Source organism: Paraburkholderia lebeckiae, from assembly GCF_050436325.1.
GTDB classification, from domain to species: domain Bacteria; phylum Pseudomonadota; class Gammaproteobacteria; order Burkholderiales; family Burkholderiaceae; genus Paraburkholderia; species Paraburkholderia tuberum.
Genome location: NZ_JBNDLZ010000002.1, coordinates 2,383,961 through 2,440,086, shown reverse-complemented (window position 1 = coordinate 2,440,086; position 56,126 = coordinate 2,383,961). Strand labels below are relative to the sequence as shown.

Below are 56,126 nucleotides of genomic sequence, written 5' to 3'. Positions count from 1 at the left end.
CGAGTTGCAGACGGCCGCGCGGGAAATGGTCGAGGAACTCGCGGCGCAGACCCGCGCGAGGAGCGGAGCGGACAAGACGCGTGCGGGACGCGAGCGGAAGTCGTGAGGTGGCATTCGCAAGCCGTCCCGCAACTCAGAATCGCGTGCGAATACCCGTCGTCAATTGCAACTGGTTCTTCACGCCAAACGTCGTCGCGACGACGTAACCATTGTGAAGCTTCATCTTGTGCTCGAAGCGACCCACGCGGTCAGCCCGCTTTCAAGGCTTCACGTCATCGACGAACTGATCGGTAAACGTGCGCGACAGATCGATATGCCGCCCCTTCACCGCCGGATTGAAGCTCGACAGTACCTTCAGCACCGTCTGCGGACCGTCGGCTGGCATCTTGCCGTCGACGGTGTACATCGGCAGCGAGGCCTGCAATGCGCTGATATACAGCGCCCTGTCGTTGCCGATGTCTTGTTTTGGCATCTGCGCGGCGATCTGTTCCGCGCTGTGGGTGTGCATATAGCGCAGCGTCTTGACGAATGCGCGCGCGAGTTTCGCGGCTACGTCGGCATGCGCGTCGAGCCACGTGCTTTGCACGTAGAGGCTCGACGCCGGATACATGCCTCCGAGCGCGGCGCGCGTGCCATCGACATTGCGCATGTCGACGAGTACTTTGGCGTCGCCCGCTTTCAATAGTTGAGTGACGGTCGGCTCGGTCGTCATACCCGCCTGAATGCGTCCTTGCCGCATCGCCGCGATGAAACTGCTGTCCGCGCCGACCGGCAGCAGCGTGTATTGCGTGGACCGCACGCCCGCTCGCTGTGCGAGGTACTGCGTGAGAAAACTCGTCGAGGAGCCGAGCCCCGTCACGCCGAGTGTTTTACCGCGCACGTCGGCCATGCTCCGGATCGAATCGGCCGATTTCGCCGCGACCAGTTGCACTTCGCCGGGCACCTGACTGAACACGACGATCGTCTTCACTTCCTTGCCGCGTGTCTGCAGATCGATCGTGTGATCGTAGAAGCCGACCACGCCCTGCACCGCGCCCGCGAGCATTTCGTTTTCGCCGTCTATTCCAGTCGGCTGCGACAGCAGTTCGACGTCGAGCCCTTCGGCCTTGAAATAGCCGAGCTGTTCGGCAAGACGCGCCGGCAGATAGATGAGCTTGTTGGTACCGCCCACCATGATCGCGAGTTTCTCCGGCGCGGCGGCTTGCGCAGGCGTCGCGAGTCTCGCGAGCGCGCACAGCGCGAGCGACGCCGCGACGGCGGCATAGGCCGCGCGCGAGAAACGCGTCAAGGAAAGCTTCATTGGGGTGTCTCCGTTATCTTGCGTCTGGGCGCCGCGCGGGGGTCGCCTGCCCGTGATTGTGAAGGTGCGAACCCATCCCGATGCTTGCACGGCTGTGCATGTTGCGCGAACCTCGGGTTTATCCCGATCACTTCGGCGTTGCGCGCGGAAACGTCACGGCGATATGCACACCCTTGCCGCCCTCGCCCGCCTTCAGCGTGATCTCGCCGTGATGGGCGTCCGCGATTTCGCGCACGATCGCAAGACCGAGGCCCGTGCCCTCGGTATCCGTCGACGCACGAAAGAACGGCTCGAACACACGGCTGCGCGATTCGGCCGGAATGCCGGGGCCGTTGTCGGTCACGCTGACCGTCACCGCATTGGCCGCGGTATCAGCGTTCACGGCGACCGTCACGTGACCACCGCTGCCCGTATAGCGAATCGCGTTCTCGGCGAGATTCGCGATCAGTGCCTGCAACAAGCCGCGATGTCCGAGCACCGGCGCCGCGCCGTGCAATTCCGCGCCCAGATCGATTTCACGTGCCTGCGCGAGCAGGCCGAGATCTTCGACGACCTCCATCGCGAGCGGCACCAGATCGACGCGTTCCATCGCGAGCTGCGAGTTGTCGGCGGCCTCGGCCTGCGCGAGCAAAAGCAGCTTGTTGGTGAGCCCGACCATCGAGCGGTTGCTGCGATGCATCGCGGCAAGCGCTTCGTCGAGCGCGGGATTGAGGCCTTCCTGCTGCCGCGCGAATTGCAGTTGCGTGCCGAGCAGCGTGAGCGGCGTGCGCAACTGATGCGCGGCGTCGGCGATAAAGCGCCGCTGCGCCGCCACCTGCACGCCGAGCCGCGCGATGCACTGATTGATCGCATCGACGATGGGCCGCAGTTCCGTATGCAGACGCTCGACGCGAATCGGTTCGAGCTGCATCGGATCGCGGTCGGCCACCTCGTCTTTCACCTTCATCAAGGGCCGCAACTCGAACGTGAGCCCGATGCAAACGAGCGCCACCGCCAGCGCGATCATTTCGAGCTGGCGCACGAGTTGCGGCCGCCACAACTGTTGCGTCATCGCATCGCGCGAGCGCACGGTCTTGCCGACCGTCACGCGCACGGGGCGCGTCGCGCCGTTGTCGTACATGAGCCGCACGACGTCGACAGCGCGCACCTGCTGGCCGTGCAACTGCGTGTAGTACGAATCCGGCACGTCGGGCGCCCGCAGGGGACGCGGCGGGAAATCAGGCGTACCCGCGAGCAGCCGCCCACCGTCGACACGCACGCTATAGAACACCTGGTCGCGATATGGCGATGCGAAGATCTCGAGCGCGGCGGGCGGCACGTCGACACGCAGAAAGCCGTCGCTCCATTCGACCTCGCCCGCGATCATCCTTGCCGACGCGACCAACTGATTGTCCTGCACCAGATTCGCGGTGTGCCGCGCGTTGTCGTACTCGGTCTTGCCGGTCACGAACACATAAAGCGCGAGCGGTACGAGCAGCCACCACAGCAGGCGTATGCGTAGGCTATTGGCCATCGTTACTGGTCGTCTTCCCGCTTGCGCAGCAGATAGCCGAGCCCGCGCAGCGTGACGATCGCGGCCGAGCTGCCATCGAGCTTCTTGCGCAGACGCGAAATGTAGATCTCGACCGCGTCCTCGCTCGGCTCGTCGGCCAGCGTGAAGATCGCATCGACGAGCGCCGGCTTCGTCACCGTCTTGCCGAGGCGCAGGATCAGCGCTTCGAGCACCGAACGCTCGCGCGGCGTCACGTTCAGCGGCGCGCCCTTCAGCGTGAACTGGCGCGTGTCGATGTCGAACGACAGATCGCCGCACACCACCTCGCCCGCTTTCGACGGCGACTGCCGCCGAATCGCCACCTTGATGCGCGCGATCAGCTCGCGCACTTCGAACGGCTTCACCAGATAGTCGTCGGCGCCGGCGCCGAGCAGCTCCACCTTCTCGTCGATCGAGCCGCTCGCGGTGAGGATCAGCACCGGCGTCGCGTCGCCACGCTGACGCAGCCGGCGCAGCACGTTCTTGCCCGACAGCTTCGGCAGGTTCAGGTCGAGCAGGATCACGTCGTAGTGATTGGTGCGCAGCAGGCGGTCGGCTTCATCGCCGTCCTGCACGGCGTCGAGCGCGAAGGCTTCCTGCTCCAGCATCTTCGCGAGCCAGTGCGCAAGCGTGGGGTTGTCTTCGATCAGCAGCAGCTTCATGGCGGCAACGGCAAAAGTCAGGTCGTCGATTGTGCCTTAAAACCAGGGGCCTGCGCGCATACCGTGTGGTTCGCCGCATACGTCCAGTGCCCGCCGCGAGCGCAGTGCCGATCCGCGCGCAAATTTCGGCGCTTTTTCGGCGCATTTTCGGGTTAACACCCATGTTTTGCGCCAAACCCCGAAAGCTGGCAGAAGGTTTTGCATTTCTATAATCGCCCCCATTGACCCAGAAAAGCGCCGCGCACCACGGTCGCGGCGACCCACCAAAGGAGACTGCTTCATGCGTACCTTGCGCCAGATTGCCGCTGTATCAGGAGTTGCGTTCGCCCTTGCCGCCGCTTCGGCCGCCGCTCACGCCGAGAAGATAACGATCATGGTCGGCGGCGCCACCAAGATCATCTATCTGCCGGCCAAGCTCACCGAGCAGCTCGGTTACTTCAAGGACGAAGGCCTCGACGTCGAGATCCTGTCGCAGCCGGCCGGCGTCGATGCGGAGAACGAACTGCTCGCGGGCGCGGTGCAAGGCGTGGTCGGCTTCTACGATCATACGATCGACCTGCAGAGCAAGGGCAAGGAAGTGCAGGCGCTCGTCGTCTTCGGCCAGGTGCCGGGCGAAGTCGAAATGGTCTCGACGAAGGCGGCCGATTCGCTGAAGAGCATGGCCGACGTCAAAGGCAAGACGCTCGGGGTGACCGGCCTCGGTTCATCGACCAGCTTCCTCACGCAGTACCTCGCGCAGCGCGCGGGCGTGCCGTCGACGCAATACACGATGTTGCCGGTCGGCGCGGACAACAGCTTCATCGCCGCCGTCAAGCAAGGCCGCATCGACGCCGGCATGACCACCGAGCCGACCGTCTCGCAACTGCTGAAGACCGGCGACGCGAAGGTGCTGGTCGACATGCGCAACGTGGACGGCACGCGCGCCGCGCTCGGCGGCACCTACCCCGCTTCGAGCTTCTACGTGCAGCGCGCGTGGGCCGAAGCGCACAAGGACGAGGCCGCGAAGCTCTCGCATGCGTTCGCGAAGACGCTGAACTACATCGCGACGCATAGCGCCGAGGACATCGCCGCGCAGATGCCGAAGGACTACTACGGCAACAACAAGGACCTGTACGTGAACGCGCTGAAGGCGTCGCTGCCGATGTTCACGAAGGACGGCAAGATGCCCGCCGACGGCCCGGATACGGTGCTGAAGGTGCTGTCCGCATTCAATCCGTCGGTGAAGGGCAAGCATATCGATCTCGCCAAGACCTATACCAACGACTACGTGTCGGCGCCGGTCAAGACCGCGTCGAAGTAACGCTTCTTTCATATTCACAGAACTGCGAGGCACCCGCCGATGAATCAACCTATGTCACGCGAGACGCCAGCGATCGAAATGCGCAAAGTGTCGTGCCGTTTCATTTCCCCGGACGGCAAGGCCACGATCGCGCTGCGCGACTTCAGCATGTCGGTGGCACGCGGCGAATTCGTCGCGGTGGTCGGCCCGACCGGCTGCGGCAAGTCCACTACGCTCAGCATGATCACCGGCTTGCTGAAGCCGACCACCGGCGAAGTGCGCGTGATGGGCGCGCCGGTGGACGGCATCGATCCGCGCATTGGTTTCGTGTTTCAGGCCGATGCGGTGTTCCCGTGGCGCTCGGTGCTCGACAACGTCGCGGCGGGTCCGCTGTATCGCGGCCGCTCGAAATCGGCCGCTTACGACGAAGCGAACGAATGGCTGCGCCGCGTGGGCCTCGACAAGTTCGGCAAGCATTATCCGCATCAACTGTCCGGCGGCATGCGCAAGCGCGTCGCGCTTGCGCAGACCTTCATCAACAAGCCGGAAATCCTGCTGATGGACGAGCCGTTCTCGGCGCTCGACATGCAGACGCGCACATTGATGCAGGACGAGTTGCTGCAATTGTGGGGCGGCGCCGGCTCGGTCGTGTTCGTCACGCACGACCTCGAAGAAGCGATTGCGCTCGCCGACCGCGTGTTCGTGCTAACTGCCCGCCCCGCCACGCTGAAGAAAGTCTACGAAATCGATCTGCCGCGACCGCGCGTCACATCGGAGGTCCGCTACGACTCACGCTTCATCGAAATTTCGCGCGATATCTGGCATGACCTGCGCGAAGAAGTGCAGATCGGTTAATCAAGGAACGGCAAACATGTCTACAACCTCTCAACAGATGATGCCCACGGGCATCGACGCCGCGTCGCTCGCTCACGTCGAGCGTATTGCGCAGAAGAAGATCCGCCAGCGCCAGGTTCTGGTGATTTCGCTGCGCATTCTCCTGCTCGTGGTCGTGCTCGGCGGCTGGGAACTGTCCGCGCGCCTGAAGTGGATCGATCCTTTCTTCTTCTCGATGCCGACCGAGATCTTCGCTCAGATCGTCGACTGGTTCGTGAACGGTACGTCGCAAGGGCCGCTGCTCACGCAGGTGTGGGTCACGCTCGAGGAAACGGGGCTCGGCTTCATCATCGGTTCGATCGGGGGCATCTTCTGCGGCATCGTGCTCGGCCGCAACAAGCTGCTCTCCGACGTGTTCAGCCTCTACATCAAGATCGCCAACTCGATCCCGCGCGTCGTGCTCGGCTCGGTGTTCGTGATCGCGCTCGGGCTCGGCATGGCATCGAAAGTCGCGCTCGCGGTCGTGATGGTGTTTTTCGTCGTGTTCGCCAACGCGTTCCAGGGCGTGCGCGAAGCGGATCGCTACATGATCGCGAATGCGCAGATTCTCGGCGCGTCGCGCCGTCAGGTGACGACCTCGGTCGTGATTCCGTCGGCGCTCAGCTGGATTCTCGCGAGCCTGCACGTGAGCTTCGGCTTCGCGCTGGTCGGCGCGGTGGTCGGCGAGTTTCTCGGCTCGAAGCAGGGCATCGGTTTGCTGATCTCCACCGCGCAGGGCGCGTTCAATGCCGCCGGCGTGTTCGCGGCGATGATCGTGCTGGCGGTGGTCGCGCTTGCCGCCGACTACCTGCTGACCGCGGTGGAGAATCGATTGTTGAAGTGGCGGCCGAGTTCGGTTTAAACCACGGCAGCGCAGAGTCCACAAACAGTAGTTCGCTTCACCGATGCCGCTCAGTCTTCTGGACTGAGCGGCATTTTTATTTGCTAACGCACATTCTGTCTCTCGCCAGCAAACTGTTTTTCGCAATACGTTGGCCACGTCGCAACACTTCTTTCTTTCAATTCCCCACCAGAAGGCCAACATCCGGCTGCCAGCCCGTTCCATGCGCGATGGCACGTTCGATGCATACCCACCGCGCAAGTCAGGCGATCGCCAACATCGATCGCCGATCGAAGCGAGGTGAGTCATGTCGAGTGCACAGAGTCAACGCCGGTCAACCAACGGGTACGACGGCCCGTTCATGCGCGCCAACACCGCGAATCGTCGCGATCGTCATCATTCGAGCGGATTCGTGCTGTTCGGCTTGCACATCTTCGGCGTGATCGGCCGCGGACCGAAACGCCTCTGGCCGTATGTCCTGCCCTGGTTGTTCATCTTACTGACGATCGGTTCCATCTGCCTTGTCGTGCGCGGCGTGCTCGCGCGTCAATTGCTGGTACCGCCGGTGGAGACACCGCAAACGTTGACCGAGCGCGGCTATACGGCGAACTTTCTCGCCGAGCGGATCATGTCGGCGATGAAGGAAATCGGCCAGGATGCCGAATCGATTCCGCACGACACGATGACCAGCAACGACGCGCAACAGGACATCCAGATTCCGGGTCAGGAAATGTCGTATGCGACGACGGTGCGCTTCATCAAAGGCGTGCTCAAGCGCGACGATGTCGCCGTGCACATCGGCATCACGAAAACGAATAGCAGCGCGGATTCATACGTCGCGCACGTGCAGATAGAACACGGACCGTTCAACGGCCGCGAAAGCACGGTGCCGTTCGAAGGGCGCGACCTCGAAAAGCTCGTGCACGACATCGCAGTCACGGCGATGCGCCTCGCCGAACCTAACATCCTCGCCAGTCATCTGTACACGCAGGTGCAAAAGACCAAATGCTCGCTCGCGCAATGCGACTATCGCGAGATCGTCGGGATCTATGACGAAGTCCTCGCGTTGCCCTCCTCCGAGCAAGCCCAATGGGCAGTCGCGGGCAAGGCGTGGTTGCTCGACAGTCAGCAGCGCTCGAGAGAAGCCGAGCAACAGATCCGTGAAGCATTGACCCAATACAAGCACTCGGCGGTGCTGCGCGCGGGTCTCGGCATTGCGCTCGAACAGCAGAACCGCATCGACGATGCGCTAAAGGAACTGCGGGCCGGCGCGAAGGAAAAGTCGCGCACCGCTGAAAACCTGCGACTGCTCGGCGACGTGCTGTTGCATTCGAACAAGCACGATCGCGAAGCACTCGCAGCATTCAGGCAGGCCGCCGAGATGAACCCCGACTCCGTCGACACGCTGCACGACTGGGCCGAGGCGCTCGTCAAAACCGGCCACGACGACGAAGCGATCGACAAGCTGTCGCACGCCGTCGCGTTGCGTCCCGATCTCGCGCCGTCCTATGTGGAATGGGGCCACGCGCTGGAACACAAAGGCGCGCTGCGCGAGGCCGCGCGCAAGTATGCACAGGCATTGCAGCTCGACGCCGGCACGTTGTCGGCGCGCGAACGCGAGCTGGCGCTCTCGACGGACGCATCGCCCGACGAAGCCGACACCCGGACATCGAGGCCTGACCTGCGCGTCAAGCCCGTTTCGAATCCCATGACGTCGTACCCGCTTCGGGCATCGCTCGATACGGTACGCGACGCCGTAGGACGGGCGATGCGAGCGGCCTGAGCCGCGCGCATTCGCCATTTGAGTTGGTAACACAGCCGAACAGGAGACAGTTCGATGGACAGCTTCGAAGATGCATTCAAAGCCTTGATTGGAAACGAAGGCGGGTACAGTTTCAATCCAGCCGATCCAGGCGGCGAAACGATGTGGGGTGTGACAGCGCGCGTCGCGCGCAGTGAGGGCTATAACGGCGCGATGAAAGACCTTCCGCTCGATACCGCCCATCAGATCGCCAAGCGCAGGTACTGGGACCCGTTGCATCTCGACGAACTCGATCCGCGCGTGGCTTTCCAGATTTTCGATGCGAACTACAACGGCGGCCTCGTCGTGCTGTGGATGCAGAAAGCATCTGGCGCCAGGGAAGACGGCAAGTTCGGCCCCGACACGCTCGATGCGGTCAAGAACGCCGATCCGATGAAGTTCGTGATGCGCTTCGCCGCGTATCGTCTGCGGTACCTGCGGAACCTGCATTCGTGGCCGAATTTTAGCCGCGGCTGGACCGAACGCATGGCAGCCAATCTTCTCCTGGGAGCAGCATGATGGACTGGTCTAAAGTAGCGAAAAATATCAACAGCACCGCCCCGCTTCTCGCCGGGCTCGTAGGGGGGCCGGTCGGCCTCGGCGTGACCGCTGCGGCCGCGATCATCTCGCACGCGCTCGGCACGCCGAGCGACCCGGCCTTCGTGGAACCCGCGTTGAACGACCCCGGCGCACTCGAAAAACTTCGCCAGGCCGAAGGCGCGAATTCGCTGCAATTGCAGCAGTTGATGGTGACGGCCGCGCAGTCGAGCCTCGCGCACGACGCCGACATGGCCCGCATCGCCACGAGCGACACCGCGAACGCACGGGCGATGGGTGTCGCCAATCGCGACTGGGTCCCGAAAGTGCTCGCGATGGCGGTCACCACCGGCTTCTTCGGCATTTTGCTGCTGATGGCGTTCCAGCCTTTGCCGGGTACCAACAAGGATCTCGTCAACGTGATCGTCGGCGCGTTGGGAACCGCGTGGATCAGCATCATCGGCTATTACTTCGGCACGTCGGTCGGCTCGATGCGCAAGACCGAGCTGCTCGCGAAGCCGAGCGTGCCGATCACGGCAGATAGCGCCTTGACGTTGCGCGAACCGGCGTCGCAGTCGGGATCGCATGCACCGGCGGCAGCCGCGCCGTCCGGCGACCACTTCCCATCGTTCGCGCCGGGCGGGCAAGGTCCAATCTTCTCGGGCGGTAGTTGAGTCGATGCTACGTTAAGCGAGTCATGCATGCGACGAGGTACATTGACCGTCGCGTGCATGTCCGCATCAAAGCAGGGCACTTTCGCCGCCGCGCGTTTTGCGCTAAGTTGGCAACGCGAAGTCCATCCCGTCCCGAGTGGAGCGATAAAGATGAGTGACGTCGAGCAGAACACGCAGAGCGATCCGATCGAACACGTCGTGCTGCTGCTGATGGAGAATCATTCGTTCGACCAGATGCTCGGCTGCCTCGACGCCGTGCACGACGAACTGGACGGCGTACGCAACGCGGCCGGCAAATCGAACGCCGACGGTCAAGGCCACACCTTCTATCCGCGTGAAACGCGCGAGCGGCAGATGAAGCAAGATCCGAATCACGAGCACAAGGCCGTGATGGAACAGATCGCCGCCGACAACAGCGGTTTCGTGCGTACGTTCGTGAACGACTACCCGAAGAGTAGCCTCGCCGCGCGACAAGACGTGATGGGCTATTACCCGCTCGGCTTTCTGCCCGCGCTGCACACGCTCGGTACGCAATTCACCGTGTGCGACCGGTGGTTCTCGTCATTGCCGGGGCCGACGTGGCCCAACCGTTTTTTCGCGCTGACGGGTACGTCGAAAGGCGAGATCGAAATGCCTTCGGGACTCGACGGGCTCAATCCGCACTGGTACACCGAACAGGATCAGGACACGATTTTCGATCGGTTGAACGCCGCGCGAAAAACATGGAGCGTCTATTTCTACGACTTCCCCGCCTCGTTGCTGCTGAAGAACCAGCGACGCGCGGAAAACCTCGCGAATTACCGCTCTTTCGATAAATTCTTCGAGGACGCGGCGGGACCCGCCAGTCAGTTTCCGCAATTCGTACTGATCGAGCCGAAGTACTTCGGCGAAGCGCAGAACGACGATCATCCGCCGCACAACATCATGAAGGCAGAGAAGCTGATCGCGGATACCTACAATGCGCTGCGCTCGAATCAGGCGCTGTGGGAGCACACGTTACTGGTGGTCCTCTACGATGAGCACGGCGGTTTCTACGACCACGTGTCGCCGCCGGCCGACGCGGTCGCACCCGACGACCATACCGCGAGCTTCGATTTCAAACAACTCGGCGTGCGTGTTCCCGCCATCCTGGTGTCACCGTGGTGCGAAGCTGGCGTGTGCAACGAACGATTCGATCATTGCAGCCTGCTGAAGTACCTGTGCGACAAGTGGCAAATGCCACCGCTTGGCAAGCGCGCCGAGGCGTCCGCGAATCTCGGTGTGGCGATTCGCCGGGGCGGCGGCGCGCGCACCGATACGCCGCCGTTTATTCGCGTGTCCAATCAATCGCTGATTGCGCAGCACGTCGAACTGGAGCGCAAATCGTCGAATGGCAATCAGCACGGCCTGCATCATTTCGCCGACTATCTGCACGCGGAACTGGACCGGCTCGCCGCCGAGGCGGTCGAGGCGGCTGCGCAACTGGCGCGCACCGGCAACGCATGGGTGCGCTTCAAGAGCGCGTTGGGCTCGCTGATGATGAGTCTCGGCCAGTGGCTCAGCCAGGACTTCTACGACGCACGCGACCAACGCGATGCACGCACGAGCCAGGCGTTCACGCGCTTGCGGCAATCGGTCCGTGAGGCGACGCCGGGCATCGCGCGAAACGATGCGGCAGAAACGGCCTCGTCCGTCAATCCGGTCTCGGAGAAATAGCACGCCGCAAAGCGGTGGTAGTGCGGAACGTTGCCGGATGCCAGAGTTCGTGAAATCGGGGACCTTGGATTTCTTCGACTATTCCAATAGTCTTGACGCAGTGGCCGGTTGGCAGTGACGGTATCAGTGAAGCGGACGGTGAATCGTGCCACGGAAACCGAGAATTTCGGTTCGGGACCGCCGCAGCGCAGCGCCGCCGGCTATTTTCCCGGCGACAAGCGACATGGCGCGGACAACGGCCATGAACGGCCCCTCGTCCGCTACGTCGTCGAGACATTCCAATGGCTGCATCACTACACAAGCGGTCACCGGGTTGGCGGTGGGCTGTATCACCCGGACGCGCGGGGCCATAACCTTTTTCGACGCCTGCGCATCCGCTTCGAACGCCTTGCATTTATTCACGAGGCCTTCTGAAAATGGCCGGATGCGTCATCTGATAGCTAAACCGAACACAACAATCTCGGGGTGAACTGTCAGAACCGCCGCTGCACTGAAGCGGCGCATCGACGCCTTTGCAAACGGACGTCATATCTGGATTCCGCCCGCTACTTCGATCCGCTGTGCGTTGACCCATCCGAACTCGTCCGAGAGAAGTGCCGCGACCACCGGCCCCACATCGGTCGGCAACCCTACGCGGCCAAGCGCTGTGTGGTCCGCGACGGCTTTGTTGACCTGTGGATTGTCACGCACGATGCCGCCGCTAAAGTCGGTCGCTATCGCGCCCGGCGCGACGACGTTCACGGTGATCCGGCGCGGCCCGAGTTCGAGCGCCATGTAACGCGTCAGTGCTTCGACGGCCGCTTTCATCGGGCCGTAGATGGTCCGCCCTGGAAACGCGAAGCGGGCGAGGCCCGACGAGATATTGACGATGCGTCCCCCGTCGCTGATCAACGGCAGAAGCTTTTGGGTAAGCAGGAACGGCGCCTTGAAATGGACCGCGAACTGTGCGTCGAGCTCGGCTTCAGTGCCCGCTTCCAGGGTTGACGCGGAAGACGTGCCAGCATTGTTCACGAGATAGTCGAAGCGCTTCGCACCCAAGCTATCGAGTGCTTCTCGCACTCGCGTGACGAAAGCGTCGAACGTGGCGGCTTTATCTGCGCTGAACTGCAGCGCAATCGCCTTCGCACCCGCCTCGGTCACGAGTGCTCGGACGTCATCGGCTTCGGCCTGATTGGCGTTGTACGTGAAGATCGAGTTGACGCCGCGGGCGGCAAGCCGCAGTACCGTATCGCGGCCGATGCCTCGGCTACCGCCGGTAACGATCGCAATGTTCGAACCTGCGCGTTGAGCGTTCGCTGTTGTCATCTGACACCTCCTGTTGGCTGGGATACGTTTGATTGTCCGCTCCCGTTCTTGCCGTGAGAATGTCCGAACCTGCCGAGTTATTGCCTGATCCTGCTCGGTTATCCTATGATGTACCAACCTCATTCTTATCATACCGTTCAGCATGCCCAGCAGACTTGCCGCCGCCCTGCTTCGCTACACCGACAGATGTCCGGGCACGAGCCCGTACGCGACACCGCTCGAAGGCGTGTTCATTCTTCGCTCAGATCAGCCGAAACCGCCGACGTTGCGCTCCGCGAGTCCCGCCTTGTGCATCGTCGCTCAAGGCGCGAAGTGGGCAAGTTTTGGCGGCGCACGGTTGGAATATCGGGCGGGTCAGGCGCTGGTCGTCGGCGTCCAAACGCCGTCCCGGGGGCAAGTGTTCGAGGCCAGCCCGGACAAACCTTGCCTGGTTCTGCTTTTGCAGCTGGATCTGTCGATGATCCGTGCGGTCGCCAATGACATGCCGACTGCCCCAGTGCCGTCGGGCGATGCAAGCTGCGGCGTGTTCGTCGCCAATTTCGACGGGCCTTTGATGGATTGTGCACTGCGCATCGTGCATCTGCTCGATACGCCCGATGCCGCCGCCGTCCTCCAGCCCATGATCATGCGTGAGATCGGCTACTGGCTCCTTGCGGGAACAAACGGCCCCAAAGTTGCGAAGCTCGCGTCGATCCAGAGCCCTTCGCACAAGCTCGCGCGCGCGGTAGACAACGTGAGGGCGAATTATGCGCAACCCATGAGAGTGGAAGACCTTGCCAGAATCGCGCAGCTCAGCGAGTCGGCGTTTCATCGGCAGTTCAAAGCGCTCACCGGCTTGCCGCCGTTGCAATACCAGAAGCAATTGCGCTTGCTGGAAGCTCGCAGACTGCTGCTGTCGCAGTCCATGAGCGTGCAGGCCGCCGCATTCGAAGTCGGCTACGAAAGTCCGTCGCAGTTCAGCCGCGAATATGCGCGGATGTTCGGCGCTCCGCCAAAAAGGCAGTTGGCACATTTGAAGACGATTGGCGAGGCCGCATAGGCCGCGCGTCCAGCGGACCGCCTTAAATTGCCGCGCAACGTCGCGGCCGCAGGACAGGGTCCGCCCGAAATTCGCCGACTGCTGATGACGCTGGGAAGGGCACGACCAACCGACCGTTGCTATTGCTTAAGAGACATTCGGCCTATCACGTGTCGAATGGCCGGGTCGATTTGACGCAATCGCGGACCACCTTACTCCCGTAAGGGATGTCGACCGCCCGGATCAATCACGAACTGTGGCAGCAGTCATTCACCGACCTCGCATAGTTTCCATTTCCTGCGACACCGGACACCCGTCTACGCGTTAACCCTAAACGTTCCGTCGTTTTATATCAATTTCCGCAACAAACATTACCTATCTCACGACTTACTCTATCAAGTTCGCCAAATTACAATGCAATCACTGACTACGAACAAGCAAGTTCGCAGCAAGATAAAACCCTGAACTGGAGGTAAGTATCATGAAATCGCTGATTCAAGCCGTTGTCATCGCCGTCGCTGTCGCCGCTCCGGTCGCCGCGTTCGCGCAAGCCAACCAGCCCGTGACCCGCGCTCAAGTGCGCGCCGAGCTGATCCAACTGGAAGAGGCCGGCTATCAACCTGGTCACGCCGACCCGCACTACCCGGCTGACATCCAGGCTGCGCAAGCCCGCGTCGATGCGCAAAACGGCGTCGGTCAAACCGCTACCGGCTTTGGTGGTGCGGTGAGCGGTACGTCGCAAACGAGCCATGCGGCTCCGACGAGTGGCCCGAAGTCGGTCTACTTCGGTCAGTAAGCGGTAGGTGGCAGGCGGTTCGTCAAGCGCAGCTGTGTGGCCACGAAGCCCTACGGCGAAACGAACCGCGAGCACTTCCAAATAGCGCGTCCTTGCGACGCGCACCCCGATTCAAATGAACTGGCCCGCGACTCGGGTATGTCCGAGCGCGGGCCAGTTCGTATGTGGTTACCTCCGTCATCGGGCTCCCGATGACTTCGCCCAGGCCTTCACGGTCTGGGCGCTTTTTCGCGACGCTCTGCGTGCGCCGCGATGAATTCTCAGCTGCCCGCGCTCAGTCGCGTGCGATCATATTGCCGACCTGGCCGCGCCCGGTCACGAGGCAACTCGACAGGAAGCTCTCGCTCTGCGCGCTCGCGCCAGCGTCACCAAAGCCCTTTTTCAACGCGTCCGATTTGACGAGCGCCGCGCCCTGGTGACATGTAATCGTGCCGACCTCGCCCGCCTGCGCACGCATCAACGCGCGATCCGCCATCAGATAGCCAAGCAAAAGCACCAACGCAATATTGAACGCTTGTCGCATGGGTCGCCTCCTTTTCAAAGAGACTAACGTGAAGCGCGAATGCAGTGGCCTGGGGCTTTCCCGATTGTTGAAGATTCAATGATCCAGAATAAATCGCGGCTCCTGCGGGCGATTCGTAGTGCATTGAAGCGATTCAGTTTTATTCGATGCGCGTAGCTGTGCGCGCAACGGTAGGCGTTTACGCCTACCGCCGAGTTTCGATCCTCGCGATGCGGCTATTGATCGCATTGCGCACCAGCGCATTCGACGGCACCAGCAGCAGCGATGACGCGATGATCCGATACACGTCATGGCGCGTCACCTTCGACACTTTCGCCGGATCGAGCCACGCGTCGTTCTCCGCGAGCAGCAGTAAGGTGTCGAGGCCGATGAGGATCGGCCACAGGCAGGCGAGCCGCAAGCGCACCGCGCTCACCGGAATCGCAAGCGTATAGTCGAGCGCCGCGCGGAAATGATCGAGCGTCTTGCGCAGCAGTTCGACGAGCAGCGGCCGCGCGCGCATCGAATTGGCCGGTTGCAGCAGATCGCGCGCGCTCAGACCGTGGCGCTCGAGCATGCTCTGCGGCAGATAGCAGCGGCCGATGCGCAAATCTTTTCCGCAATCGCGCAGCACGTTGGTCATCTGCAATGCCTTGCCGAAACGCACGCCACGCTGCTTCATCGTGTCGGGCTGTTCTTTCAGCGTGCCCGGCATGTGCGCGTAAGTCATCGTGGTCCAGAACTCGCCGACGCAGCCCGCGACCAGATACGTATAGCGATCGAGTTCGTCGTATTCGCGCAGCGCCGCGATCTGGCCGGAGCGTTCGTCGGGGAACGTGCGCAGGTCGAATTCCATGCCCTCGGTCAGCGTCGTGACGATCGCGCGCACCGAGTGGCGGTCGGACTCGCTCAGTTGCGCGAGCACGTCGAGCGCGGGGCTCAACGATTCGAGCAGCAGCTTTTCATCCGAATGCGCCTGCTGACCCGCGACTTCCGCGGCGATGCGCTTGAACGGCGCACTATCGACAGCCACGCCATTGACCTGATCGCGCAACGCGAGCAGCAATTCGAGGCGTTGGCCCGGTGCTATCAACGAGGTGTCCGCAATCGTATCGGCCGCGCGCGCGAGCAGATACGCAAGGCCGATCGGATCGCGCATGCCGATGGGCAGCACGCGCAGCGTCAGATAGAAGGAGCGTGAAACGCCTTTCAGGAGCGGGCCGAGAAGAATGGCCCGGGTCGGATTCGGCATGGGTTGGATCGGTTGGCAAATAGGCGGGTGTAAGCCCGCTGGGATCAGGCGCTGCCGAATTGTATACGGCGAGGCGCGTCACCCGGTACACCATGAACAAGCATCAGAAGCCGTCCGCCGAAGCCGGCGCCACTCGCAGCCGTCGTTCGAACCTGCACCTGACCTATGTGATCGGCCGCGTCGACCGCATCCTGCGGCGCCGTATGAGTGAAGCGCTCGCCTTTCCGTTTCATTGCATCGGTTTGCAAGTTCGACCGGCCACCGCACTTCACTCCCCTTCATGCCGCATGCACCGGGCTCCTCGCCGCCGGCCTTTTTCGCCCTCTCACGCCGCGCTGTCGAGCACATGCCGTTCGCCGAGCACGCGTTGCCGGATAGACTCCCCGCATTCACGCCGGGGGACACTATCGCTCGCGATCGGGAATGGGGATTGCTGCCACGACTGAGTTGAGCACAGGACGGTCACGACCAGGCCGTCGCTTGCACTTTGAACGACACATCGACAATGACTACCGACGCATCCAACACGTCTCGCCCGTCCGACGCGGCGCGAGCTGACGCGCCCCGGCCTGACGCGGCGCGACGCAATGTCGAAACCGGCGTGCCCGGTTTCGACGAGATCCTTGGCGGCGGTCTGGTGAGCGGTGGCGTCTATCTACTGGAGGGCATGGCCGGCGCCGGCAAGACGATCCTGTCGAGCCAGATCGGTTTTCATCGGGTGCGGCAAGGCGAGAAAGTGCTGTACATGACGCTGATCGCCGAATCGCACGACAAGCTGCTCGGTCACCTGAAAGGCCTGAGCTTTTTCGACGAAGCCGCGGTCGCGCAGCAGATGCTGTTCGTGTCCGGCTATCACGAGCTGATGCAGGACGGCCTCGACGGTTTCCTGAAGCTGATCGCGTCGAGCATCTACGACTACCGGCCGAGCCTGATGATCATCGACGGCTTTCGCAGCGCGCGCGAATTCAGCGAAACCGAGCTGTCGCTGTCGAAGTTCATCCACGAGCTGAACGCGCTGGTCGCCGCGATGGACTGCACGACGCTGCTGCTCGCGCCGCTGTCGGGCAACGAGTCGCATCCCGAGCACACGCTGGTGGATGGTCTGATCGAGCTGAACAGCTATCACGACGGCATGCGGCGCGCGCGCGAAATAGAAGTGCACAAGATGCGCGCGCGCGATCATCTGATGGGCAAGCACTTCTTCCGCATTGCCGGCAGCGGGCTGCTGATGTTCCCGCGCCTCGAAGCGCAGTTCGCGGAGCAAGCGGGCCCCGTCGATCTGAAAGCACGGCTCGGCTTCGGCTTGCTGCACCTGGACAACCTGCTCGGCGGCGGCTTCGCGCAAGGCGCAACGACCACGCTGATCGGCCCGTCGGGCGTCGGCAAGACCCTGCTGTGCCTGCAGTTCCTCGCGGCCGGTCTCGCACGCGGCGAGCGTTGCGTGTATCTCGGCTTCTACGAGAGTCCGCAGAGACTCATCGGCAAGGCCGAAGCGGTGTCGATCGCGCTTGCCGATGCGTGGCAGGACGGTCGTCTGATGGTGCTTTGGCAGCCGGCGATCGAACTCGCGATCGATGAAATCGCCGCGAAAGCGCTCGCCACCGTCAAGCAGACCGGCGCGACGCGCATCGTGATCGACGGCGTCGAGGGCTTTCGCGATTCGGCGTTGCGTACCGAGCGCTTCGGCCTGTTCCTCAATGCACTGCTGCATCAGTTGCGCGAAGCGGCCATCACGACGCTCGTCACCGAGGAGCTGCCGCTGTACAGCGATCCGGGTCACGCGAAGGCCGTGCGCGTGTCGGCGTTGACCGAAAACCTCGTGCTGCTGCGCTACGCCGAAACCGAAGGCGGACTGCGGCGCATGATTTCGGTGGTGAAGCAACGCGAAAGCGCGCACGACACGTCACTGCGCGAGCTGTCGATTTCGTCGCAAGGACTCGACGTGATCGACGGCTCGCCCGGCGCCGCGGGCACCCAATCGACGCCGGGCCTGTCGGCCACGCTGCGATCGCGGCGAAAAACCTAGCCGCTCATGAAAACCATTCTGGTGGTGGACGACGAGTTCGACATCCTCACGGTGTGGCGGCTGCTGCTGGAACGACACGGCTATGCGGTACAGACGGCGTCGAACGGCGCCGTCGCGCTTGAACTGGTCCGCTCGAGCCGGCCAGGTATCATCTTGTCCGATTGCATGATGCCGGTCATGTCGGGCCTCCAGTTGTGCGCGGCGCTGTATGAGGACCCAGAGCTGCGCGGGATTCCGATCATCCTGTGCAGTGCCGCATCGGACATTCCGGTCCAGCCGAATCCGCATATTGCCTACGCGCGCAAGCCGCTTTCGTTCGACCAGCTGCTGGCGATGCTGGTGCGCATGGGCGGTTGACGGTCGCCCTTCCTCCCCCGCCTTCTCTGCCCCTTTCGCCGTCTAAAACACAGCTTGAGACGCTTGCGCCATTTGTCGAGCGTTTGCAGCATTCTGCGATTCTCCGTGGCCTTTTACAGTAGGCCATCGATCGCGCATGGCCAGCAACCCGCAGCGCGACGCAACTTTCGGAGGTCGTCATGAACAGCAATCGTGGTGCGGTTCCCGCTGGCTCCTTGAGCATCGCGGTGGGCTCGTTGGCGCTTGCCAACCTGTGGCGCGTAGCAATCCGCCTGTGGCATTTGCCGGCCGTCGCCGGCAGCGTGGTGACGATCGCGGCGCTCGCCGTCTGGGTCATCATCCTGTCCGCCTACGTGCACAAGTGGTTCGCACGGACCGCCGACGCACGCGCCGAACTGGACCATCCGGTGCAGTCTTCGTTCGTCGCGCTCGCGCCGATCTCGACGCTGCTTGCCGCGCAACTGCTGCAGCCGTACGCGCATACCCTCGCGCTGACGCTGTACGGCATCGCGGCGATCGCGCAACTTGGGCTCGGCGTCTATCTACAGGGCAAGCTGTGGCAAGGCGGCCGCAAGCCCGAACTGACCACGCCAGCGATCTATCTGCCGACGGTCGGAGCGGGCTTCGTCGCGGCGGCGAGCTCGGCCGCATTCGGCTTCCATCAACTGGGCGAGCTGTTTTTCGGCGGTGGCATGCTGGCGTGGCTCGCGCTCGAATCGATGATCCTGCATCGCGCCGCCGTGCATGAACCGCTGCCCGCAGCGCTGCGCCCGACCCTCGGCGTGCAACTCGCGCCGCCAGTCGTCGGTGGTGTCGCGTATATGAGCCTCACCAGCGGCACGCCCGATCTGTTCGCCTACGCGCTACTCGGCTACGGTCTCTATCAGGCGCTGATGCTGCTGCGTTTGCTGCCGTGGATCCGCCAACAGGCATTCGTGCCCGGCTATTGGGCGTTCAGCTTCGGCTTAGCGGCGTTGCCGACGATGGCCCTGCGTCTCGTCGAACGCGGCGCGACGGGTCCGATCGAATTCGCGGCACCGGTTCTGTTCGTGGTGGCGAACGCGATCATCGCGATTCTGGTGGTGAAGACGCTTCAGTTGCTCGCGCAAGGCAAGCTGATGCCGCCAGCGGCGGCGAGTTCGACGGCGGCGGCGCCGGTCAGGCAAGTCACGACTGCCGCGCGAATCGCCCAGGTTCGATAAGCTGCGGGCAGCGACCGAACGCGGCGGCGACGCGCAAAGCGTCCCGCCGCGTTTTCGCGTTTGTGTCAGAACCCGTGCAACGACACGACGATCAACGCAGCCGCGACGATCGCGACCACGTCCTCGATCAACGCCGCGGGCGCATCGCGCCCGAACATGCTGGCGAGCGAACCGCGCACCTTTGCGCCACCGAGTGTGCCGATCACCGCGCCTACAGCGCCGACCACCGCGCCCAGCACCCCGACGATCATGCCGCCCGCCAGGCCGCCATGCGCGCCGCTGATCGCCGCGCCGCTCAGCGCACCGAGCACGATTCGCGCGCCGAACTGCAGTGGCACCTTGCGGCTCGGCGTCTCGGGCAATTGATCCGTGATCAGTTCGATGACCGCCAGCACGGTGAAGATATATGGCGTGGCCGCGAAGCCGAGGAAGGCGAGCGACGTGCCTTGCAGCGGCAGCCATCCCAGACGCGCGGCCCAGCTGACGGCGGTGGGGGCGATCATCGCGCGAAGGCCGGCGACGACGCCGATGAGCAAGGCCAGAACATACACGGACATAGCGCACTCCCCATCGAGGGCAATGATGCAAGGTTGCACGAGCCGACGGCTTACCTGGACGAACGTCGGCAGAACATGTCGAACATTCCATCTGGACAGTCAACTTCTCACCACCTACATCGAGGCAATCCGTGGCGGCCGTTCACCGTTGCTCACAATTGCCGGCTCTTGATTGCCGATTCGCCACCGCGCGTCTGGCGCGGCGCCGGGCGTACGATTGCCCCCGTCGATGTGGCCCTAGTGTCGCACAATTCGACTGGCGAATAACGGACAGGAAGTCGGCGAAGTGGGCCGATGGTGATAAGTTAGCCCACTCACAAGAAAATCTTGTATCTGCACCATGAGACCGTATCTTCCGCTGAACGCGCTGCGCGCGTTCGAATCGTCCGCGCGGCATCTGAGCTTCACGCGCGCGGCGCAAGAGCTGAACGTGACCCAAGCCGCGGTCAGCCAGCAGGTCCGCCTGCTGGAGGAGCGGCTCGGCACCGCGCTATTCAAGCGTTTGCCGCGCGGCCTCGCGATGACCGACGAAGGGCTCGCGCTGCGCCCCGTGCTGTCCGACGCGTTCGATCGTATCGAGACGGTGCTCAATCGGTTCGACGGCGGGCATTTTCACGAGGTGCTGACGATCGGTGTGGTCGGCACGTTCGCGGTCGGCTGGCTGATGCCGCGCCTGAAGTCGTTTCGCGAGGCGCATCCGTTCGTCGAGCTGCGGCTGCTGACCAATAACAACCTCGTCGACCTCGCGACCGAGGGCCTCGATTTCGCGATCCGTTTCGGCGACGGGACGTGGGCCGGCTCGCTCGCCACCAAACTGCTCGACGCGCCGCTCGCGCTGCTCTGCACGCCCGGGATCGCCGCGCGCCTCGCACGGCCCGACGATCTCGCCAACGAAACGCTGCTGCGCTCGTACCGCATGGAGGACTGGCTGAACTGGTTCGCGGCCGCGGGCATCGCGCCCCGGCCGGTGCGCGGACCGGTGTTCGATTCGTCGCGGTTGATGGTGGAAGCGGCGATACAGGGCGCGGGCATCGCGCTCGCGCCTGCGTTGATGTTCGAACGGGAGATCAATACCGGGCGTCTGGTGCGCCCGTTCGACGTCGAGGTCAAGGCGGGCAGTTACTGGCTGACCTGCCTGAAGGGCAAGCCGATGACGCCGGCGATGTTGCTGTTCAGTCAGTGGCTCGCCAAGGAAGCGGCCACGGCGGGTCACGCATGAGGACCTACGCGGCCGTGCGGCAATACCCGTTCATCGCGGGCCGCTCGGCTTGCGGCGGGAACACGTTCCACGAACCGTCGCCGTGGCGGAAGAAGAAAATCGACAGCAATCCTTCCGGCTTCAACGCCTGCACACAGACATAGCGTTGCTGTTGCGACGCGCGATGGCAGAACCGCACCACGCGCGCGGGCATCGACGGCGTGGGTGCGAGCCATTTGTCGACGGCCCAGTGCAGGCTTTTTTCTGCGGCAATCATGATGTTCTCCTCGAATCGTCCGGTTCCTGACGCGCTGCGTTCACGCGACTTGCGCGAGTTGCGCCACGCGGTGTTCGTTCCTCGCCCCGCTCTCGACGAACGCCTTCACGAGGCACAGCAGTGCGCGCACCCCCGTGCTCGGATGGCGCAAGCAGCAATGCACCTGTTCGCTGTGGCTTTCGCCGAGCAGACACCACGCGCAGAAGTGTTCGCAGTTGTTGGTCAGCAGGCGATAGCGGTTTTCGCCGAGGCGGGAGCGCGCGCGGCGCACCGCATCGGCGCCGACGTAGATCGCGCTCGGCGTCGCGCGAACCGACAGCGAATGGCCGGCGGCGAAGCGCGCGAGTTCGACTTCCTCGACCGGTCCGGGATGCGCGGAGGCCGCAAAGCCCGAGTAGTGCACGACGCGGCCATTGCCGACATAGATGCCGTGATGTTCGTAGCCGTTGCGTTGCGTGACCAGATGCGCGCCGATCGGCAGATCGATCGTCGATGATGTGGTGTCGCGAGCGGCTGCGGATTGCGGGTCGTCGTCGCGTGTATCGAGCGTTTGGGTGTTCATGGCTGGCCTCGTTCGCATTTCCAACACTGTTGCGACAGCTTTTGCATCATCCGGGCCAGGCGCCGGAAAACCCCTGTTTACAGGGTTGACGGCCGATCGAACGGTTTTCTGAAGAGGTAGATGTCAGGACGGGACCAACAGAAATCGCGCTGCTCTGTTGGTGTGCGACGCTCATTTGCGAGCCGTGTCGCGCGTTGATTTCAACTGGATGGAGAACCCGTGGGACCCGCTGAATGTGTTGGGTCGCACACCTGTTCAAATGTGGGCTTGTTGGCCGCGAGCCGACCGATCGTATCGACCGTGTTCGTGGCAAATCCGCGCAAGCCGCGCCAGTCAACGCGCCGTGGGCTTCGCGTCGAATCCGCCCCCGATTGGCATGGCCTTTGCACGTGTGGTGCCGGGTCCATTCAGCCGCGCGCATTGCCCACGCGGCCAACCGGAGAACGACATGTCCTGCATCAAATTGAACGACCTCTCGCTGAACCTCGCGCTCGATCGCAAAGCGATGGCGGCGATTCGCGGTGGCGGCGGCGCGCCATGGATCTATGGCTGGATTCAGCCGTTCGTGCCGCAAACGCCGAGCATTGGGCCGGTGGTCAATCTGTACGAGGTCTCCAACAACTTCTATGCTAACCAGATGATCAACCAGTTCCAGTCGGTCGACGTACGCAACACCGGCGCGAACGCGAACCTCACCGTGTCTCCGGACGCACGCAACCGAAACGATATGGTGTAGCCGTTGTGACCTGCGAGAGTCAATTTCGCTGGACGTCGTCCGCGCGTTCCGACACGGGACGGGTCCGCGAAATCAACGAAGATGCCTGCCTCGACGAGCCCGAAGCGGGACGCTGGGCTGTCGCCGATGGGATGGGCGGTCACGCGGTCGGCGACGTTGCCAGCCGCACCGTGATCGACGCGTTGACTCAACTCGCGGCGCCGCACGGCCTCAGAATGCTGATCGCCGATGTACGCGCGCGTCTGCAAACCGCGAACCGTCAATTGCGCGACGAAGCCGCGCGCCGCCAGGTGCAGCGCATCGGCAGCACCGTGGTCGTGCTGCTTGCATGCGATCGCTTCTGCGGCTACGTGTGGGCCGGCGACAGCCGCATCTACCTGTACCGCGCGGGGCAATTGCGGCAACTGACGCGCGATCACAGCCAGGTCGAGGAGCTGCGCTCGCTCGGCGTCATCACCGACGAAGAGGCGCGCCATCATCCCGCGCAGCACATGATCACGCGCGCGGTCGGGGCAACGGATTCGCTCGAACTCGACGACGACGCGATCGAAGTCGCCGACGGCGACGTGTTCCTGTTGTGCAGCGACGGTCTCAGCAACGAACTGAGCGACGACGAGATCGCCGACGTGCTGACCACGGCGGAGCGCGAAAACGCATGTTGCGAACTCGTCGACCTCGCGCTCGCGCGCGGCGGGCGCGACAACATCACCGCAGTGGTCGTCGAAGCGCAGGACCCCAATGCGGCGGACACGACCTTGCTGAACCCGGCGCCTTGATGATCTTCAGGCGCGCGTTTCACCGAGCGTTCAGTGGTCCTTCACTCAGCCTTCGTCGTCTTCCTCGTCGCGCTCGTTCGCGCCGTTCTTCGGGGGCGGCGCATTGCGATTGCGGAAATCCTTCGAGTGCAGGCCGTGCTTTTTCAGCAGCATCTGCAAGTGCGAGCGATTCATATCGATGCGCCGCGCCAGTTCGGCGACGGTCCCGCTGACTTCACGCAGTCCGCGTTCGAGGAACGCTTTCTCGGCGTCGTCGCTGGCCGCCCGCTTCGCGTCGCTCAACGACATCAGATTCGCGACGCTGATCGGCTGCTCGCCGCTCGCCTGTCCGCCCTCCGCCTGCGCCGCCGCCGAACCGGGTGCGGCGGGTCGCATATCGAGCGGCAAATGCTCGACGTCGGCCATGTCTGCAGCCAGACATGAGATGCGGTACATCACGTTGCGCAATTCGCGAATGTTGCCCGGATATGCGTAACTCAATAGAAAGTCCCGCAAACGCGGCGTCAACCTGACTGGCCGGCGTTTCAGCGTGCCCGCCGCTTCGTCGCCGAACCACGCAATCAGCAACGGAATCTCGTCGCGCCGTTCGCGCAGCGGCGGCAGCGTCACGTGAATCACGCTGAGCCGGTAGAACAGATCCTCGCGAAACCGGCCTTCCTCGCTGAGCTTGCGCAGATTGCGATTGGTCGCCGCGACGATGCGCGTATCGACCGCGATCGTTTCGTCGGAGCCGACGCGTTGAATCTCGTGCGCCTCGAGCACACGCAGCAGCTTGACCTGGCCCGCGAGCGGCAACTCGCCGATTTCGTCGAGAAAGATCGTGCCCGTATGCGCGCTTTCGAATTTGCCCTTGCGGTCGCTCGACGCGCCGGTGAATGCGCCCTTGCGATGCCCGAACAGTTCGGATTCGAGCAGATTTTCCGGAATCGCGCCGCAGTTCACCGAAACGAACGGCTTGTCCGCACGCGAGCCATTCGCGTGAATCACTTTCGCCATCAGCTCCTTGCCGGTGCCGCTTTCTCCATCGATCAACACCGGCAAATCGGTTGGCGCCGCTTTTTCCGCGATTTCGAGCGATTCGAGCAAACGCGGGTTGTCGCCGAACGTACCCTCGAAAATGAAGCTGCGTTCGAGTAGTGCCTTGCGGCGCGCACCGCGCGACTGCTCCGCGCTCGTCTGCGGCTCGCCCGAGGTGGCCGCCTGCACGAAGCGCTCCTTGTGCGAAAGCTGCATCACTTCGTCGCGCAACGACGTGGCCTGCCTCAGCAGCTTGTCGATATCGGCGCGTTCGAGCCGCGACGACCAGCGCAACGTGGAGCGCAGGATCTCGATCCGCTCGATCAGTCCCGCGTACGATATCGCGGGACTCGCCTCTTCAATCTGGTCGAGTATCTTCATCATGATGCACTCAACTGTTTCTGCACGAGCTGATAGTACATGCCGCCGCGCTGGATCAACTCCTCATGACGGCCCTGTTCGACGATCGCGCCTTCATACAGCACGAGAATCTTGTCCGCGCGCATGATCGTGCTGAGCCGATGCGCGATGATCACCGCCGTGCGGCCCTTCAGGATGTCGTGCATATTGCCGAGAATATTGCTCTCCGATTGCGAGTCGAGCGCCGACGTCGCCTCGTCGAACACGAGCAGACGCGGATCGTGATACAGCGCACGCGCAATGCAAAGCCGCTGGATTTGACCGCCCGACAAACCGATGCCGCGCTCGCCGACGATCTGCTCATAACCGAGCGGCATCTTGCCGATGAAGCCGTGCGCGTCGGCCATTTTCGCGACTTCCTCGATGCGGCGGCGCTCCGGCGCATCGTCGCCGCTTGCGATGTTCTCGGCGATCGTGCCCGAGAACAGCAGATTGCTTTGCATCACGTAGCCGATTTGCGCGCGGAAATAAGCCTTGTCGATCACGCCGGAGTCATAGCCGTCGATCGTCATTTTCCCTTCGCTCGGCTGATAGAAGCCAACCAGCAGCTTCGCGAGCGTGGTTTTGCCCGACCCGCTGCGCCCGACGATCGCGACCAGTTCACCCGGCTTGATATCGAAGCTGATGTTCTCCAGCACATAAGCGGAATCCTCTTCGCCATAGCGGAAGTACACGCCTTGCAGGCTGATTTCGCCTTGCAGTTCCGGCAGCATCACGCGTGAGGGCAAATCCTGCGGCTTCTGTTCGGGCTCGATATCGAGCACATCGCCGAGCCGTTCCATCGCGACACCCGCATCGTTGAGCATGCTCCACAGGCCGACGAGACCCATCAGCGGACTCAATACGCTGCCCATGAATGCATTGAACGCGATCAGCTGACCGATCGTCAATTCGCGCGCGAGTACCAGATTCGCGCCAACCCAAAGAATCGCAATCGTCGTTGCCGCATTCAGCAATTGACTGCCGAAGCCGACCAGAATATTGAATGCGTGCGCGCGATACTGCAATTCGAGCGCCTTTGCGTATTTCTTCTCCCAGCGCAACCGTACCGGCCGCTCGATGCCCATGCCCTTGACGGTCTCGACGCCGGCCAGAGCTTCCATCAGGAACGACTTCGCCTCGGTCGACGCCGTGAACACCTCGCGTGCGTAGCCCTTGATCTTCGGCGTCGCGATCACCGTGAGTCCCATGATCGGAATTACGAATGCGATCAACACCAGCGTCATCTTCACGTTGTACACGAACATGATCGTGAAGTAGATGAAGATCATCAGCAGATTCAGCGCGGTCGTCACGGTGGATTCGGTCAGGAACGCGCGGATCGTCTGGTTTTCCTGAAAGCGCGCGAAGATATCGCCGGTCTTGCGCTTCGCGAAGAACGAGAACGGCAGCGACAACGTATGCTTGAAGAACTGCGACATCATCGCGAAGTCCATGTTGCGGACCATGAAGTTCGCCAGATACGCGCGAATCGTCGACATCAACTGCGTGAAGACATTGGAGATGATGAGCCCGCCGATCAGCATATGCAGCAGGCTGACGTTCTGATGCACGATCACGCCGTCCAGAATGTTCTGAATGATCAGCGGTGGAATCACGCCGAGCACCTGAATCACGAAGGTCGCCAGAAACAGATAGCCGAGTATCTTGCGGTACGGCCTCAGATAGCCGACAAAGCGAATCCACGGCGAGCGCGCGGCCGACATCTGCAGCAACTGCGATCCGCCGGTAAACAATAGGCAGGTGCCGCTCCACCCGCGTTCGAAATCTTCGACGCTCAGCTTTCTGAAACCGAGTGCCGGGTCCGCCACCCAGACATACTCTTTCGACAGCCCGTACACGACCACATAGTGATAGCCCTCCCAATGCACGATGAACGGCAGATCGAAGCCGCGCAGCGAATCGAACGTGCATTGCACGCCGCGCGTCGTGAAACCGAGCGACTCGCCCGCGCGCGCGAGGCTGTCGAGCGTCGCACCCTGCGTCGTCACGTTCGCGAGTTCGCGCAATTTGCCGAGCGTCATCGGAATGCCGTAATGGCGGCAGATCATCGCGAGACACGCGGCGCCGCAATCCATCTCCTCGGCCTGCTCGACGAGCGCGAAACGCCGGATGATCTTCTCGCCGAGTTCCGGCTTGCTCTGCAGGTCGAGCATCAACGGCAGCTTGCGCCGCTGTTCGAGCCGCTTTTGCCGCTGCAATTCGCGGTCGCCATAGTGGATGCGCTCGTCGAGCACTTCTCGCAGTTTCGGATTGCGTTCGAGAATGAAATGAACGGTGCGCTCGGGGATGACCAGCAGCCGCGTGTCGGTGGTTGCAACGACCGATGCCATCTGTTCCTGGCGCATCAGGCACGCCTTCTCGCCGAATATCTCCCCTTTGCCGAGCGTCGCGAGCGTATAGTCGTGGCCCTCCTCATGCCGCACGATGCGCACCTGGCCTTGCCGCACCACATAAAGCCGCCTGTCGTCGCGGCCGTCCTGTTTCAGAATCTCCTTGCCGGCAGCGACCCGTTTTGCGCCGACGCTGCGCACGTACTCTTCGAGTTCCGCCTTGTTCAGCTTGCCGCGCAGATCGAACAATTGCGCGACGAAGCCCCCGGCCGAATTGATCGCCACATAGCTGGCGACGAACGCCAACGCGGCGGCGTTGCCCGCCATCACCGGTTCGACCGCGCTGCGCGGAATGAACAGTACTTCGGTCTTGCCCGACGAACGCACCGACGCTTCGTGAACGTACGAGCGCAACATCGCAATGTCGGCAAAGATCTCGCCCGACTTGCGCACGCCCATGCTGGTTTCCTTGCCGTGCTCCTCGGTGAAGATACGTACCGTGCCCGAGCGGATCACATAGAGACCTTCGGCCACTTCACCGGCCGAGCACACCGTTTCGCCAAACGAATAGAACCTGGCCTGCGCGTCCTCGGCAAGCCGCTCGATTTCGTCGCGCGAGAACGGCGACAGGATCTCCACCGAAGCGAGAAATTCGGCGGTGGAAGGCGCGGATGGCGCGGTCTGGAGGGCGTCCATGTATCGGTGAGCCTCGCTTTATCGGGCGCTAGTCGGGCACTAGCGCGCCTCGATCACGTGTTCCTGGGCGCGGGCAATGAGCCAGCTCTCGCGCAGCAAACGGCGGATTTCGGTGGCCACGTCCGCATCGAGCGTGGCCGGATATTTGGCCGTGACCGCGAAGATCTCGAAACACGAGCGGTCGGCCGACGGAAACGGCCCAAGCAGATCGCCGACCGCCGCGTTAAAAATCTTCGCCTCGATATCGGGCTTCAGCGAACCGCGCAGCACTTTGCCGATCACGCCGCCCGACTCGCGCGTGTCGGCAATCGAATGCTCGCGCGCCATCTCGCCGAAGGCGTCCGGGTCGTCGTGCAGGTACGAGATCATTTCCTTCGCCTTGCCTTCGCTATCGAGCACGATATGGCTGACTTCGATCGCGTCGAACTTCGGTGAATTCAACGCGAAGTAATCATGGATCGCAGCGTCGTTACCGATGTCGTCGAGCATCTTCTCCTGATAAAGCCCGTCGGTAATGAACGCCTCGAATTCGTCGAGGCTCACGTGCAGCGCGTCGAGATAATGATTCATGTCCGCCGCGCGATGCAGCCCGCGCACGCGGCGAAACTGGTCCGCGCGCTGCTGGATCTCGTCGGCGCTGACGGCGATGCCCTGCTTCTTCGCCGCATGGACGGTAAGCTTGTCGCGCACGATCTGCTCGATCAGGCTCTCGAACTGGCCGGTCAGTTTCAGAAGACGAATGAACTCGTCCACGTCCACGACTTCGTCATCGATACGCACTATCGCGGTCATTTGCTCGGCTCCTTTCGTGGATGTTTGATTCGCGCGCTCAACCCGCCACCTCTCTGAACGGATCGAGACCGAGGTCGATCAGGCGCCGCTCGCGAACGACGATTTCCGCATTGGCGGTCATGCCGTAACGCAGCGGATAACGCGTGCCGGCCACCTGGTAGTAGTCCTTGTCCAGCGTGACACGGCCTTCGTAGACCGGTTGCTTGTCCTGCGCGGATGGCTTCGTGGCCGGCGAGATATATGCGAGCGTGCCGCTGATCAACCCGTAGCGCTGGTAAGGAAACGCGTTGAACTTCAATTTGACAGGCAGGCCCACGTGCAGAAAGGCGCGGTCGTGTTCGGAGATTTCGATCTTCAGCACGGGCCGCGCGTCTTTTGGCGCAATGCCGCCGAGCGGTGCATTCGCCTGAATCTTGTCGCCGCGCTGCGTCGACGTGACGTCGGTAATCACGCCTGAAACCGGCGCGAGAATCAGCAAAAAATTGTCTTTATCGATGTTCTCGAAACGCACCCGCGCGGCGGCATCGGCTTCGAGGCGCGCGCTTTGCAGTTGCACGCGCAGTTTGTCTTCCGCATCGGTGATCTCGCGCACCGCCGAATCGTATTGCAGCTGCAGATCGGTGCTTTGCTGGCCGCTCGTCGCGAGTTGCGCATTGGCCTGCGCGTATTCATGGCTCAGACGAAAGTCGAGCTCGGCCAGCTTCGACTGCGCGACACGGTAAGCGTTATCCGCTTCGAGCGCGGCCGTGCGTTTCTGCTCGACCAGTAATTCGGCAATGCCACCGCCGCCCGGCTGCGCGAACAGCCGCGAATAGCGATCAAGTTCCTGATTCGCCGCTTCGCGCGTGCGGCGCGCGTTGTCGAGCGAGCTGCGCGCTTCGTCGAGTTCGGCCTTCTGCCCTTCGGCAAGCTTCGTCGTGCCTTCTGAAACGCGATTCTCGTGCAAGCGCTCCTCGACTTCGAGTTGCGCCTTCAACGACGCGGCCTTGCGTTCCATCAACGCCTTCTTCTCCGGGAACTGCTTCCATTCGCGTTCGGCGTCTTCGAGTTTCAGTTGTGCCTGTAACGCGTTGCTCGCTGCCTCGATCGCACCGCGCGCATTGAGCCGCGCGAGCACATCGCCTTTCGACACCGGCTGCCCCTCGGCGATATACAGATCCGCGAGTTCGCCGTCGATCGGCGTATAGATGCGCCGCACCTCCGATTCCGGCGACAACGTGCCGGGCGCACTGACGATCACATCCGCGCGGCCGACGAACGACCACAGCAAACCCGACACGACGAGCGCGACCATCGCCCAGATCAGCGCGCGCGCAATCCGCACCGGCTCGGACGTCAGAATCGCAATGCCTTCGACGCTATGATCTTCGAGCGCCTCCGACAACGGTCTAGGGTGAGGGTCGCGTTTCACTCTGATCGCCTCCAATCAACGCGAGCTTCGCTTTCAGCAGCCCAGGGTCCAGCACCATGCGCAACTCGGTCAACGAGCGGCGCTGCAAACTCGCTTCGGCTTCGATATCCGCGAGCAGGCGATCGAAGTCGACGGGATGATCGGCCTTCAGCTGCGTATAGATGCGCATGCCCTGGCGTGCCGCCGTCTGCGCGTCGCTCAGCAGACGCGCCTCGTTGCGAAAGCCCGGCGAGATGCCGGCTTCGAGCCGCTGCGTGCCGCCGATCGAACCGTTCGCGCGGTACTCTTTCCACAGGCTTTGCGCGCGCACCAGCAGATCTTGCGCATGCGCGAGCGCCTTGTCATGCAACGCGGCCACGTCTTTCTGGATCGCCTGCACGAACCATGCGTCGGTCCGCGGATCGAGGCTCGCGTAGAACGACAGCAAACGCTGGTCGTAATCTTTCCCGCCACGCGTTTTCTGCAGATCGTTGTATCGATCGGACAACGCCTTCTTGTGCGTCGCTTCGGCCGCGAGCACATCGGACCACGGGCTCGCCGGCATCGACTGCAAATCGTTCAGCGCCTGCTGCGCGTCGCCGCGCTGCCACGCGGCATCGACCGCGTCCTGCCGTTGAACGATGTCCGGCGACGGCAAGCGTGTAGACGCAAGCTGCTGGAATTGCGCCTGAAAAGGCGGCGTGCTGAAGCGCACCGTTTTCATCATCGCCAGCAATGACGTCAATTGACGGCTCAACGCGGCATTCAGCACCCCAGTGTATTGGCGCAAATCGTCGCGTACTCTATCGAGCCCCGCGAGCCGCGGATAACGCTGCGCGTAATCGTCGAGTACCGGCGGCAGCGCGTCGGGTTTGTCGCGCGAAAGTTCGGTATGAATTACGCCATTGAGCCGATCGATCGCGGCGACGTACACCGAATCGTCGCTTTCGAGCTTGCGCAGATGGCTGAGCGTATGTGCGTAGGGCTCCGCGAAGACCGGCACATAACTCGCAATCCGATCGAGCGCGCGCTGGTGACTCGTCGCGTCGTCGTCCCAGCGGTGCAGCAGACCGTTGATCGTCGCTTCGTCCGTATACATGCGGATCGGCGCGTCGACGCCGCCACGTGCCGCGACGAAGCGTTCGAGATCGCCGACCCATTGCAATTCGCCGACCAGCGACGCGGCATCGGCGTCATTTCCGCTCAACGCCCTCATGTTCTTCAGCAGCGTGTCGGCCTGGTCGAACTTCGCTTGTTGCACGGCTTCGATCCAGCCCGGCAAGTTCGCTTTCAACAACGCCTCGCTCGCGAGCGCGCTGATTTTCGTGTCCGCCGGATGCGTCGCCAGATAGCCGCGCGCCATCGTGAGAGCGCTCGAGTAATCACCGCTCGCGAGCAGGCTCTTCAACTCCCGTTCCGATGAACCGTGCAGATAAAGCCCCACGCCAAGCGCAACCACGATCGCGATACCCGCTCCGCCGCATGCCGCCGCGCGCCGCACATTGGTGCGCTCGCCGTCCGCTAACGCCTTGTGGAGTTCGCCGGCGATCATTTTCCAGCGACGCGGCTTACTTCTTGCCGCGCTCTTGGCTTTGCCGCTTCTTTCATTCGCGCCGTCTCTCGTATCGGCGGGATGCCCCGCCTGCGCGCCTTTGGCGCCCTGCGCGGCATTTGCCGTCCCTACTCCGTCACGCTTCGCGCGCGCGGAGCCCGGCTGCGCCGCTTCATTCACTTCGTCTTCGCGTCGCAGCGCCGGATCGACGCAAAAGATGTCGAGAAACGAATGCGCAGTGCCGACGAACGTCGTCTTGTCGGCATCGGCGGCACTGTCGACAGCGGGCTGAAGAGAGAGCTGGGTCACAGTGGGTTCGACGTCGGCGGAGTTCTGTAGCGACACCCTGTAGACGAAGTGGTCGCCGCCAAATGCAACGACGTCGCCGTCCGCCAGTGCAAGCGCCGATTCGCCGATCCGCTGTCCATTCACGAACGTGCCGTTGGTGCTGCCGAGATCCTCGACATAGAACTCGCCACCCTTCAGAAACAGGTGCGCATGGCGCCGGGAAATGTAATTGACCTGGTGCGGATAACGGTCTTTGTAGCGCGAGAAAACCTCGTCCGTTTTACTGACCAGAAATGGAAAAGCCAGCACGTCGACCGGTTGCAGACCCAGGTCATCGCGCTGCGGCACCAGCAATAGATGAATGAGGGAAGAAGCGCTTCCACCCGTGACGACGCGCGCGCGCGGCTCGATGCCGACACGATAGCGCAGTTCACCGCCAAAGCAGAGTTCATCGCCGGCGCGTACACGCGCGGGGGTTTGCCGCACCGCGATGCCGTTGACCGTCGTGCCGTTCTTGCTGCCGAGATCGGCAACATAAATCGCGCCATGCTCGATGAAAACGCGCGCGTGTCGGCGCGAAAGACCGGCGGTCCATTGTGCGGAATAGTCGCTGAACGGCGCTTCGATGCGGCCGATGGCGAACAGGTTGTCGACGATGCGAATGGCGTCGAGCGCGGGGCGCTGCGCGCCGGCAACCGGCGACAACACCACGTCGAAGGCAGCGTCCACTGTCACGCGCATTTCAGCAATCGGAGCTTCGCCGGTGGCCATTTTATCTGGATCGCTAAGCGTTTACCCGCCGCGGCGGGAACGCGGGGCGAACTGGACGAAGAACAGCGGCGCAACGATATTGTCGTGAAGAGCCACGCAAACGCTGACCCCTAAAGGATTGTAAGTCACGCATCGAGAGTGTCAATTTGGATATCGCCGGATGAGTAGACCGCGGATAAGCCGTCAGCCGACGAAATACCCGCGCGGTACGCCAACTCGTGGATTAGCTCAATGCTTCGTTACTTCTCTTTGACCTGCGCTTGCACGTCGACACCTGGCCATCCGCCGCCGAGCGCCTTATAAAGCGTTACCGTGTCGGACAGAATCAATTGGTGGTTTTCCAGCAACGCCTGTTGCGCCTCCAGCAAGGTCCGCTCGTCTTCGAATACTTCGAGTTGCGACACGACGCCAAGGCGCAGTTGCGACTGGATCTGATCCGCGACGATCTGCAGGCGCGACACCTGCTGCTGCAATTCCGCGCGCTGCGCCTTATGGGCACTCAGATTGACGAGCGCGTTCTCCACTTCCTCGAATGCGCCCATCACGGCCACGCGATATTGCTGCTCGGCGACTTTCGATTGCGCCTCGGTCACCTTCACATGTGCGCGCACGCCCGGATCGAACAGCGGAAAATTGATGCTCGGCATCAGGCCGAACGTGAACGACTTCAGCAGTTGGTTAAGCGCGTAACTTGCCGTGCCGCCTTGCGCGGTGAGGCCGATGCTCGGCAATTGCGCGAGCTTCGACTGACCGACGAGGTCATAGGTCTCGAGCACCCTGAATTCGGCCGCCACCACGTCGGGGCGGCGCGACAGCAATTGCGCGGGCAAACCATCGGGCACGGCCGGCAATTTCACGCGCTCCTGTAAATGGCCCTGCGGCACATGGAATTCGCCGGCCGGCACGCCGAGCAACGTGCATAGCGCGTTGTCGGAGACCGCCCGCGATCGGCGCAGGTCATACAGATCGTTGGTGAGCCGGTTGATCTCCGCCTGCTGGCGCAACACCTGCGTTTGCGGCACGAGCCCATTGCGCGCCTGGCCTTCGTAGATCGCCAGGATTTGCTTGTTCGTGGCGATGGTCTTTTGCTGCTGTGCGATCTGGTCGTCGAATTGCAGGATCTGGAAATAGGTACTGGCCACATTCGCGACGAGTTCGAGATAGCCCGCGCGCCAATCCGCCTCGCTCGCGTGGAATTCGGCCTTTTGCGCCTGCACGCCTTTTTCGACCTTGCCCCAGATGTCGATGTCCCAGTTCACCTGCAGCGCGAGGTTGTACGTCTTCGTCAAAGGCTGGCCAGTCGTCTTCGTGTAGTCGGCGCCGGCACCGAGGTCCACCGTCGGCAATGCGGCCGCGCCTGTCTCGCTGATCTGCGTGTGCGCGACTTCGATACGCGCCGCCAGCACCCGGATATCGAAGTTGCCGTCGATCGCCTTGTCGATCAGCGTATCGAGGAACGGGTCCTGGAAGCCCTTCCACCAGTCGCGCTCGATCGTCTCCGCGGCCGATACCGGCGCGCCATTGCGATCCGACCACGATGTCTTGGCCGGCGTGTCCGGGCGTTGATAAGCCGGCATTCTGACGTCGACGCACGCACTCAACGCCATTGCGCACATCGTTGCGGCGCACGTCCCGCGCAGCACACGGGCTATGCGGCGAGGCGTCCTGGCTTCAGCAGGAACCCGCTGAAGGTCCAGCGAATCACGCGACGAATCGAACGATGATTCCGGCAATGCTGACACGGTGGTCTCCAGTTGCACCCGTCTGTTTCGCGCGAGATGCCCGGTTTTTCAGGCCGAGCCGCTTCCGCGCGGCTTCGGCAACGAAGCGGCGGAAAAGTCGATGCGGGGAGCGGCGGATACGCGAAGGATGCGTGGAAAGGACGATTGGATTAGCGGTCTTTTTGAGCGATGCGCCTGTTGGGGCACGCACACGCGGCCGCTCGGGCCGCGCGTGCGCCGCTCACTACCCGTTGTTGACGTTGCTCGAGTAAATGGTCGGTTGGATGTAGGTGGTCGTACCGCTGACCAGCGCCGAGTTGTTGCCGTTCGCGCTCTGGATGTTCATTTCCGTGTTGATCATCTGCGTCGTGGAGACGTTCTTGATGCTGTGCGGCGCATAGACGGGCGCATAGCTGAGGTACGACGGCATCGAATAGTAGTCGTTGCCACCGCGCACGGCGCTCATCGCCTTGCTGTCGAGTTGTTCGGTGTTGGACAGGTCCTTGATCATCAGCGTGTTCATGGCAAATCTCCTGGAAACGGGAAAGCGCATCGTGGTGCGTCGGGTTCGAGCAACTTGTCTGCTCGGGCGCTACTCACGCATGGGCTATGCCAGGAGTGCCTTGCTTTTGTCATTCGCGTCCTGAACGCCTTGTAGCAAAGGCCTGGAAGTTCGCACTCGCTGTCCCGACGCTGGCGAGCGGCGAAGCGAGACCAGTGAATGGTGGATCGCAGCCAACAGCGCGCGCGACATTGTTGGCTGCGTGATGACAGTCACCGCGCGATCACCGTGATCTTCTTCGAATACACCGGCGGGTTGTGCGGCATATGCATGTCGTCGCCCATCAACAGCTGCAACGTATGCTTGCCCGGCGGCAATTGAATCATCGTTTCCGTTTCGCCCGCGCCGAAATGCAGATGATGACGATCCGAGGGTATCTCCTGGTCCATCGGCGGCAGATCGCTATCGATCAGAAGATGATGGTGGCCGGTGTTCGGGTACTTGACGCCTTTCGGCGCGACACCCATGAAACGCAGACCAAACCACACGCGAAACGGCTTATTGGCGGGCACCACCTGGCCATCGTTCGGATAGCCGATGTACGCGTAGGCGCCGGGCGGCGACGGCGTCGCTGCCCACGCGCTCTGCGGCGCGGTCGATACCGCCAGTGCCGCTGCGACGAATGCCGCGGCCGCAATGAACTTGTTCATCAGGACTCTCCGTTCCGGCTTGACCAGTTCTAACGAACGGATCGCGTTAGTCTTTTAGCACGGTGATGGTGATCTTCTTCGAATACACGGGCGGTACGTGCGGCACATGATGATGGTCGCCGAGAATCAGCTGCAGCGTGTGCTTGCCGGGCGGCAACTCGATGCGCGCGTCGGTTTCGCCCGCGCCGAAATGCAGGTGCTGGCGGTCCGATGGAATCTCCTGATCGAGCGCGGGCAAATCCGTGTCGATCAGAAGATGATGGTGGCCGGTATTCGGAAACGCGATGCCCTTCGGACACACACCCATATTGCGCAGCCCCATGCGCACCCACAGCTTGCCGCCGTGAATCACCGCGCCATCCGACGGCCAGATGATGTACTCTTCGGCCCCCGGCGGTGACGGCGTCTGCTCGGCGCGCGCAACGCCGCCAGTGCCGATACCGAGGCAGACCGCGACGAGCGTCGCGCACATCGCCGCGCGTAATCCGCCGCAACGCCCTTGCGCCGGATCACGACTGCCGAAAAGAAAGGAAACACGGGTTCTTCGCATAGCGCACTCTCCCGAACAGGAGTCATGGCTGGGACCCGGCTATCGATGACCTTCCGGGTGTTCGAGCGGCGTGTCGCGGGTTGAAACGGGCAGGCAGCCACCTAGTTAAAACGGCCGTGCGACGTGACTTTGTGAATCAGCTTAGGACGTAACTTGCCAAAAAGATACGCCATGCTCGTTAACCGTATGACGCGTTAAGGACTCCCGGACAGTTGTGACGCAAAGTGCGTGCTATCGTTAATAAAGAGCGCGGGCAGCGCGAGCGTGGTGCACGAATGCCTGAACTCTGTCCGGTACAAACAGGATATAAAGATGTGGCGACGATTCCTGCTGGTGTGCATGGTTGGGGCAATCCAGGCGCAGTGGGACAGTGCCGGTGCCGCGACGCAACGTGAAAGCATCGAGCCGAGCCCGGCTTGGGTAGCGAGTCATCCGGCGTGGCCGGCGGACACCGCTTCGCTCCTTTCTCCCTTTGCTTCGTCACGCGACGACACGCATTCGCGGCGTGTCGCGCTCGTGATCGGAAACGGCGAGTACGGTGACGCCACAAACCCGATCCGCGCCAACGCGCCGCGCGACGCCGAATCGATCGGCGCTGCGCTCCGTGCGCGTGGCTTTGAAGTCATCACGCGCACGAATGCTACGCCGCAGCAAATGCGCGCGGCCATCGACGAATTTCAACGACGATTGCGAACAGGCGATATCGGACTGTTCTATTTCGCCGGACACGGCATGCAGGTAGGCGCACAAACGCTGCTTCTGCCGGCGGGGCTCAATGCGCGAGGCGATATCCGCGCGCCGGTGTCGCTACTGAATAACGGCGTCGATCTGAATACCGTATTGCATGCGATGCAATCCGCTCGCGCGGGCCGGCTCAATCTCGTGATTCTCGATACGTGCCTCGACAATCCATTTGCGCCCGCCGCGGTTGCGATCGATAAACCGAAGATCGCTGCCAACACCGTGATTGCCTATGCAACCGCACCGGGCGGTTTCGCGGCGGACGGTCCGCGGCATGGTGTCTATACCGATGCCTTGCTGCAAGCACTCAACGACGCCGACGCATCGTCGCGATCGCTCGCCGCGCTGTTCCGACACGTCGGCGCCGAAGTACGCGCCGCTACACGCGGAGCGCAGCAACCGTGGCTCTCTGTCGCGCGTTCATCCATTCCCACAAGTGGCGAAAGCGCTATCGAGTCGTCGAATACGTCAGACCATCGCGCCATCACGCCGCGCAGTCGCGGCATCATGCCCAAGGAAAGCGGCGAACAATACGAAATCACGTTCTGGGATTCGATCAAGGACAGCAACTACCCAGCCGATTATGAGGCTTATCTGAAGGCCTATCCGAATGGCCGCTTCGCCACACTCGCGCATGCACGAATCGATCGATTGCGCGCGGCGGCATCGACTCCCGCGGTGAGTGCCGCGCCGGCTGCACCGCCAGCCGCGCCCGCGACGCAGAGCGGTCACGTCGCGCCACCCACGCCGTCTGCACAGGTCACGCATCCCGCGACGCAAGCCAGCGCAGCCGCGCCGCCACCACCGCGCCCCGCCGTCGCGCCATCGCCAACGCCGCCCGCCACGGCCGCCGCGCCGCCATTCGCCGAAAAGACCGTCGCTCATCCCCCGACGGCCGGTGAAATCCGCGACTGCGCGGCCTGTCCGGTCATGGTCGCGGTACCCGCCGGCTCGTTCGCAATGGGCAGCAATACCGACGATCCGTCGGAAAAGCCCGTGCATCACGTGAGCATTGGCGCGCCCTTCGCGATCGGTAAATTCCCCGTGACGGTCGAGCAATGGAATGCGTGCGTCGCCGCCGGCGCCTGCCAGAAGCTGACGCCGGAGAGCAATAGCACCAAGACCGCACCCGCGCGCGATCTCAGTTGGGACGACGCGCAGCAGTACGTCAAGTGGCTCGCCAAAACGACCGGCAAACCGTACCGTCTGCCGACCGAAGCCGAATGGGAATACGCGGACCGCGCCGGCACCACGACCGCGTACTGGTGGGGCGAGCAGATGCGCAAGGGCAACGCCAATTGCAAGGACTGCGGCGACCCGTGGCACAAGGAAGGCCCGGAAAACGTCGGCACGTTCGCCGCGAATCCGCTGGGTCTGTACGACATGAACGGCGGCGTCTGGGAGTGGACCGCCGACTGTTGGCACAACACCTATCAGGGCGCGCCCGTCGATGGTCACGCGTGGGATTCGCCCGGCTGCGAGATGCGCGCGATTCGCGGCGGCTCATGGCGCGAAGGCGGCGACTACATGCTCAGCGCGACGCGCTTCAAATACAGCGCGGGCGTGCGCCAATCGCAGAACGGTTTTCGCGTCGTCAAGGATCTGCACTAAAAGCCGTGTCGATTGGCTCCCTGACGGATCATCGCGTCGCGGGTCTGGTCGTGATCGGGGCGAAGTCCGCCAACAGGTGATCCTGCCCGTATTGACCGCCAATCTGCTTGAGCCGGGTCGCGAGCGCGCGCAGATAATCGGCGCGCGCTTCGCTTTCCGGCCGCAGCTTGTCGAACAACGGCACCGGCGTCACCATCAGCACCACCATCTCCGAGCCGAATGGCTTCGATACGGTCCAATCGCCCGCATTGCTGCCGATCGTGTACGGACCGCCGTTCGCCTGCATCTGATTGTCCGGCCACAGATGACTGGGCACCATGTGCACGACGTGGCCGTCTAGCTGGTAGTAGTCGACGGTCGCAAAGGAATCGAACGGCGGCGCTTTCAGGTCGACCACCAGCGAGTCGTTCTCGGTCAGCAAACCGCTCGGCGGACGCATCTGCAGCGACGCCACGCGCCCCGCCTGCCAGTTGCGCACCAGAAGCGGCGCGAGCGTTTTGACGAGGTCGCATTTATCGTCGGCGAGCGGCCGCACGTCTAGCGAAACCGTATCGACGCCAGGCAGCGCCGCCAACGTCTCCTTCAGATGCGCGACACCGTACCGCTGCGACAGGAAACCGCGTACCGTCAGTGCGTGGTCCTGCACCGCGCCCGATAAAGCCGAACACGGCACCTGGGCAAGCGTGGGCGTGATCGCGGCGAGCGTCAACGCGGGCTTCGGCGCAGGCGCGACAGCGGACGCCCCAGCCGCCCGATCGACCTGATCGCCCTGCGATCTCGCCGCCTCGATTTGCGCGGCTTGCTGCCGGCTGGACCCCGAGCGAAAAGCGAACACGCCCACCGTGACCGCGCACACGATGGCGAGGCCAGCGAGCCCGATCCACGCGAGCGTCCCGGACTTCTCCGCGCGCGCTTCATTGTCGAACTCGGCGATAAAGCGCACGACGCTCGGTATCCGCGTATTGCGATCGAACGACAACGCGGCACGCAACGCGCGCCACTGTCGCGCATCGAGATTCGCCGGACGCTGCGGCTTGAAATCGGAATTGCGCGCCTGCGTGGCCGACAGGCGATCGAACGGATGATGTCCCGTCAACAGCTCGTACGTGATGCAGCCAAGCGCGTAGATATCGTCGCGCGGGTCCGGCTCGCGATGCTCGATCATCTCCGGGCTCGCATAGGCCGGCGTCAACGCGCCCAGACTGCCGGGATCGAACACCGTCGCGTCGCTCTCCTCTTCAGGCCGCTGGAATACGCGCGCGATGCCGAAGTCGATCACCTTCACTTCGGCATTCGTGGTCAAAAACACGTTCGCGGGTTTGAAATCGCAATGGACGAAGCCGCGCTCGTGCGCGTACGCAAGCGCCGCGCACATGCCGCGCACGATCGGCAGCGCGGCCCGCACCGGCATGCCCTGATAGCCCGGCGTGCGCAGCAGCTGGCTCAAGGGTTTGCCGCTCAGGTACTCCATCGTCAGATAGACGATCGGTCCGTCGCGGTCGAAGTCGTAGACGGTGATGATGTTGCGATGCGCGAGTACCTGCGCCTTGCGCGCCTCGCGCTGCAGCGCGACCAGCGAATTCGGATTGCCGCGAAACTGGACGTTCAGCACCTTGATCGCGAGATAGGGCTTGCGATCCGACGCTTCGAGCTTGCGCAGATCGAGCGCCTTGTACACGGTGCCCATGCCGCCCACGCCGAGGCACTCCTCGAGCACGAAGCGGTTGTTCAGCGTATCGCCGATGCCTTTGATGGTCTCGTGCGCGGCGCTTCCGACAGGACTCGCGGTGCCCGCACTGCCAGCGCTCGACGAACGCAGCGACGGTAGATCGACCGTGGTCTGGATGCCGGTTTCCTCGCCACCCGCCGCGACGTTCGACAGGCGCAGCAGCTCGATGCGCCGCCGCACTTCCAGGTAGAGATCGTCGGGCAACGGCGACCGATGATGCGCGGCGTACAGCGTCTCCAGCAGCCGCGTCGGACCGAGTTGCTCGGTCGCCAACGCGCTGTCGAGCTGCGCGACGAACTCGTCACGCGATAGCTCGCCGCTCTGGAAGTCGAGAATCACACGCGCAAGGCTAGCCATTTGTGCGAAGCACCGCCGTTGCCGCTGGACCGTGTCGCATGCGACCGACGCCACGCGGGTCGATAGAAAACCTGTCGTATCCAGTTACATGTGCCGTTTCGATACTAGCTCCCGGTCCGCGCTTTCGCAAACCAGGCAAACCAGGCATGAGCCGCGCGCCGCGCCGTGTGCTGGCTCGCGCAATGTCGTGCGGCATCCAACAGGGTCCGCCGCAATGTCGGACGGCGGCCACCGCTCGGGGCGCGTCAACGTGTTTCGACCTGACCGGCACGATGGTCCTTCCACGCGCAAAACCCTTATACGACAGGGCTTCGTCGATTTCCTCAGGATACTTGACTAAGACTGGCACAGCCTGTGCATTAGTGATGTCCGAGCAAACGAATTGCTCGAAACCACTCGCAACACTGCGAACACTTCTTTCAGGAGACTCACCATGAAAACGCTGATGATCAAAGACCTGTCCGTCACCGAACAACTCGACAGCAAAGCCATGCAAGCCGTACGCGGCGGCTTCGGCCCGAGCAAGTACTATAGCTTCGCCCCGGTCTATGCGCCGACCAGCGTCAAGAACAGCACCACCACGCAAGTGATCAGTAACGAACTGAACTTCCAGAACGCCAACGGCAACGATGTTGCGTTCGCCACCGGCATCACGTCGGACTTCTCGCCGTATATCAATTCGAGCAACAGCAACCACTAATAGTGCGTGGTGCGGCGAGGCGCCCGCAGCCGCGGGCCGCTTCGTCGCAAGCCATTCATGTCCGCTTTCCGTACGTCTTTGGAGAAACGCCATGTCATCCCTCATGATTCGCGATCTGTCCGGCACGCGCGAACTCGACCGCCGGGCCATGTCCGGGATCGCCGGCGGCACCGGCAGCAACGTGCCCATGCCCTCGGGCCTTGGTGGTCTCGGCAGCCTTGCCGGCATCGCCAACGTCAACGTCAACGTCAACGTCATTCAGAATCTGGCTCAGCAGCAAATCGTCAACGTCGCAGCGCTCAATGACATCGGTTCGATCGGCCCAGGCGTCGTGCTGCCGCTGAAGCTGAAAGTCGACCCTATCCTGTCGGGCGCCAATTACTCCGCCGTGTAAGCCAGGGCAGCAGCGGGGGACTGGGGGTTCCTTCACTGCCGCGGCAACACCACGGCCATGCGCGCCGCGAGCGGATTTCCTATACTGATAGTGCGTTGAGACCTCAGTACAACGAATAACACGCCGAACACATTCCGGGCACGGCGGCCGGCACCCGAACGGGTCTGGCCGCCGGAGCGTTTTTCTGGAGCCATCATGGCCAAGCTGAGCATCAAGGATCTGACCGAAAGCGTCGAACTGGACCGCGAGGCGATGGCCGCGATCGTCGGCGGCGCCCGAGTCGGCGCGCGCTCGAGTCTCGCCGCGCCGCTGGTGCCGGCCGCGATGCGCGTCGTCGAGTACCCGCCGGGCTTTCCGGCCGCGCATCTGCGTATCGCGGAAGCAGCCTTGCCGCGTAGACGCCAGCGCCGCTAGCATTGCTCGCCGGGGCGTTTCACCATCACGGCACGCGCATATGGCGCGTGCCGTTTCTGTTTGCGCTTGCGATTGAGTGTTGGACGCCTGAGTTCGCCACGCGCGACGCTGCGCTGCGCCCCAACCATTCGCACGTGACTCGTGGGACGCGCGCAAACACTTCGACGCGCAATCGCGATCGTGTTCAGTGCGATTCAACGCGGCTCTCGCGCGGATCCTTGCCAGGCTTCGCATCGCGGCCCCCGCTCCATGTTGCGGCGCACGTTCCCTCACCTTGGCATAGGCCTTGCAGAAAGCTATGCGGGCGCCGCACTGTGCTCGCCTTTCCACGTCCAGGAGAAATGCCATGAAAGCCACTTTGATCATCAAAGACCTGCCGCCCGGCGCGGGCGAGCCATCCGACGAGAAAACGCTGACCGCCGAACAGATGAAGACGCTGCGCGGCGGCCGCTCGGTAGTCGTCAAGGTGGACGGTGGCGGCACGGGTACCGTCGACGATTGGGACATCAACACCGCGATCTTCGAAGGCCGCATCGGCGGAACCTATCTATAGGACGCGCGACGTGTCCGCAATTGGAAAAACGGCACCCTGCTCAGGTTTTGAGCGCGACGAGTGCCATTTCAATTGGCTCGAGATCTCCGCACGCGCCGCGCGTCGTCCCGGTGATCTGATTAAAAGGATCGACCTTGGGCACAAGGTTTGCTGCCTAGGGATTACCCTGCGGCCTTGTGGCCAATGTAGATAAAGCAGGTCTCTCTCAACCAGGCGGAGGTCATAAGATGCTAGGAACCATTCTTCTAATCGTGCTGATTCTGCTGCTGATCGGCGCTTTTCCGGCGTGGCCACACAGCCGATCGTGGGGCTATGGTCCGACCGGCGGACTCGGCATCGTACTGATCGTGGTAATCGTTCTGCTGGTTGCCGGTGTGATATAGACCACGCGTAGCGGACTGGAACATGAGGCGGGCCGCCGTCTATCCGCGCGATGTCGCGTGCCGGTAGGTGGCGGCTTCGCTTTTTCGTCGTTGCCGGAGCACTCGATGGAAGAGTTACTGGCCAATCACGTCGCGCTGATTACCGGCGCGAATTCGGGAATCGGCGGGTCGGCGCCATGGAAGATATCGGCAAGGCGGCCGTATGTCTCCGGGCTTTTCGAACAATGGCTAAAGCCCGATATGCGGACCATCGGCGTCGCGGTCGATCGATTGCTCGAATAGATCGACATCTTCGAGCCAGGCACGCTGCCTGCTGAAACTCCCGCGTATTCGAACTTCAATACGAAAGGAGATGACATCATGCCTTACCTACTTGGCTGGCTGCTCGGCGTTCCAGTGATTGTACTGATCATCCTGTACCTCATTTTCCATTGATATCGCGCGGTACAGACGATAAGGATGACGTTGTTCCCGCGGCGGCGGTATGCGGATCGTTTCATGGTCAGCGTAGCGCCGCCATCAGCGCGCCCGTCTCTACCAGCAAGCTCCCCATCAGACAGTTCACGATGCGCAGCCGCGTCGGCCGTTGTAGAACCGTACGCAGGCGGTGCGAGAAGATTGCCGTCGATGCGATGCCCAACGCGAACATCAGCGCAAAAGTACTGCCCAGCAAAAGGTACTGATGATTGGCCTATCAATGCGCTTCATTCGACGAAGTACTGACGAACTGTGGAAAGAAAGACGGAAAGAACAATAGCGTTTTCGGATTCAAGCCCGACGTCGCGAAGCCGCGCCAAAACAGACCGCGTTGTCCGGCGCCATGGGACAGAACCGGTGAAGCCGAAAACGTGCCGCGTCTCTATTGTCTGAAGCCCGGATAAACCAGATAAATCGCGCCGGCCCAGCGCAATACGATTAGCGCGCGCTCATCGATCAGCCACAACGAATTCAGACACAACGCCGTAAAGGCGAGTTGCAGCAATACCGCGCAGGTGCCCCCCCCACACACAGGGCAATGCCGCGCACCATCCGGCGCTGAGCGCCCGGCTCATCGTCGGAACATTGACCGGGCCGGGCGAATAAACGAGTACGGCGGAAGCCAGAAGAACGAAACGTACAAGTGGATCGGCATCGGCAAATCAGCGGGCAAAAGAGGGTAGCGATAGACATATGTGGCGACATGCGTCCATGCCCGGCGAGCGCGCCTTCTGGCGTGGGTAACGCCGGAATTCGCCCGCGTGCCGCCTTCCCGTGAAGGCGGCGAGACACCGAAAAAGCGGCTTGTGGCCACGGAGGATCGCCAGCGCGAGGCCGGCGGTCCGGGCGGTTGTCCCGGGCATGAATGCACGCTGAAAATATACCGGGAGCCCCACTGGATAGGCTTCTTAAACGTACCATCTGAAACGGTTGAATCGGAACGATCTTCACCTATAATTGATTTTTTAAAAATATCCTTCACATAACGTCGATGAGTACCCGAAACCGCCCGCTCGACGCCCTCGATCGCAAGATCATGCGCGAGCTTCAGAAGAACGCCCGGCTCAGCAATGCGGAGCTTGCCGAACTGGTCGGCATGTCGACCACCGCGTGCTGGAATCGCACGCGGCACCTCGAAAACGAAGGGTATATCCGCGGCTATGTCGCATTGCTCGATCAGCAAAAGCTCGGCTTCGCGGACGTCGTGCTGCTCGAAGTCACGCTGGACCGCCACGACGAAAATGCGCTCGCACGCTTCGGCGCCGAACTCGCCACGCTCAGCGAAGTGCTCGAAGCGTACCTGGTGTCTGGCGACTACGACTACCTGGTCAAGGTCGCGGTAGACGGCACCGCGGGCTACGAGCGTTTCCTGCGCGAAAAGCTCTACAAGATCGCAGGCATTCGCCATAGCCGCTCGATGTTCGCGCTGCGCTGCATGAAGAGCATTCCGTCAATCGCAATCTGATTGACAAGACTGCGCGCGCTTCAATGCGCGGCCCGCGAGGCGGCGATGATCGCGTCGGCCACGGCCTGCGGCTGGCTCAGCATCGCGACATGGCTCGTGGCGACGCGCGTGATCTTCGCGTCGATGTGTTTCGCCATCTCCAGTTGCAAGGACGGATCGATCATGCGGTCGCGGCCCGATACCACGAAGTACGACGGCTTGCCATGCCACGCGGCGTTCGTCACCTTGTCGTCGATACAGCCAGCGGCCCAGGGCTGCTGGGTCGCCGCGATCAGGCGCTTCTGCGGCAGCGGCAGATCCTGCGCGAAGTCGTCCAGCACCGCCTGGGTCGATAGCGTCAGATAACCCGCCGAGTCCTTGCGCAATTCGCTCGCCCAGACCGGCGGAGGTTGGTCCCTCGTGAGGTCGGCAATGGACTGACTGTTGTCCGGCGCAAATGCCGCGACGTACACGAGGCTCTTCACCTTGTCGTCGTTGCCGGCCTCGCTGACCACCACGCCGCCCCATGAATGGCCGACCAGAATCACAGGCCCGTTCTGCTGCGCGATCACGCGCCGGGTTGCCGCCACGTCGTCGGCAAGCGAGCTCAGCGGATTCTGCACGGCCACCACGTGCAGGCCGCGCGCTTCGAGCAATGGGATCACTTTGTCCCAGCTGGACCCGTCAGCGAAAGCGCCGTGTACGAGAACGACATTCTTGCCCTTCAGGTCATCGGACGGCGCGGCCTGCGCGGACTCCGTGGCCTGCAACGCGAACAGTCCGCCCAGCAACAGAACGGAACCCAGAATTTTTTTCAGCAGCGTGGTCATCGTTATTGTCTCGACAGGTTGAGTTAAACAAGGAGTCCGCGCGTCGACGTGAGCCGATGCACGCGGACGGCCTGCTCATTTGCATCGATCACGAATGCGCGTAGATGGAACCGAGGCCGACGATGTTGGAGCCGTCGTACATGCGATCCGCCGCCGCACGCTTCATCGACACGTGCGAGCCCGAAGCGGAACTGCCGTTCGCGACGCCACCGTAGGCGGCCGCGTCATGGCCCGCGCTGATGCGCGCCTCGGCCGCTTCGATGTTCTGCGGGTATTGCGTGTTGTCGCTGGCCGGGTTGTAGCCGGCCTTTTCCAACTGGACCAGTTCCGCGCGGACTTCGGCGCGTGTGAGTACCTGTCGCGGTTGCGATTGCGCGAACGAAACGACGGGAACGGCAACGAGTGCGGCGACGATCAGCGATTGAACGAGTTTCATGAGTCTTCTCCGGGTATCAAAACATTCAGGGATCAACGAATCAGGAGTGCGCGTAGATCGCGCCGAGGCCGACGACGTTCGAGCCGTCGTTGGCGCCATTCGCGGCCGCATGCTTCATCGGCACACGCGAGCTGGAAGCCGAGCTGCCATTCGCGACACCGCCGTAGGCGGTAGCGTCGCTGCCGGCGCTGATGCGCGCTTCTGCCGCTTCGATGTTCCGCGGGTATTGCGCGTTGTCGCTGGCCGGGCTATAGCCGGCCTTCTGCAACTGGACCACCTCAGCGCGGACTTCGGCACGTGTGAGTGCCTGTTGCGGTTGCGATTGCGCGAACGAAACGACGGGAACGGCGACGAGTGCGGCGACGATCAGCGATTGAACGAGTTTCATGAGTCTTCTCCGGGTATCAAACCATCAGGGATAAGGATTGAGCGGGACGCGAAGCCATCGACGCGGATACACTGTGACGTCCCACCTGATTCACGCAACGTTGTGAATCAACCTTGCGTGAAGACATTAGAACGCTCCAACGTATCTGCAATGTTTTCGTCACCCCCATTTCTGCAAGCGTGTTTGTCTGCGTATGCCGTTGATACATTGCGATACAAAAACCGACTTCCGAACATGCCGTGCAGGGACGGCGTCGCATGCGTCGTGCGGGTTGCAGGTGTGTTGCAAATGGCCCGCTCATGAAAAAACCCCAGCAGCCGTACGTTCGACTGCTGGGGTTCCGTTCAGAAGAAGCCGGCGCGCGCCGGCTCCATCAAAGGCGGGTGACGTCGAGAATCGCATCCGCAAAAGCTTTCGGCGCTTCCTGCGGCAGGTTATGGCCGATGCCGCCGCTGACATTGCGGTGCTGATACTTGCCGGTAAACTTCTTCGGGTATGCTGCGGGCTCGGGATGCGCGGCGCCGTTCGCATCGCCTTCGAGTGTGATGGTCGGCACTGCGATCGTCGGTCCGGTGGCGAGGCGCTTTTCGAGTTCGTCGTATTGCGGCTCGCCCCGCGCGAGTCCCAGACGCCAGCGATAGTTGTGAATGACCACGGCAACATGGTCCGGGTTATTGAACGATTCGGCGGAGCGCTCGAACGTGGCGTCGTCGAAATTCCATTTCGGCGAGGCGGTATGCCAGATCAGCTTGTTGAAGTCATGACGGTTCGCTTCATAGCCCGCGCGGCCGCGCTCCGTGGCGAAATAGAACTGATACCACCACGCGAGCTCGGCCTTCGGCGGCAACGGCGCGCGGTTCGCGTCCTGGCTGCCGATGAGATAGCCGCTCACCGACACCATCGCCTTCACGCGTTGCGGCCACAGCGCGGCGACGATGTTCACCGTGCGCGCGCCCCAGTCGAAGCCGCCGAGCACGGCCTTGTCGATTTTCAGCGCGTCCATCAGGTTGATGATGTCGACCGCGACCACCGCCTGTTGACCGTTGCGCGGCGTATCCGCCGACAGAAAACGCGTGCCGCCGTAGCCGCGCAGGTAAGGCACGATCACGCGATAACCGGCCGCCGTCAGCAACGGCGTCACTTCGGCGAAGCTGTAGATGTCGTAAGGCCAGCCATGCAGCAGAATGACCACCGGTCCGTTCTGTGGGCCCGCTTCCGCGTAGCTGACGTTCAGCGTGCCCGCGTTGATCGAGCGAATGTTCTCGAACGACGCGACCCGCGCGCCCGCCTTTGCATTACCAGCCGTGTCGGCCGATTGCGCATGCGCGAGGCTGCTCAGTCCCAATTCGAGCAGGCTGAGACCGGCAACTGTTGTTCCGAGAAAGCGGCGGCGACGGCTATTGATCTGATCCGACATGGTTATTCTCCTTTTATCAGGCTTTGATACGGAATTGATCGGGTCCGCTCGCGCGCGATATCGCACAGCCGCATGCGAGCGCCGTGCAGGCAGAGCGGACTTCAATGGCAATCTGAAACGAATCGAACGAGACGGGTAGAGCGAATCTGAAACCGGAGATGCCTTGACGACTGAGCCACTGGCTTACCGCTGTCGCGACGCTTGAGATGGATAGTGACACCGCAACCCTTCATCAGCAAGAGCAACTAAGTTCACATATCGTTGCCTTGTAGGCAACGCATTAATTGCAATCGACAAATCACATGCGCGAGATCAACCAGCAACGCCTTCGCTACTTCAACGAGGTGCTCACGCACGGCACCATACGCGGCGCCGCCGAAAGCATCAATACGTCGCCCTCTGTGATCACACGGCAGATCAAGCTGCTCGAGGACGAACTCGGCACCGTGCTGTTCGAGCGGCAGGCGCGCGGGGTCAGGCCAACCGAAGCGGCCACGCATCTGCTCGAATTCTGGCGCGGCTACCGTTCGCAGCAGGAGAAGCTCGAAGATCAATTGCATGCGTTGAAAGGCCTGCAGCGAGGGCAGATCCGGCTCGCGGTCAGTGAAGGCTTCGTCGATACGCTGGTCGACGATGTGCTCGCGCCATTCTGTGTCCAATATCCAGAACTCGAAATCGGCCTCGATATGCTCGCGGTCGACGCGATCCAGGAAGAAGTCGCCGAAAGTCGTGCGCATATCGGGCTTGCGTACAATCCGCCGCCTCATGCGCGTCTCGAGCATCGCGCGAGTTCGCCGCAGCCGGTCGTGTTGTTGCTAAGAAGCGACCATCCGCTCGCGAAGCGCAAACGACCCGCGACGCTCGACGACCTGCGCGCGTGGCCGCTCGCGTTGATGCCACCCACCTTTGGGATCGGTCATGTCGTCAAGATGACGGAACTCGCCGAAAACGTGTCGATTCCCGCGACGCTGACCACCAACTCACTGAGCGCATTGAAGCGCTTCGTCACGGTCGACAACTTCATGACGCTGATCGGCGAATTCGCTGCCTACCGCGAAATCGCGAGCGGCGAATTGACGACGATACCAATCGCGCATCCGCTGTTTTCCGGCGCGCAGGCGCGTGTGCTCGTCAAGACCGGCCGTCCGCTCGCACCGGGACCTCTCGAATTGCTGCGCTGGATCGAGGAGCGTATGCCGATGTTCTCCACGTCCAGCGCAAATAGCGTCGCAGCCGCGACGGGAACCGCGGTGCGTAAGCGCAGGGCGCGCTGAGCCAGCGTTCGGCTATCGCCGCCTCGCCCCCCGCGCGCATCGGTTCCTCAACCGATTTGTGTCCCAATGTATCCGCGCCATACGCAGACACACTACATTGCAAGCGCGCCTGATCCCGACATAAACCAGATACGTGCGGGCGTTCCAATACGGCCATCCCAGCCAACGGAACGCCCATCATGCACAGTACTCTCGAAACTCCGCTCGCCCTGCTCGCCGGGCTGCTGACGATTGCCTCTCCCTGCGTGCTGCCGGTGATGCCGATCCTGCTCGGCACTTCCGTCGAACGACCGAGCCGCACGCGGCCACTGTTCATCGTCGCCGGCTTCATTCTGACTTTCGCGTCTTTCGCGCTGCTATTGGGCGCGGTGTCGAGCACCGTGCACGTCGCGCAACAGGTACTGCGCAATACCGGCATTGCGTTGCTCGCACTGTCCGGGCTTCTGCGTATCTGGCCGCGACCTTACGACTGGCTCGTCGCGCAACTGCAAGGGCCGCTCGACCGCATCGGCGCGGCTATTGCGCCAGGTACGCAACCCGGCAGCGGCAACGCGGGCGGCTTCGTGCTCGGCATGTCGCTCGGCGCGGTATGGACGCCCTGCGCCGGCCCCGTGCTCGCGTCGATTCTGGTGCTCGTCGTGAAGGCTCAGGATCTCGGTTGGTCGGCTCTGTTGCTCACGCTGTATGCGATCGGCGCGGCGATTCCGATGCTCGCGATCATCTACGGCGGCCATTACGTGACGCGTCATGTCCGTGTGGTCTCACGTCACGCGGAGCGCCTGCAACAGGTATTCGGCGTACTGGTGATGCTGACCGCCCTCGCCATCTATTTGCAGTACGACGTGCTGCTGTACGCACGGCTCGCCGGTCTTTTCCCCTCACTCAAAGGACTTTGACATGACTACCCGCTTGAAAACCTTCGCACTGTCCACCGCGTTTGCCGCCTGCGCGTTGATCGCGACGAGTACGGTCGCCATCGCCGCGCCGCAGGAAAGCGGCTCGCCCGCACCCGAGCTCACAGGCATCACGCAATGGCTCAATAGCGAGCCGCTCAAATTGCAGCAATTGCGCGGCAAAGTGGTACTCGTCGACTTCTGGACCTATAGCTGTATCAATTGCGCCAACACGCTGCCTTACGTGAAAAGCTGGAACCAGAAGTACAAGGATCAGGGGCTCACGGTGATCGGCGTGCATACGCCGGAATATCCGTTCGAACGCGACACCGGCAATGTGAAGACCGCGCTGAAACGGCTCGGTATCAGCTATCCGGTTGCGCAGGACAACCAGTACGCGACCTGGAATGCCTATAACAACCAGTACTGGCCCGCGTTCTATCTGATCGACAAGCAAGGTCATATCGTCTACACGCACTTTGGAGAAGGCGACTATGCGCAGACCGAAGCCAGGATTCAGGCGCTGCTCGCGCAGAAGAATTGACGAAGCGTTTGCTGACTCGTAGAACGGGAAAGCCCGCTGCACCCACGCGATCGGGTGCAGCGGGCCTTCGTTTTTGGCGGACGACTAAAAGAGGTAGTTGGCGAAAAGGCCGTAAGTAATCTGACTCGTCTTTTCGGTGATGGGGCTGTCGGTCGCGTCGCCGCGCAGCCAAGCGAACGACACGCTCGCGCCGACGTTCCAACGCGTCGCGATCCGGTAAACCCCGTTGACTGAGAAGCGCAACTGGTTCAAACCGGAGCTGGCCGAGTAGGTCGGCAATCCCGAGCGCGCGCTCTGGCCGGAATTCACGCCAAAATAGGTTTCGTTGTACTTGTCGCTTCCCCACGTCAGGCCCGGGCCTGCGCTGAGCGTCAGTTGCGGAATGGGTTGATAGCGTCCCAACAGATCGAAAGTCGCGACGGTGCCGCGATCGTTGCCGGCAATATCGGTCAAAACGCTCGCGCGCGCCGTGACGAACTCCCACGTATAAACACCGAACAGCTCCGCGTGCGCGGTGCGTTTGACGTCGCCGAGTCCGTGCAGCCGCGAGTCGTCGGACTCGCTGCGCGGTTCGATGAAATCGTAGGTCACCGCCGCGCCGACGCGCCAGTTACTATCACGATACAGATATGCGCCCAGCGATAGCACTGACCCCGCGTCTGGATTCGCGCCGATAAAGAAGCGGTCGTAATTCACGCTCACCGACGGCAGCACTTCCCATTTCGTGCCACTCGCGCCCGGAAATTTCGGCATGTTCACGACCCCTGCGCCAACCGCAAAGCGCCACGGGCTCGCGCTCGCGCCAGGCGCCTGCGTCACTTCCGGCGCGCCGATGGAGAACAGGCTTTCCGACAAACCGAGCGTATCGTCGGCCATCGCGGTGACGGCAAACAGCGACAAGGCAGCCCCCGCCAACACCTTGAGCATACGCGGCTTTGACACATCGATCATTTCTGTTTCTCCGTGAAAAAATTAAAAAAGACTGAATGCGATTTTTTCGATCCCGGCATTCATGGAGTGGCGGCGAAATTGTGAAATAGTTGAGTTTCTAATTGCATCGGCGTTAAAAGAATGACCGGTCGCCTCGCTCGAAAATGGCGATGATAGAAGATACGTTTGTAATAGCCGATGCATCCGCTTTATTGGGACGTTTGTTTGGCACGCCTCTTCCTCCCAAGCGGGTAGGGAATCGCGCCTTATTTCGGAGATTCATTTACAGAATACGTGGCGTGAGCATAGCCCGTTCTTTTTGCCCGTCGCAAGCATATTTTTCTAATTACATGCTGCAACCGCATAATCGAGTAATAGATGCAATTTCAATGCTTGTATCAGCGACGCGGAATTTGCCATCCTCGTTCGCAGGCGATAATCTGTGCGGGCTTGACTTTCGCGTCGCCAAGTGTGAAATGTAGTCAGATGGCGGCTTTCGATGCACGGTGATCTACGTTACGGGTGCGCTATGCCTTCAGGAAAATACATCGGCGATAAAACAGTCAGTCCGTCGTTTTCATGTCTTTGTGACAAGTCTCAAGCGCAGTATGCCAACCGCCGTATCAGTGCCGATCTGTCGCGGCGCGGCTTCGTCACCGGTCTCGCCGCTTCGATGCTGAGCCTGGTTTTGCCCGGTCTTGGCAATGCTCAAACCACCCAACCGCCAGCACCGCCGGCCAAGCCGGTGCTGTTCACGAACTTCCGCTTGTTCGACGGCAAATCGTCGACGTTGCGTGACGGTCTCCATATGGTTGTCGAGGGTGACAGCATCAGCCAGTTGGGTCAGGGTCAACCGGCTTCGATCGACGGCAAAACGCTCGTCGATTGCGGTGGCAAGGTGATGATGCCCGGCATGATCGACATGCACTGGCACGCGCTGCTCGCGGCAGTGCCGATTCAGGTCATCCTTCAATCCGACATTGCATTCGTCCATCTTGCGGCAAGCGCTGAAGCCGAACGTACACTACTGCGCGGCTTCACAACGATACGCGACGCGGGCGGCCCGTCATTCGCGCTGAAGCAGGCAATCGATAGCGGCATGATTTCCGGGCCGCGAATCTATCCGTCCGGCGCGATGATCACGACCACCGGCGGTCACGGCGATTTTCGTGCGCTGAGCGATCTGCCGCGCACCGGCAGCCAGGTCACCCAACTGGAACGGGACGGCGGCTTCGCGATCGCCGACAGCGAAGACGAAATCCGCTTGCGGGTGCGCGAGCAGTTCATTCAGGGCGCGACGCAGATCAAGCTGGTCGGAGCCGGTGGGGTATCGACGCCGCGCAGCCCGCTCGACATGCTCACGTTTACCGAAAGGCAGTTGCGCGCGGCCGTCGAAACAGCGGCCGACTGGGGCACCTATATTCTCTCGCATGCGTACACGCCCGAAGCGGTTCAGCGCTCCGTTGCGGCAGGCGTGCAGTGCATCGAGCACGGTCATCTGATGGACGACAGGACTGCGGCGTTGATGGCGAAGAACGGCACCTGGTTGAGCACGCAGCCGTTCGTCAACGAAGACGACGCGGGTCCGCTCGCCCCACCGATCCGCGAAAAATTTCTTCAAGTGATCGCGGGCACCGACAGGGTTTTCAAACTCGCGCGCAAGCATGGCATCAAGGTCGCGTTCGGCACGGACCTGATCTTTTCGCAGGCCGTGGCCGCACGGCAAGGCACGATGCTCACGCATATGAAGGGGTGGTATAGCGCAACCGAAGCATTGAGCATCGCAACGGGCACCAATGGCCAACTACTCGCGCTGTCCGGGCACCGAAATCCGTACCCGCGCAAGCTCGGCGTACTCGAGGAAGGTGCGTACGCCGATCTGCTGCTCGTCGACGGCAATCCGCTCGAGAATCTCGACCTGATCGCGAACCCGGAGCAGAACCTGCGCATCGTGATGAAGGATGGAAAGTTCTACAAGAACACGCTGAAAGCGTAATCAGCAATACAGGCGGGCGCGCAACCTGGCGCGCCCGCATTCGCTACACCGTCACACTATTTAGCCGTGCCCCTGCAGACGGATATCGCGCGACGATGCGCCGACGTACACCGAGCTGCCCGGCACATAGAGCCAACGGTTGCTCGTCGTATCCCACACGCTCTGCATGCGCTGCGTCACGACAACGTGCACACGACGCGATTCGCCCGGGTTAAGACCCACCTTGTCCCAGCCGACGAGACGCCGCGGCGGTTCACCCTGATACGGCACGCCGACGTACACCTGCGGCACTTCCGCACCGGCGACGCGACCATCGTTACGCACGTTGAACGACACGTCGATCAGGCCGCCCGGCAGATGCTGAACCGACAGACCCGAGTACGCGAAGTGCGTGTATGACAGGCCATAGCCAAACTCGAACATCGGCGTGATGTTCTGCGAGTCGTACCAGCGATAGCCCATATCGAGCTTCTCGGCGTACACCGGGTTCGCCGCAAACGCGCCATTCGTGCCCCACGTCGGCGTATCCTGGTCGCGCACCGGGAACGTGACGGGCAGCTTGCCGGAAGGATTGACCTTGCCGAACAGCACGTTCGCAATCGCGTTGCCGCCGCCTTCGCCCGGATACCATGCTTCGATGATCGCCGACACCCTATCCTTCCACGGCATCAGCACCGGGTTGCCGCTTTCGACGACGACGATCGTGTGCGGATTGGCCGCCGCAACCGCTTCGACGAGTGCATCCTGGTTGGTCGGATTCGCGAGGCCCAGGCTCGGCAGATCGCCGATATCCTCACCGGCCGGCTGCGCGACCACGACGATCGCGACGTCGGAGTTGGCCGCCAGCGTGGCCGCCTGGGTGATCTGCTGCTGCGTGTAGGCGGCAAACGGCGACTGCTGATCGCTGTTGCCGGCGAAGGTCACCGTGGCCTGCGGCGCGAGCGCCTTGATTGCCGACACGATCGGCGTATTCAGCTTCAGCCACGGGTTCGTCCACCAGCTGCAGCCCGTCTCCGTGCCGAACGTCAAGCCGCCGCAACCGGCGAACGCGCCCGTCACCGGATCGCGCGTGTTGCCTGAACCGCCGCCCGTCAGCACCGCCGCGTCGGCATGGCCGCCGATCACCGCGATACGCGACAGCGAACCAGCGGCGAGCGGCAGCTGATTGCTGGCGTTCTTCAGCAAGACCATCGACTGCTCTTCGACCGACTGCGTGAAGGCTCTCGCGGCCGAGAAGTCGATGGTCGCGCCACCCTTCGGCGGATCGTCCATCACGCCGGTGCGGATCATCACATACAGCTTGCGCTCGACCATGTCGTCGAGGCGCGCGGTCGACACCGAGCCGTTCGCGATCGCCTGTTTGACCAGCGTGGGCGTCAGATAGACGGTCGAACCGACGTCTTCTTCCTCGTCGAGACCCGCATTGATCGCCGGTGCCGTGCTATGCGTCGCGCCCCAGTCCGACTGCACCTGACCTTCGAAGTGCCAGTCATTCTTCAGCACGTCGTTGAGAATGTGCGGGTTCTCGCAGGCTTGGATGCCGTTGACCTCGTTGTAGCTGCACATCACGCTGCCGGGCTGCGCGCGGCGTGCGGCGATTTCGAACGGCAGCAGATAGAGCTCGCGCATCGTGCGCTCGTCGATCTGGCTGTTGCCGCCGCCGCGGTTATGTTCCTGCTCGTTGCCCATGTAGTGCTTGATCGTCGCGATGACCTTCTGGCTTTGCGTGCCGTCGGTGCGCTCGGCGAGCATCTCGCCGGCAAGCACCGGATCTTCGCCGAGATACTCGAAGAGCCGGCCACCGCGTGGCTCACGCGCGAGGTTGGTGCCACCGCCGAGCCCCATGCCGAAGCCCTGCTGACGCAACTGGATCGCGATCTGCTTGCCGAAGTTCCACGACAGCGCGCGGTCCCAGCTCGCCGCTACCGCGAGCGTCGCCGGGAAGGTCGTCGATGGCTGGTTGGTGCTGCCCGAACCCGTGGCCGAGTCGACCATGTTCAGGTCGGGAATGCCGAGACGCGGCACGCCCTGAATGTAGCCCGCGCCGCCGCCCGGCACGGCGGACATCGCGTACTGCGAGTGAATGAACTGCAGCTTTTCGTCGATCGTCATTTTG

At 62.3% G+C, this 56,126-nt stretch carries 54 protein-coding genes and 2 pseudogenes (2 of these 56 running past the window's edge); 30 read left to right on the top strand and 26 right to left on the bottom strand.

The window, feature by feature from the left end:
• Window positions 1-106, top strand: the end of a protein-coding gene (locus tag OKW44_RS14450; RefSeq protein ID WP_018423688.1) for a DNA-binding transcriptional regulator. It extends 734 nt beyond the left edge of the window; the window shows 106 of its 840 coding nt (coding positions 735-840); its start codon lies off the left edge, out of view; its stop codon occupies window positions 104-106.
• A 153-nt stretch (window positions 107-259) separates the two neighbouring features.
• Here the strand turns inward: OKW44_RS14450 and OKW44_RS14445 are convergent, their stop codons facing one another.
• The 3 genes from OKW44_RS14445 to OKW44_RS14435 form a co-directional block, all read right to left on the bottom strand.
• Window positions 260-1,300, bottom strand: coding sequence for an ABC transporter substrate-binding protein (locus tag OKW44_RS14445; protein WP_018423690.1), 1,041 nt, complete (start codon window positions 1,298-1,300; stop codon window positions 260-262).
• A 127-nt stretch (window positions 1,301-1,427) separates the two neighbouring features.
• Window positions 1,428-2,813: a sensor histidine kinase gene (locus OKW44_RS14440; RefSeq protein ID WP_018423691.1), complete on the bottom strand. Its 1,386-nt coding sequence runs from the start codon at window positions 2,811-2,813 to the stop codon at window positions 1,428-1,430.
• Window positions 2,814-2,815: 2 nt separating this feature from the next.
• Complete coding sequence (locus tag OKW44_RS14435; RefSeq protein WP_018423692.1) at window positions 2,816-3,493, bottom strand: response regulator; 678 nt, start codon at window positions 3,491-3,493, stop codon at window positions 2,816-2,818.
• A 280-nt stretch (window positions 3,494-3,773) separates the two neighbouring features.
• On the opposite strand from OKW44_RS14435, the gene OKW44_RS14430 reads away from it, so the two are divergent.
• From OKW44_RS14430 to OKW44_RS14395, 8 genes are all read left to right on the top strand, one after another.
• Window positions 3,774-4,793, top strand: coding sequence for an ABC transporter substrate-binding protein (locus OKW44_RS14430; protein ID WP_018423693.1), 1,020 nt, complete (start codon window positions 3,774-3,776; stop codon window positions 4,791-4,793).
• 39 nt (window positions 4,794-4,832) lie between these two features.
• The gene (locus OKW44_RS14425; protein WP_026226392.1) at window positions 4,833-5,627 is read left to right on the top strand and encodes an ABC transporter ATP-binding protein; all 795 of its coding nucleotides are present in this window, start codon (window positions 4,833-4,835) and stop codon (window positions 5,625-5,627) included.
• A 16-nt stretch (window positions 5,628-5,643) separates the two neighbouring features.
• Window positions 5,644-6,507 (top strand): ABC transporter permease, encoded by an 864-nt coding sequence (locus tag OKW44_RS14420; RefSeq protein ID WP_026226393.1) that lies wholly within the window; start codon window positions 5,644-5,646, stop codon window positions 6,505-6,507.
• 286 nt (window positions 6,508-6,793) lie between these two features.
• On the top strand, window positions 6,794-8,269 hold the full coding sequence (locus OKW44_RS14415) for a tetratricopeptide repeat protein (protein ID WP_018423696.1): 1,476 nt from the start codon (window positions 6,794-6,796) through the stop codon (window positions 8,267-8,269).
• A gap of 54 nt (window positions 8,270-8,323) precedes the next feature.
• Window positions 8,324-8,806 (top strand): glycoside hydrolase family 108 protein, encoded by a 483-nt coding sequence (locus tag OKW44_RS14410; RefSeq protein ID WP_018423697.1) that lies wholly within the window; start codon window positions 8,324-8,326, stop codon window positions 8,804-8,806.
• Complete coding sequence (locus OKW44_RS14405; RefSeq protein WP_018423698.1) at window positions 8,806-9,498, top strand: hypothetical protein; 693 nt, start codon at window positions 8,806-8,808, stop codon at window positions 9,496-9,498. The genes OKW44_RS14410 and OKW44_RS14405 overlap by 1 nt, the downstream gene beginning before the upstream one ends.
• Before the next feature lie 150 nt (window positions 9,499-9,648).
• A complete protein-coding gene (locus OKW44_RS14400) occupies window positions 9,649-11,193 on the top strand; it encodes an alkaline phosphatase family protein (RefSeq protein WP_018423699.1) in 1,545 nt (514 codons plus the stop codon).
• Window positions 11,194-11,301: 108 nt separating this feature from the next.
• Window positions 11,302-11,607, top strand: a complete 306-nt coding sequence (locus tag OKW44_RS14395) for a hypothetical protein (protein WP_018423700.1) — start codon at window positions 11,302-11,304, stop codon at window positions 11,605-11,607.
• A gap of 111 nt (window positions 11,608-11,718) precedes the next feature.
• On the opposite strand, the gene OKW44_RS14390 is transcribed toward OKW44_RS14395, so the two are convergent.
• Entirely contained in the window at window positions 11,719-12,498 is a 780-nt protein-coding gene (locus OKW44_RS14390) for an SDR family NAD(P)-dependent oxidoreductase (RefSeq protein WP_018423701.1), read from the bottom strand.
• A gap of 142 nt (window positions 12,499-12,640) precedes the next feature.
• Between OKW44_RS14390 and OKW44_RS14385 the strand changes: the two genes are divergently transcribed.
• Window positions 12,641-13,537, top strand: a complete 897-nt coding sequence (locus OKW44_RS14385) for an AraC family transcriptional regulator (RefSeq protein ID WP_018423702.1) — start codon at window positions 12,641-12,643, stop codon at window positions 13,535-13,537.
• Between the two features lie 460 nt (window positions 13,538-13,997).
• On the top strand, window positions 13,998-14,312 hold the full coding sequence (locus OKW44_RS14380; protein ID WP_018423703.1) for a DUF4148 domain-containing protein: 315 nt from the start codon (window positions 13,998-14,000) through the stop codon (window positions 14,310-14,312).
• A gap of 274 nt (window positions 14,313-14,586) precedes the next feature.
• Here OKW44_RS14380 and OKW44_RS14375 read toward each other — a convergent pair whose 3' ends face one another.
• On the bottom strand, window positions 14,587-14,835 hold the full coding sequence (locus OKW44_RS14375) for a hypothetical protein (protein WP_018423704.1): 249 nt from the start codon (window positions 14,833-14,835) through the stop codon (window positions 14,587-14,589).
• Window positions 14,836-15,019: 184 nt separating this feature from the next.
• Window positions 15,020-16,066: a phytoene/squalene synthase family protein gene (locus OKW44_RS14370; protein WP_018423705.1), complete on the bottom strand. Its 1,047-nt coding sequence runs from the start codon at window positions 16,064-16,066 to the stop codon at window positions 15,020-15,022.
• Window positions 16,067-16,571: 505 nt separating this feature from the next.
• Here OKW44_RS14370 and OKW44_RS14365 point away from each other — a divergent pair.
• The 3 genes from OKW44_RS14365 to tehA all read left to right on the top strand — a co-directional run bounded on the left by OKW44_RS14365 (window position 16,572) and on the right by tehA (window position 19,651).
• On the top strand, window positions 16,572-18,092 hold the full coding sequence (locus tag OKW44_RS14365) for an ATPase domain-containing protein (protein WP_018423706.1): 1,521 nt from the start codon (window positions 16,572-16,574) through the stop codon (window positions 18,090-18,092).
• A 6-nt stretch (window positions 18,093-18,098) separates the two neighbouring features.
• Window positions 18,099-18,449, top strand: coding sequence for a response regulator (locus OKW44_RS14360; RefSeq protein ID WP_018423707.1), 351 nt, complete (start codon window positions 18,099-18,101; stop codon window positions 18,447-18,449).
• Between the two features lie 179 nt (window positions 18,450-18,628).
• Window positions 18,629-19,651 carry a dicarboxylate transporter/tellurite-resistance protein TehA gene (gene tehA, locus OKW44_RS14355; RefSeq protein ID WP_018423708.1) on the top strand — a complete coding sequence of 341 codons (1,023 nt, stop codon included), beginning with the start codon at window positions 18,629-18,631 and terminating at the stop codon, window positions 19,649-19,651.
• A 65-nt stretch (window positions 19,652-19,716) separates the two neighbouring features.
• Here the strand turns inward: tehA and OKW44_RS14350 are convergent, their stop codons facing one another.
• Entirely contained in the window at window positions 19,717-20,208 is a 492-nt protein-coding gene (locus tag OKW44_RS14350; protein ID WP_018423709.1) for a membrane protein, read from the bottom strand.
• A gap of 340 nt (window positions 20,209-20,548) precedes the next feature.
• On the opposite strand from OKW44_RS14350, the gene OKW44_RS14345 reads away from it, so the two are divergent.
• Window positions 20,549-21,427, top strand: a complete 879-nt coding sequence (locus tag OKW44_RS14345) for a LysR family transcriptional regulator (RefSeq protein WP_018423710.1) — start codon at window positions 20,549-20,551, stop codon at window positions 21,425-21,427.
• A gap of 4 nt (window positions 21,428-21,431) precedes the next feature.
• Here OKW44_RS14345 and OKW44_RS14340 read toward each other — a convergent pair whose 3' ends face one another.
• Complete coding sequence (locus OKW44_RS14340) at window positions 21,432-21,683, bottom strand: hypothetical protein (protein ID WP_018423711.1); 252 nt, start codon at window positions 21,681-21,683, stop codon at window positions 21,432-21,434.
• A gap of 40 nt (window positions 21,684-21,723) precedes the next feature.
• The gene (locus OKW44_RS14335) at window positions 21,724-22,245 is read right to left on the bottom strand and encodes a lecithin retinol acyltransferase family protein (protein ID WP_018423712.1); all 522 of its coding nucleotides are present in this window, start codon (window positions 22,243-22,245) and stop codon (window positions 21,724-21,726) included.
• A gap of 448 nt (window positions 22,246-22,693) precedes the next feature.
• Between OKW44_RS14335 and OKW44_RS14330 the strand changes: the two genes are divergently transcribed.
• Together OKW44_RS14330 and OKW44_RS14325 are read left to right on the top strand one after the other, a co-directional pair.
• Complete coding sequence (locus tag OKW44_RS14330; protein ID WP_026226395.1) at window positions 22,694-22,981, top strand: hypothetical protein; 288 nt, start codon at window positions 22,694-22,696, stop codon at window positions 22,979-22,981.
• A 5-nt stretch (window positions 22,982-22,986) separates the two neighbouring features.
• Window positions 22,987-23,757, top strand: coding sequence for a PP2C family protein-serine/threonine phosphatase (locus OKW44_RS14325; RefSeq protein WP_018423714.1), 771 nt, complete (start codon window positions 22,987-22,989; stop codon window positions 23,755-23,757).
• Between the two features lie 45 nt (window positions 23,758-23,802).
• Here the strand turns inward: OKW44_RS14325 and OKW44_RS14320 are convergent, their stop codons facing one another.
• The 9 genes from OKW44_RS14320 to OKW44_RS14280 form a co-directional block, all read right to left on the bottom strand.
• The gene (locus OKW44_RS14320) at window positions 23,803-25,158 is read right to left on the bottom strand and encodes a sigma-54 interaction domain-containing protein (protein WP_018423715.1); all 1,356 of its coding nucleotides are present in this window, start codon (window positions 25,156-25,158) and stop codon (window positions 23,803-23,805) included.
• Entirely contained in the window at window positions 25,155-28,223 is a 3,069-nt protein-coding gene (locus tag OKW44_RS14315; protein ID WP_018423716.1) for a peptidase domain-containing ABC transporter, read from the bottom strand. Before OKW44_RS14315 ends, OKW44_RS14320 begins: the two co-directional genes overlap by 4 nt.
• A gap of 39 nt (window positions 28,224-28,262) precedes the next feature.
• On the bottom strand, window positions 28,263-29,015 hold the full coding sequence (locus OKW44_RS14310; RefSeq protein WP_018423717.1) for a peptidylprolyl isomerase: 753 nt from the start codon (window positions 29,013-29,015) through the stop codon (window positions 28,263-28,265).
• Window positions 29,016-29,052: 37 nt separating this feature from the next.
• Complete coding sequence (locus tag OKW44_RS14305; RefSeq protein ID WP_026226396.1) at window positions 29,053-30,426, bottom strand: beta-barrel domain-containing protein; 1,374 nt, start codon at window positions 30,424-30,426, stop codon at window positions 29,053-29,055.
• Window positions 30,404-33,016: an FHA domain-containing protein gene (locus OKW44_RS14300; protein ID WP_018423719.1), complete on the bottom strand. Its 2,613-nt coding sequence runs from the start codon at window positions 33,014-33,016 to the stop codon at window positions 30,404-30,406. Before OKW44_RS14300 ends, OKW44_RS14305 begins: the two co-directional genes overlap by 23 nt.
• Window positions 33,017-33,255: 239 nt before the next feature.
• Window positions 33,256-34,632, bottom strand: a complete 1,377-nt coding sequence (locus tag OKW44_RS14295) for an efflux transporter outer membrane subunit (RefSeq protein ID WP_239499295.1) — start codon at window positions 34,630-34,632, stop codon at window positions 33,256-33,258.
• A gap of 349 nt (window positions 34,633-34,981) precedes the next feature.
• Complete coding sequence (locus OKW44_RS14290) at window positions 34,982-35,260, bottom strand: hypothetical protein (protein ID WP_018423721.1); 279 nt, start codon at window positions 35,258-35,260, stop codon at window positions 34,982-34,984.
• 251 nt (window positions 35,261-35,511) lie between these two features.
• Window positions 35,512-35,949 (bottom strand): DUF4399 domain-containing protein, encoded by a 438-nt coding sequence (locus OKW44_RS14285; RefSeq protein ID WP_018423722.1) that lies wholly within the window; start codon window positions 35,947-35,949, stop codon window positions 35,512-35,514.
• Window positions 35,950-35,995: 46 nt separating this feature from the next.
• Window positions 35,996-36,421: a DUF4399 domain-containing protein gene (locus tag OKW44_RS14280; RefSeq protein WP_018423723.1), complete on the bottom strand. Its 426-nt coding sequence runs from the start codon at window positions 36,419-36,421 to the stop codon at window positions 35,996-35,998.
• Between the two features lie 390 nt (window positions 36,422-36,811).
• On the opposite strand from OKW44_RS14280, the pseudogene OKW44_RS14275 reads away from it, so the two are divergent.
• A pseudogene (locus tag OKW44_RS14275) lies at window positions 36,812-37,642 on the top strand (caspase family protein); the annotation flags it as partial.
• A gap of 105 nt (window positions 37,643-37,747) precedes the next feature.
• Window positions 37,748-38,851 (top strand): formylglycine-generating enzyme family protein, encoded by a 1,104-nt coding sequence (locus OKW44_RS14270; protein WP_429410887.1) that lies wholly within the window; start codon window positions 37,748-37,750, stop codon window positions 38,849-38,851.
• 28 nt (window positions 38,852-38,879) lie between these two features.
• Here the strand turns inward: OKW44_RS14270 and OKW44_RS14265 are convergent, their stop codons facing one another.
• Entirely contained in the window at window positions 38,880-40,937 is a 2,058-nt protein-coding gene (locus OKW44_RS14265) for a serine/threonine-protein kinase (protein WP_018423725.1), read from the bottom strand.
• 433 nt (window positions 40,938-41,370) lie between these two features.
• Here OKW44_RS14265 and OKW44_RS14260 point away from each other — a divergent pair, with 433 nt between their 5' ends.
• From OKW44_RS14260 to OKW44_RS14235, 6 genes are all read left to right on the top strand, one after another.
• Window positions 41,371-41,637 (top strand): hypothetical protein, encoded by a 267-nt coding sequence (locus OKW44_RS14260; RefSeq protein WP_018423726.1) that lies wholly within the window; start codon window positions 41,371-41,373, stop codon window positions 41,635-41,637.
• Window positions 41,638-41,728: 91 nt separating this feature from the next.
• Entirely contained in the window at window positions 41,729-42,031 is a 303-nt protein-coding gene (locus tag OKW44_RS14255) for a hypothetical protein (protein WP_026226398.1), read from the top strand.
• Window positions 42,032-42,226: 195 nt separating this feature from the next.
• Entirely contained in the window at window positions 42,227-42,445 is a 219-nt protein-coding gene (locus OKW44_RS14250) for a hypothetical protein (RefSeq protein ID WP_018423728.1), read from the top strand.
• Between the two features lie 346 nt (window positions 42,446-42,791).
• Window positions 42,792-42,998 carry a hypothetical protein gene (locus OKW44_RS14245; protein ID WP_018423730.1) on the top strand — a complete coding sequence of 69 codons (207 nt, stop codon included), beginning with the start codon at window positions 42,792-42,794 and terminating at the stop codon, window positions 42,996-42,998.
• A gap of 227 nt (window positions 42,999-43,225) precedes the next feature.
• Complete coding sequence (locus OKW44_RS14240; protein WP_018423731.1) at window positions 43,226-43,381, top strand: DUF3309 family protein; 156 nt, start codon at window positions 43,226-43,228, stop codon at window positions 43,379-43,381.
• Between the two features lie 105 nt (window positions 43,382-43,486).
• Complete coding sequence (locus tag OKW44_RS14235; RefSeq protein ID WP_162634081.1) at window positions 43,487-43,663, top strand: hypothetical protein; 177 nt, start codon at window positions 43,487-43,489, stop codon at window positions 43,661-43,663.
• Window positions 43,664-43,883: 220 nt separating this feature from the next.
• Here the strand turns inward: OKW44_RS14235 and OKW44_RS14230 are convergent.
• Window positions 43,884-44,513, bottom strand: a pseudogene (locus tag OKW44_RS14230) (LysE family translocator).
• 336 nt (window positions 44,514-44,849) lie between these two features.
• Between OKW44_RS14230 and OKW44_RS14225 the strand changes: the two are divergent.
• Window positions 44,850-45,323 carry an Lrp/AsnC family transcriptional regulator gene (locus tag OKW44_RS14225; protein ID WP_018423735.1) on the top strand — a complete coding sequence of 158 codons (474 nt, stop codon included), beginning with the start codon at window positions 44,850-44,852 and terminating at the stop codon, window positions 45,321-45,323.
• Between the two features lie 20 nt (window positions 45,324-45,343).
• Here the strand turns inward: OKW44_RS14225 and OKW44_RS14220 are convergent, their stop codons facing one another.
• The 4 genes from OKW44_RS14220 to OKW44_RS14205 all read right to left on the bottom strand — a co-directional run bounded on the left by OKW44_RS14220 (window position 45,344) and on the right by OKW44_RS14205 (window position 48,373).
• Window positions 45,344-46,132 (bottom strand): alpha/beta fold hydrolase, encoded by a 789-nt coding sequence (locus OKW44_RS14220; RefSeq protein WP_018423736.1) that lies wholly within the window; start codon window positions 46,130-46,132, stop codon window positions 45,344-45,346.
• An 88-nt stretch (window positions 46,133-46,220) separates the two neighbouring features.
• On the bottom strand, window positions 46,221-46,568 hold the full coding sequence (locus OKW44_RS14215) for a DUF4148 domain-containing protein (protein WP_018423737.1): 348 nt from the start codon (window positions 46,566-46,568) through the stop codon (window positions 46,221-46,223).
• A gap of 40 nt (window positions 46,569-46,608) precedes the next feature.
• Complete coding sequence (locus OKW44_RS14210) at window positions 46,609-46,956, bottom strand: DUF4148 domain-containing protein (RefSeq protein WP_018423738.1); 348 nt, start codon at window positions 46,954-46,956, stop codon at window positions 46,609-46,611.
• 373 nt (window positions 46,957-47,329) lie between these two features.
• Window positions 47,330-48,373 (bottom strand): alpha/beta fold hydrolase, encoded by a 1,044-nt coding sequence (locus OKW44_RS14205; protein WP_018423739.1) that lies wholly within the window; start codon window positions 48,371-48,373, stop codon window positions 47,330-47,332.
• A gap of 302 nt (window positions 48,374-48,675) precedes the next feature.
• Between OKW44_RS14205 and OKW44_RS14200 the strand changes: the two genes are divergently transcribed.
• The 3 genes from OKW44_RS14200 (at window position 48,676) to OKW44_RS14190 (ending at window position 51,084) form a co-directional block, all read left to right on the top strand.
• On the top strand, window positions 48,676-49,647 hold the full coding sequence (locus tag OKW44_RS14200) for a LysR family transcriptional regulator (protein ID WP_018423740.1): 972 nt from the start codon (window positions 48,676-48,678) through the stop codon (window positions 49,645-49,647).
• 179 nt (window positions 49,648-49,826) lie between these two features.
• Window positions 49,827-50,543: a cytochrome c biogenesis CcdA family protein gene (locus tag OKW44_RS14195; RefSeq protein ID WP_018423741.1), complete on the top strand. Its 717-nt coding sequence runs from the start codon at window positions 49,827-49,829 to the stop codon at window positions 50,541-50,543.
• 1 nt (window position 50,544) lies between these two features.
• The gene (locus tag OKW44_RS14190; protein WP_018423742.1) at window positions 50,545-51,084 is read left to right on the top strand and encodes a thioredoxin family protein; all 540 of its coding nucleotides are present in this window, start codon (window positions 50,545-50,547) and stop codon (window positions 51,082-51,084) included.
• An 84-nt stretch (window positions 51,085-51,168) separates the two neighbouring features.
• On the opposite strand, the gene OKW44_RS14185 is transcribed toward OKW44_RS14190, so the two are convergent.
• On the bottom strand, window positions 51,169-52,035 hold the full coding sequence (locus OKW44_RS14185; RefSeq protein ID WP_018423743.1) for a MipA/OmpV family protein: 867 nt from the start codon (window positions 52,033-52,035) through the stop codon (window positions 51,169-51,171).
• Window positions 52,036-52,687: 652 nt separating this feature from the next.
• On the opposite strand from OKW44_RS14185, the gene OKW44_RS14180 reads away from it, so the two are divergent.
• On the top strand, window positions 52,688-54,010 hold the full coding sequence (locus OKW44_RS14180; RefSeq protein ID WP_026226399.1) for a metal-dependent hydrolase family protein: 1,323 nt from the start codon (window positions 52,688-52,690) through the stop codon (window positions 54,008-54,010).
• 60 nt (window positions 54,011-54,070) lie between these two features.
• On the opposite strand, the gene OKW44_RS14175 is transcribed toward OKW44_RS14180, so the two are convergent.
• Window positions 54,071-56,126, bottom strand: the 3' portion of a protein-coding gene (locus OKW44_RS14175; RefSeq protein ID WP_018423745.1) for a beta-glucosidase family protein. It continues 161 nt past the right edge of the window; the window shows 2,056 of its 2,217 coding nt (coding positions 162-2,217); its start codon lies beyond the right edge, outside the window; the stop codon is at window positions 54,071-54,073.

What these genes read in the sequence shown, in the direction of transcription:
- OKW44_RS14445 (WP_018423690.1), bottom strand. Translation starts at nt 1,300, where the DNA reads ATGAAGCTTTCCTTGACGCGTTTCTCGCGCGCGGCCTATGCCGCCGTC.
- OKW44_RS14440 (WP_018423691.1), bottom strand. Translation starts at nt 2,813, where the DNA reads ATGGCCAATAGCCTACGCATACGCCTGCTGTGGTGGCTGCTCGTACCG.
- OKW44_RS14435 (WP_018423692.1), bottom strand. Translation starts at nt 3,493, where the DNA reads ATGAAGCTGCTGCTGATCGAAGACAACCCCACGCTTGCGCACTGGCTC.
- OKW44_RS14430 (WP_018423693.1), top strand. Translation starts at nt 3,774, where the DNA reads ATGCGTACCTTGCGCCAGATTGCCGCTGTATCAGGAGTTGCGTTCGCC.
- OKW44_RS14425 (WP_026226392.1), top strand. Translation starts at nt 4,833, where the DNA reads ATGAATCAACCTATGTCACGCGAGACGCCAGCGATCGAAATGCGCAAA.
- OKW44_RS14420 (WP_026226393.1), top strand. Translation starts at nt 5,644, where the DNA reads ATGTCTACAACCTCTCAACAGATGATGCCCACGGGCATCGACGCCGCG.
- OKW44_RS14415 (WP_018423696.1), top strand. Translation starts at nt 6,794, where the DNA reads ATGTCGAGTGCACAGAGTCAACGCCGGTCAACCAACGGGTACGACGGC.
- OKW44_RS14410 (WP_018423697.1), top strand. Translation starts at nt 8,324, where the DNA reads ATGGACAGCTTCGAAGATGCATTCAAAGCCTTGATTGGAAACGAAGGC.
- OKW44_RS14405 (WP_018423698.1), top strand. Translation starts at nt 8,806, where the DNA reads ATGGACTGGTCTAAAGTAGCGAAAAATATCAACAGCACCGCCCCGCTT.
- OKW44_RS14400 (WP_018423699.1), top strand. Translation starts at nt 9,649, where the DNA reads ATGAGTGACGTCGAGCAGAACACGCAGAGCGATCCGATCGAACACGTC.
- OKW44_RS14390 (WP_018423701.1), bottom strand. Translation starts at nt 12,498, where the DNA reads ATGACAACAGCGAACGCTCAACGCGCAGGTTCGAACATTGCGATCGTT.
- OKW44_RS14385 (WP_018423702.1), top strand. Translation starts at nt 12,641, where the DNA reads ATGCCCAGCAGACTTGCCGCCGCCCTGCTTCGCTACACCGACAGATGT.
- OKW44_RS14380 (WP_018423703.1), top strand. Translation starts at nt 13,998, where the DNA reads ATGAAATCGCTGATTCAAGCCGTTGTCATCGCCGTCGCTGTCGCCGCT.
- OKW44_RS14375 (WP_018423704.1), bottom strand. Translation starts at nt 14,835, where the DNA reads ATGCGACAAGCGTTCAATATTGCGTTGGTGCTTTTGCTTGGCTATCTG.
- OKW44_RS14370 (WP_018423705.1), bottom strand. Translation starts at nt 16,066, where the DNA reads ATGCCGAATCCGACCCGGGCCATTCTTCTCGGCCCGCTCCTGAAAGGC.
- OKW44_RS14365 (WP_018423706.1), top strand. Translation starts at nt 16,572, where the DNA reads ATGACTACCGACGCATCCAACACGTCTCGCCCGTCCGACGCGGCGCGA.
- OKW44_RS14360 (WP_018423707.1), top strand. Translation starts at nt 18,099, where the DNA reads ATGAAAACCATTCTGGTGGTGGACGACGAGTTCGACATCCTCACGGTG.
- tehA (WP_018423708.1), top strand. Translation starts at nt 18,629, where the DNA reads ATGAACAGCAATCGTGGTGCGGTTCCCGCTGGCTCCTTGAGCATCGCG.
- OKW44_RS14350 (WP_018423709.1), bottom strand. Translation starts at nt 20,208, where the DNA reads ATGTCCGTGTATGTTCTGGCCTTGCTCATCGGCGTCGTCGCCGGCCTT.
- OKW44_RS14345 (WP_018423710.1), top strand. Translation starts at nt 20,549, where the DNA reads ATGAGACCGTATCTTCCGCTGAACGCGCTGCGCGCGTTCGAATCGTCC.
- OKW44_RS14340 (WP_018423711.1), bottom strand. Translation starts at nt 21,683, where the DNA reads ATGATTGCCGCAGAAAAAAGCCTGCACTGGGCCGTCGACAAATGGCTC.
- OKW44_RS14335 (WP_018423712.1), bottom strand. Translation starts at nt 22,245, where the DNA reads ATGAACACCCAAACGCTCGATACACGCGACGACGACCCGCAATCCGCA.
- OKW44_RS14330 (WP_026226395.1), top strand. Translation starts at nt 22,694, where the DNA reads ATGTCCTGCATCAAATTGAACGACCTCTCGCTGAACCTCGCGCTCGAT.
- OKW44_RS14320 (WP_018423715.1), bottom strand. Translation starts at nt 25,158, where the DNA reads ATGATGAAGATACTCGACCAGATTGAAGAGGCGAGTCCCGCGATATCG.
- OKW44_RS14315 (WP_018423716.1), bottom strand. Translation starts at nt 28,223, where the DNA reads ATGGACGCCCTCCAGACCGCGCCATCCGCGCCTTCCACCGCCGAATTT.
- OKW44_RS14310 (WP_018423717.1), bottom strand. Translation starts at nt 29,015, where the DNA reads ATGACCGCGATAGTGCGTATCGATGACGAAGTCGTGGACGTGGACGAG.
- OKW44_RS14300 (WP_018423719.1), bottom strand. Translation starts at nt 33,016, where the DNA reads ATGGCCACCGGCGAAGCTCCGATTGCTGAAATGCGCGTGACAGTGGAC.
- OKW44_RS14295 (WP_239499295.1), bottom strand. Translation starts at nt 34,632, where the DNA reads ATGTGCGCAATGGCGTTGAGTGCGTGCGTCGACGTCAGAATGCCGGCT.
- OKW44_RS14290 (WP_018423721.1), bottom strand. Translation starts at nt 35,260, where the DNA reads ATGAACACGCTGATGATCAAGGACCTGTCCAACACCGAACAACTCGAC.
- OKW44_RS14285 (WP_018423722.1), bottom strand. Translation starts at nt 35,949, where the DNA reads ATGAACAAGTTCATTGCGGCCGCGGCATTCGTCGCAGCGGCACTGGCG.
- OKW44_RS14280 (WP_018423723.1), bottom strand. Translation starts at nt 36,421, where the DNA reads ATGTGCGCGACGCTCGTCGCGGTCTGCCTCGGTATCGGCACTGGCGGC.
- OKW44_RS14270 (WP_429410887.1), top strand. Translation starts at nt 37,748, where the DNA reads ATGCCCAAGGAAAGCGGCGAACAATACGAAATCACGTTCTGGGATTCG.
- OKW44_RS14265 (WP_018423725.1), bottom strand. Translation starts at nt 40,937, where the DNA reads ATGGCTAGCCTTGCGCGTGTGATTCTCGACTTCCAGAGCGGCGAGCTA.
- OKW44_RS14260 (WP_018423726.1), top strand. Translation starts at nt 41,371, where the DNA reads ATGAAAACGCTGATGATCAAAGACCTGTCCGTCACCGAACAACTCGAC.
- OKW44_RS14255 (WP_026226398.1), top strand. Translation starts at nt 41,729, where the DNA reads ATGTCATCCCTCATGATTCGCGATCTGTCCGGCACGCGCGAACTCGAC.
- OKW44_RS14250 (WP_018423728.1), top strand. Translation starts at nt 42,227, where the DNA reads ATGGCCAAGCTGAGCATCAAGGATCTGACCGAAAGCGTCGAACTGGAC.
- OKW44_RS14245 (WP_018423730.1), top strand. Translation starts at nt 42,792, where the DNA reads ATGAAAGCCACTTTGATCATCAAAGACCTGCCGCCCGGCGCGGGCGAG.
- OKW44_RS14240 (WP_018423731.1), top strand. Translation starts at nt 43,226, where the DNA reads ATGCTAGGAACCATTCTTCTAATCGTGCTGATTCTGCTGCTGATCGGC.
- OKW44_RS14235 (WP_162634081.1), top strand. Translation starts at nt 43,487, where the DNA reads ATGGAAGAGTTACTGGCCAATCACGTCGCGCTGATTACCGGCGCGAAT.
- OKW44_RS14225 (WP_018423735.1), top strand. Translation starts at nt 44,850, where the DNA reads ATGAGTACCCGAAACCGCCCGCTCGACGCCCTCGATCGCAAGATCATG.
- OKW44_RS14220 (WP_018423736.1), bottom strand. Translation starts at nt 46,132, where the DNA reads ATGACCACGCTGCTGAAAAAAATTCTGGGTTCCGTTCTGTTGCTGGGC.
- OKW44_RS14215 (WP_018423737.1), bottom strand. Translation starts at nt 46,568, where the DNA reads ATGAAACTCGTTCAATCGCTGATCGTCGCCGCACTCGTTGCCGTTCCC.
- OKW44_RS14210 (WP_018423738.1), bottom strand. Translation starts at nt 46,956, where the DNA reads ATGAAACTCGTTCAATCGCTGATCGTCGCCGCACTCGTCGCCGTTCCC.
- OKW44_RS14205 (WP_018423739.1), bottom strand. Translation starts at nt 48,373, where the DNA reads ATGTCGGATCAGATCAATAGCCGTCGCCGCCGCTTTCTCGGAACAACA.
- OKW44_RS14200 (WP_018423740.1), top strand. Translation starts at nt 48,676, where the DNA reads ATGCGCGAGATCAACCAGCAACGCCTTCGCTACTTCAACGAGGTGCTC.
- OKW44_RS14195 (WP_018423741.1), top strand. Translation starts at nt 49,827, where the DNA reads ATGCACAGTACTCTCGAAACTCCGCTCGCCCTGCTCGCCGGGCTGCTG.
- OKW44_RS14190 (WP_018423742.1), top strand. Translation starts at nt 50,545, where the DNA reads ATGACTACCCGCTTGAAAACCTTCGCACTGTCCACCGCGTTTGCCGCC.
- OKW44_RS14185 (WP_018423743.1), bottom strand. Translation starts at nt 52,035, where the DNA reads ATGATCGATGTGTCAAAGCCGCGTATGCTCAAGGTGTTGGCGGGGGCT.
- OKW44_RS14180 (WP_026226399.1), top strand. Translation starts at nt 52,688, where the DNA reads ATGCTGAGCCTGGTTTTGCCCGGTCTTGGCAATGCTCAAACCACCCAA.